This is a genomic window from Cellulomonas fimi (assembly GCF_028527925.1).
Lineage (GTDB): Bacteria > Actinomycetota > Actinomycetes > Actinomycetales > Cellulomonadaceae > Cellulomonas > Cellulomonas fimi_C.
The window spans coordinates 1-55,268 of sequence record NZ_JAPESW010000022.1 but is presented as its reverse complement, the minus strand read 5'-3'; the positions used below and the strand labels follow the sequence as shown (position 1 = coordinate 55,268).

Sequence of the window (55,268 nt, the reverse complement as noted above, 5' to 3'; positions counted from 1 at the left end):
GGCGCGTAGTCGCAGGCCGCGTTGCACTCGATCCGCTCGAGCGTGATCGCGCCGTCCTCGGTGGTCTCGTCGTGGCCGACGCCGAGGTGGTCGGAGAGCTCCTCCCAGATCGCGTCGCCGCCCATGACCGCGCACAGCGTGTTGGTGCACACGCCCACCGTGTAGTCGCCGTTGGGGTGCCGCTTGTACTGCGTGTAGAACGTCGCGACCGCGCTGACCTCGGCGGTCGTCAGCCCGAGCTCGGCCGCGCAGAACGCGATGCCGCGCGGGCTCACGTAGCCGTCCTCCGACTGCACCAGGTGGAGCAGCGGCAGCAGCGCCGAGCGCTCCTGCGGGTAGCGGGCCTTGATCACCGCGGCGTCCGCCGACAGGCGCGCGCGCGTCTCGTCGTCGAACGACGTGCGGTGCGTCGCGCCCGGGATGCGGGCGCCCCCGATCTCCTCGACCGACATCAGCGGTCCACCCCTCCGAGCACCGGGTCGAGCGACGCGACGGCGACGACGACGTCGGCCACCTGCCCGCCCTCGCACATGATCGACACGGCCTGCAGGTTGTTGAACGACGGGTCCCGGAAGTGGGCCCGGTACGGGCGCGTGCCGCCGTCGGACACGAGGTGCACGCCGAGCTCGCCGCGCGGGTGCTCGACGGTCTGGAACACCTGGCCGGCCGGGACGCGGAAGCCCTCGGTCACGAGCTTGAAGTGGTGGATCAGGGCCTCCATCGAGGTGCCCATGATCTCCTTGATGTGGTCGAGCGAGTTGCCCATGCCGTCCGACCCGATCGCGAGCTGCGCGGGCCAGGCGATCTTCTTGTCGCCCACCATGACCGGGCCGGGGCCCATCTTCTGGAGGCGGTCGAGGGTCTGCTCGACGATGTTCATCGACTGGTAGCACTCCTCCATGCGGAGGATCACGCGCGACCACGAGTCCGCCTCGGTCGCGACCGGCACCTCGAAGTCGTACGTCTCGTAGCCGCAGTACGGCGCGGCCTTGCGCACGTCGTACGGCAGGCCGGCCGACCGCAGCACCGGACCCGTGATGCCGAGCGCCATGCAGCCGGACAGCCCGAGGTAGCCGACGTCCTTGAGCCGCAGCTGGAGGATCGGGTTCGCCAGCATGAGGTCTTCGAGCTGCTTGAAGTAGTGGCGCATGGACGACAGCGCCTCGCGGATCGTGTCGATCGCGCCGGGCGGGATGTCCTGCGCGACACCGCCGGGGCGGATGAACGCGTGGTTCATGCGCAGGCCCGTGATGAGCTCGAAGATCCGCAGGACCTCCTCGCGGGCCGTGAAGCCCACGGTCATGATCGTCGTCGCACCGAGCTCGTTGCCGCCGGTCGCGAGGCACACGAGGTGCGACGCGATGCGGTTGAGCTCCATGAGCAGCACGCGGATGACGGTCGCGCGCTCGGGGACGTCGTCCGTGATGCCGAGCAGCTTCTCGACGCCCAGGCAGTACGCGGCCTCCTGGAACAGCGGCGCGACGTAGTCCATGCGCGTGCAGAAGGTCACGCCCTGGGTCCAGGTGCGGAACTCCATGTTCTTCTCGATGCCGGTGTGCAGGTAGCCGATGCCCGCGCGGGCCTCGGTCACCGTCTCGCCGTCGATCTCGAGCATGAGGCGGAGCACGCCGTGCGTCGACGGGTGCTGGGGACCCATGTTGACGACGATGCGCTCCTCGCCGAGGCGCGCCGCCTCCTCGGCGATGTCCGACCAGTCGCCGCCGGACGCCTCGAACGTCGGGACGCCCGTGGTCTCGTCGTCGACCAGGTGCGCGGTCGCGTGGGGGGTGCTCATGAGTAGGACCTCCGCTGGTCCGGGGGCGGCACGGTCGCGCCCTTGTACTCGACCGGGATGCCGCCGAGGGGGTAGTCCTTGCGCTGCGGGTGGCCCGGCCAGTCGTCGGGCATCTCGATGCGCGCGAGGCCGGGGTGGCCGTCGAAGACGATGCCGAAGAAGTCGTACGTCTCGCGCTCGTGCCAGTCGTTGGCCGGGTAGACGGACGTCGTCGACGGGATGTGCGGGTCGGCGTCCGGAGCCGTCACCTCGAACCGCAGGCGACGCCCGTGGGTCACCGACACCACGTGGTAGACGGCGTGCAGCTCGCGGCCCGTCTCGTGCGGGTAGTGCACGCCGCTGACGCCGAGGCTGAGCTCGAACCGCAGGTCGGGGTCGTCGCGCAGCGCGCTCGCGACCGCGACCACGTGCTCGCGCGCCACGTGCAGCGTGAGCTCCTCGCGGTCGACGACCACCGACTCGACGGCGTTCGCGAAGCCCGTGCCGTTCTCGTCGAGGACCTCGGTCAGCACGTCGACGACCTCGTCGAACCAGCCGCCGTACGGCCGCTCGCTCGGCCCGGGCAGCACGACCGGCACGACGAGCCCGCCGTACCCGGAGGTGTCGCCCGTGCCGTGCGCGCCGAACATGCCCTGGCGGACGTCGACCACCTCGAGCGGCGTGCGCGCGGCCGGGACGTTCTGGCCGCCGGCCTCGAGCGCGGCCTCGCTGGTCTTCTGGGCGCCGGTGCCGGCGTCGCCGGGCTTCACGGCCGCCGCTGCGTCCTTCTCCTGGCCCGTCTTCTCGTCGGTCATCGCAGCAGGCCCGTCATGTGCGAGGTGGGCGTCGCGGCGAGCGCGGCGGCCTCCGCGGCGGCCGCGGCCTCACGACGGTTCACGCCGAGCGGCTCGTTCTGGATCTGCTCGTGCAGCGTGAGGATCGCGTTGATGAGCATCTCCGGCCGCGGCGGGCAGCCCGGCAGGTAGATGTCCACGGGCACGACGTGGTCGACGCCCTGCACGATCGCGTAGTTGTTGAACATGCCGCCCGACGAGGCGCACACGCCCATCGACAGCACCCACTTCGGCGCGGACATCTGGTCGTAGACCTGCCGCACGACGGGCGCCATCTTCTGGCTGACCCGGCCCGCGACGATCATCAGGTCGGCCTGCCGCGGCGACGCGCGGAACACCTCCATGCCGAACCGCGACAGGTCGTACCGCGGAGCGCCCGCGGCCATCATCTCGATCGCGCAGCACGCGAGGCCGAACGTCACCGGCCAGAGCGAGCCCTTGCGGAAGTAGCCGACCAGGTCCTCGACCGTCGTCAGCAGGAATCCCGAGGGAGCCTCTTCGATCCCCATGCGTCAGCCCTCCGTCCGTCGCCGTGCCGTCGTGCCTGTGGCCCTGCCTGTCAGCGCGCCGCCGGGAGCCTCTCCCGGCCGCCGTGCCCTCGTCCGTGACGTCAGTCCCACTCGAAGCCCCCGCGCCGCCACTCGTAGACGAACGGCACCGTGATGAGCACCAGGAACACGAGCATCGCGACGAGCCCGAACACCGCGAGGTCGCCGAACGCGACGGCCCACGGGTAGAGGAAGACGACCTCGATGTCGAAGACGATGAACGTCATCGCCACCAGGTAGTACTTGATGGGGAACCGGCCGCCGCCGACCGCGTGCGGCGTCGGCTCGATGCCGCACTCGTACGCCTCCAGCTTGGCGCGGTTGTAGCGCTTGGGTCCGAGGATCGCGCTGGCCCCGACACCGCCGAGCGCGAGCACGGCCGCGATGCCCATGAGGACGAGCAGCGGGGCGTACGGGTTGTCCATCAGGACGTCACTCCTCTTCGTCGAGGCCGAGCCGGTGGCGGGTGCGGGGCGGACAGCTCATGCGGCCGGTGCGATCCGCGCCAGCCCGGCGATCACCCGGTCCACCATGTCACCGCCCCGGGGTTCGTAGCAGTCGGACAGCAGCTTGAGCACGAACTTCATGAGCAGCGGCCGCGGCAGGCCGTAGCGGGTGCAGATCCGCATGACCTCGGGGTGCTCGATGAGCCGGACGAACACGCGGCCCAGCGTGTAGTACCCGCCGAGGTCGTCCTTCATGCGGCGCTGGTACGTCGCGAACGCGCGCTCGCGGCCCGCCGCCGTCCCGCGCGCGAGGCCCTGCGCGATCGCGTCGGCGGCGACCCGGCCGGCCTGCAGGCCGTACGCGATGCCCTCGCCGTTGAACGGGCTGACCATGCCCGCGGAGTCGCCCGCAAGCATGAGGCCGTCGGCGTACAGCGGCCCGCGGTTGAAGCCCATCGGGAGCGCGGCGCCGCGCACCTGACCGACCTGGTTGTCGGGCGTGAACTCCCACTCGGCGGGCGCGTTGCGCATCCACGCGGCGAACAGGGCCTTGTAGTCGACCTTCGTCGCGGCGGCGGTCGAGCTCACCGAGCCGAGCCCCACGTTCGCGGTGCCGTCGCCGAGGGAGAAGATCCAGCCGTAGCCCGGCATGAGGTCCGACCGGCCCGGCTCGCCGTCCCAGAGCTCGAGGTGGCTCTCCATCCACGGGTCGTCGTGGCGGGGCGTGCGGAAGTACGTGCGGACGGCGACCCCCATCGGGCGGTCGTCGCGCTTGGTGCGGCCGGCGGAGGTGGCGAGCCGCGTCGAGACGCCGTCGGCCGCGATGACGACGGGTGCCCGGTAGACGACCTCGTCGCCCGCGCGGTGGCCCTTGTCGTCGACCGGGCGGGCGGTGACGCCGACGATCCGGCCCGTCCGCTCGTCGCGCACGGGGCCCGTCACGGACGTGCGCTCGAGCAGCTTGGCGCCACCCGCGCGGGCGTGCGACGCGAGCGTGTGGTCGAGCGACATGCGGGACTTCGCGAGCCCGTACGACGGGTACGAGGACAGCTCGGGCCACGGCAGCTCGAGGCGGTGGCCGCCGCCGATCACGCGCAGGCCGCGGTTGCGGATCCAGCCGTCCTGCTCGCGCAGTGGCAGCCCCATGCGGACGAGCTCGGCGACCGCGCGCGGCGTCAGGCCGTCGCCGCAGACCTTGTCGCGCGGGAACGCCGCCTTCTCGAGGAGGAGCACGTCGAGGCCCGCGGAGGCGCAGTGGAACGCGGCGCTCGAGCCGGCCGGCCCTGCGCCCACGACGATGACGTCAGCGTCATCCGTCGTCGTCCCCACCACGAGCGGCTCCCCACTTGTGACGATGTTCACGTGCGGTCAGCGCGAGTGTAACCACGGCATCTGACGGTGTCTCCGAAGGTGTGCCTAACCTGTGGAGGCGGCGTGAAGAAGGGCCGCTGGCCTGCGGCTCCGCATCGGCACCACGCCGGTCACCGGCGTCGCGGGCACGGCGCACCACCCGCGAAGGGCCGTGAGAATCGGGCGGACCGCGCACGACGGGCCGCGACCAGCGTCGTCACCCGGTCGGCCGACCCGCACGGCTCACTCCGGACGCGTGCCGCGGTGCAGCGCGACGATCCCGCCGGACAGGTTGCGGAACGCCACGTGCTCCCAGCCCGCGCGCTTGACCATCAGGCCCAGCGCGCGCTGGTCCGGCCACTCCCGGATCGACTCCGCGAGGTACGTGTACGCCTCGGGCTCCTTCGAGACGGCGCGCGCGACCGGCGGCAGCGCACGCATCAGGTAGTTCGAGTAGACCGTGCGGAACGGCTTCCACGTGGGCGTCGAGAACTCGCACACCACGAGCCGCCCGCCGGGCTTCGTCACGCGCAGCAGCTCCGCGAGCGCGGCCGGCACGTCGGACACGTTGCGCAGGCCGAACGACATGGTCACGGCGTCGAACGACGCGTCCGCGAACGGCAGGTGCAGCGCGTCGCCGGCCACGAACGCGAGGTCCGGCCGGCGGCGCTTGCCGACCTCGAGCATCCCCATCGACAGGTCGCACGCGACGACCCGCACGCCCGCGTCCGCGAGCGGCTCCGCCGAGGTGCCCGTCCCGGCGGCGAGGTCGAGCACCGTCTCCCCCGGCTGCGCCGCGAGCGCACCGAGCGTCGCCTTGCGCCACGCGCGGTCCTGGCCGAGCGAGATGACGTCGTTCGTGACGTCGTACCGGTGCGCGACCGCGTCGAACATGCGCGCGACGTCGCGGGGGTCCTTCTCGAGCGAGGCACGGGACATGGCGCCCATCGTCGCAGGTCCGCCCTCCGCCGACGAGCCGCGTCCCGCGCGCCGCGCCGCTCGCCGGTGCCGCGTACGTCACACCGCAGCCGACGGGCACCGCACGCGACGAGTCCTACCCTGGACGTGATGACCACGCAGACCGCCGCGCCCGCGGACGCGGTCCCCCAGCCGCTCGTGGTGCGGACGGTCGCCCTCGACGACCTCGGCCGGACGCACGACGCCGACGGCACCCCCGACCCCGCGGACCTGCTCGACCTGCTGCCCTCCGACGCGCCGCTCGCGTGGGTGCGGCGCGGCGACGGGATCGTCGCGTGGGGCGAGACGCTGCGCGTCGAGGTCACCGGCGCCGACCGGTTCGCGCGCGCCGAGGAGGCGTGGCGGTCCGTCCTCGCGCACGCCGTGGTCCGCGACGAGGTGCACGTGCCCGGCACCGGGCCCGTCGCGTTCGCGTCGTTCGCGTTCGACGACGACTCCCCCGCGGGCGGCGTCGTCGTCGTGCCGCGCGTGGTCGTCGGCCGCCGCGGCGGCCGCACGTGGCTCACGACCATCACCGCCGGGCCGCGCCTGAGCGCGGCGCCCACGCTCGCCGACGTCGTCGGCCCGCACGTCCCGCCCGTCGCCCCGGGTGACGTCGAGTACCGCGACGGCGCCGTCCGCGCGGACGACTGGCGCGACGTCGTCGCCGCCGGTGTCGCCGCGATCCGCGCAGGCGAGGTCGACAAGGTCGTCCTCGCGCGCGACGTGCGCGCGCGCACCCAGCACCCCGTCGACGTGCGGTGGGCCCTCCAGCGGCTCGCCCGCCGGTACCCGTCGTGCTGGACGTTCAGCGTCGACGGGCTCCTGGGCGCGACGCCCGAGCTGCTCGTCCGGTCCGAGAAGGGCCTCGTCACCTCGCGCGTGCTCGCCGGCACGATCCGCCGGACCGGCGACGACGCGGCGGACATGGCGCGCGCCGCGATCCTCGCGCACTCGTCGAAGGACCTCGAGGAGCACGAGTACGCGGTGTCCTCCGTCGCGCACGCGCTCGAGCCGTTCTGCTCGTCGACCAACGTGCCCGACGTGCCCTTCGTGCTGCACCTGCCGAACGTCCTGCACCTCGCGTCCGACGTGACCGGCGTGCTGGCCGCGCCGGTCGGCACCGCGACGCACCCGTCGTCGCTCGCGCTCGCCGCCGCGCTGCACCCGACCGCCGCCGTGTGCGGCACGCCGACGACCGCCGCCCGTGCGCTCATCGCGCAGGTCGAGGGCATGGACCGCGGCCGCTACGCCGGGCCCGTCGGGTGGATGGGCGCCGACGGCGACGGCGAGTGGGGCATCGCCCTGCGGTCCGCGCAGGTCGACGCGCAGGACCCGCGCGAGGTGCGGCTCTTCGCGGGCTGCGGCATCGTCGCCGCGTCCGACCCCGCCGCCGAGCTCGCCGAGTCCGAGGCGAAGCTCGTGCCGATGCGCGACGCGCTCGGCCGCGACGCCTGACGCGTCGCTGACCCCCACCGCCCCGCTCCGGGCAGCACGACGCCCCCGGCCGTCCGTGGGGCCGGGGGCGTCGACGCGGTCGGTGACCGCGGCGGCGAGGGCCGCCGGGGAGAGCGGCCCTCGCGACGCCGCACGGGTGTCGTCGCCGTCACGGGCGGGGGACGCGGCCGTGAGGCGGTGACCCGTGCGGGTCGGGGTTCCGGGCACCCGGGGGGGTGCAGGTGCCCGGCGGTGGCGGTCGGGTCGACCGCGGTGAGCGGCTCAGGTGAGCGAGCCGCGTGTCCTGAGCGGCCCCGGTGTCCGGTGCTGGTCCGTCACCGGGGCCGCGGTTCTCGGGATCGAGACGTCAGCCCTGGCCCTGGCCCTGGAACCACTCCCAGAGGTCCTCGGGCGTCATGCCGCCGGGAAGGTCACCGGGACCCTGCGGGCCCTGGCCCTGGCCCTGGCCCTGGCCCTGGCCCTGGCCACCCTGCTGGTCCTGCGGGGCCGGGGCCGTCTCCTGCCGGGCGGCGAGCGTCACGTCGACCTCGGACGCCTTGCCGTCGCGGACGACGGTGAGCGTGGCCTCGTCGCCCGACGCGAGCGCCCGCACGTACGCGGTGAGCGACTCGGCGCCGCCGACGGCCTTGCCGTCGATCGCGACCACGACGTCGTCGGCCTCGAGGCCGGCCTTCGACGCGGGCGAGTCCGCGCTGACCTCCTCGACGACCGCGCCACGGCGGGTCACGCCGTCGGCGGTCGCGGTGCCGTCGGACAGGCTCACGCCGAGGAACGCGTGCTCGGCGGTGCCGTCGTCGATGAGCTGCGTCGCGATGTTCTTCACGAGGTTCACCGGGATGGCGAAGCCGAGGCCGATCGAGCCGGACTGCTGCGACATCGTCGCGATCGACGAGTTGATGCCGATGACGCGGCCCTGCGCGTCGAACAGCGGACCGCCCGAGTTGCCGGGGTTCACCGCGGCGTCGACCTGGATCGCGTTGGTCACGGTCGCCTGGCTGCCGTCCTGGGCGGACGTCGACACCGGGCGGTCGACGGCCGAGACGATGCCGGTCGTCACCGTGTTCGCGAGCCCGAGCGGGTTGCCGACCGCCATGACGGACTGGCCGACCTCGACCTTGGCCGAGTCGCCGAGCGCCGCCGCGACGAGGTCGTCGGGTGCGTCGTCGAGCTTGATGACCGCGAGGTCGGTCGTCGGGTCGGTGCCGACGACGCTCGCCTCGAACAGGCGGCCGTCGGTCAGCGTGACCTGGACCTTGCCCTGCGCGCCGGCCACGACGTGGTTGTTCGTCACGATGTGGCCCTCGTCGTCGACGATCACGCCCGAGCCCTGGGCGCCGCCCTGGCCGGTGCTGACCTCGATCGCGACGACCGACGGCGCGACGGCCTGGGCGACGGCCTGCCAGTCGGGGTCGTCGTTCGTCGAGCCCGCGACGGGGACGGTGTCCGTGGAGTCGCGGCCGATCTCGGCGAGCGACGCCGGGCGCGAGCCGTCGGCCCGCTCGTCGCCGATCGTGAAGGCGGCACCGGTCGCGGCCACGCCGAGGATCGCGGCGGCCGCCGCGGCCGACACGACGGGGATCCACGTGCGGCGCTTGCGCGGGCCGGTGGTGCCGGGCTGCGTCGCGGTCGGGCCGTACGGCGGCACGCCGGCGCCCGCCGGGGCGGTGCGGACGGGCCCGTACGGCGCGTGCTGCGGCGCGGCCTGCGGGTGCACGGCCGACGGCTGATGCGCGCCCACGGCGACGGGCTGCTGCGGCGACGGGTACGGCTGGGCCGGGTGCTGCTGCGCGAACGACTGCGCCGCGGCGTGCTGCGCGGCCGCCTGCTGCGCCGCCGCCCACTGCGCGTGGTACGCGGCGTCGCGCTCGGCGCGCGCCCGCTGCGCCTCCTCGTGCGCCGCCTGGCGGCGGGCCTGCTCCTGCGCGTGGACCTCGCCGGGCGCGGCGGGGTGCGGTGCGGTGAAGGGGTTGGTCGGGTGGGCCGGCTGCGTGGGCAGGGGCTGCGTCGCGCCGATCGGCGGGATCGGCTGCGTCGGCTGCGCCTGGGGGTGGTTCTCGCCCGCGCCGTGCTCAGGGGTGGTCGTCATCGTGGGTCCCTCCTTGTCGACCTCCATGAAAGGACGTCGCGCTGGAGGGAGGCTCAGACGAACCTGGGAACTTGCTGTCAGTTCCTCATGCGCCGGGCAGGAAGGTCAGCCGAGCGCGCCCTCGACGGCCCGCGCCACGTCGGCCGCGACGCGCTCGCCGAGCGCACGCCGCCCGGTCCGGTCGACGCGGACCTCGACCACGCTCAGGCCCGGCCCGGGCGCCGCGAGCGCGGGCAGCAGGCCCTCGGCGTCGACGACGCGCGTGTGCCGCACCCCGTACCCCGCGCACAGGGCCGCGACGTCGACGCCGTGCGGGGTCGCGAACACGCGCTCGAAGACGGCGGACCGCTCGGGCTCGCCGGGCTCGAGGGTCGCGAAGATCGAGCCGCCGTCGTCGTTCGCGACGACGACCTGCAGGTCGACGACGGGCTCGAGCGGGCCGCGCAGCAGACCGCCCACGTCGTGCAGGAACGTCAGGTCGCCGACGAGCGCACGCACGCGGCGGCGCGGGAGCCCGAGCGCCACGCCGGCGGCGGTCGAGAGCGTGCCGTCGATCCCGGCGAGCCCGCGGTTCGCGAGGACGAGCGGGGCGGTGTCCCAGCGGGCCACGAGGTCGAGGTCGCGGACGGGGTTGGACGAGCCGACGACCAGGACGTCGTGGGGCTGCAGCACCCCCGCGACCGCGCGGGCGAGCGCCGGGCCCGTGACCCGCGTGCCGCTCCGGGAGCGTCGCGCGTCCCGCTCCCCCGGGCCGCCGAGGAGCGCGTCGACCGCCGCGTCGGCGGCCTTGCCGGCCGTCTGCCAGGCCTCGAGCCAGCCGGTCGGGGTGTGCAGGCGGCCGCGCAGCATGCGGGCCGGCACCTCGGTGAGCACGTCGGACGCGTTGCGCGCGGCGTCGGGCCACGCACCGCCCTGGGGGGCGACGACGACGACCTCCACGTCGGCGCGGCCCAGCAGGCGCTGCACCGGCCGGGACAGCGTCGGGCGGCCGAGGACGACCACGCGCCGGACGGCACCGCCGAGCCGCGGGTCCGCGAGCAGGAGCCGGTAGGCCGCGATCGCGTTCGGCCCGCCGCGCGCGCCCGACGACGGCTCGGCGAGCAGGGGCCAGCCGCACGCCTCCGCGACGCGTCGCGCGACCGGGCCGGCGCCGTCACCCGCGACCACGACGGTCGGGACGGCCCCCCGACGCCGACCGGACGCCGCGGCACCGCCCGCACCGGCGGTCGACGCCGACCCCGCGCGCGCGTCGACGACCGCCGAGAGCGCGGCGGTCACCGCACCCGGAGCGCCCGCGCCGCGCGACTGCACGTTGCCGAGCCCCACGGCCGACGGCTCGGGCCAGGGCCCGGGCGACGGGACGAGCGGCTCGCGGTAGGCGAGGTCGAGGTGCACGGGTCCGGGGTCGCCCGTGCGCGCGCCCGTGGCGGCCGCGACCGCGCGCGACGCGAGGTGGCGCAGGTCGCGGGCCTCGTCGGGCAGCCCGACGGGCGCGGGCACGTCCGCGGCGAGCCGCACGGCGGGCCCGAAGATGCCGGGCTGCACGGTGGTCTGGTTGGCGCCGGTGCCGCGCAGCTCGTGCGGGCGGTCGGCGGTGAGCAGGAGCAGCGGGACGCCCGCGTGGTGCGCCTCGAGGACCGCCGGGTGCAGGTTCGCGACCGCCGTGCCCGACGTGGTGACGACCGCGACCGGCCGCGCACCGTCCTCGTCGTGCGCCGCCGCGCGCGCGAGCCCCAGCGCCAGGAACCCCGCGGACCGCTCGTCGACGCGCACGTGCAGGCGGATCGCCGGGGCGCCGGCGGGACGCTCGTCGTCGGGCAGGGCGGCGTCGGCGAGCGCGTACGCGAGCGGGGCGCTGCGCGACCCGGGGGCGAGCACGACGTCCCGCACGCCGAGCGTCGCGAGCGCCTGCACGAGCACGCGCGCGGCCGTGGTGGCCGGGCTCGGGTCGCGTGGCTGCGTCGTCACGTCGGACATCATGCCGTCCACGTCACGTGCGAGCCGGTCAGGCCGTCCGGAGGGGTCGCGGTGCCGCCCGGGCTGCGGCCACCGACGACCGCGAGGACGTCCTCGAGCCGGCGGTGCCAGCGCGCGGTCAGGGCCTCGTCGGCCGCGTGCGCCGCGAGGAGCCGCGCGTCCGGCTCAGGACGGCGGACGGGCAGCGCGCCGTCGACCGGCAGGAGCGGGTCGGCGACGAGGTCGGCCGCCAGGAGCTGCGCCGTGGCGAGGCCGCACGCGTACGGCAGCTCCGGCAGCGCGGCCGCGAGCGCGACGCCCGCCGCGAGCCCGACCGACGACTCGAGCGCCGACGACACCACGACGGGCAGGCCGCAGTCCGCGGCGATCCGCAGGCACGCGCGGACCCCGCCGAGCGGCTGGACCTTGAGCACGAGGACGTCCGCGGCGCCTGCGCGCGCGACCGCGAGAGGGTCGTCGGCCCGCCGGACGGACTCGTCGGCGGCGATCGGGACGCTCGTGCGGCGGCGCAGCGCGGCGAGGTCGTCGACGGTCGGCACGGGCTGCTCGGCGTACTCGAGCCCTCCGGCGGCGCGGTCGAGCACCGCGAGCCGGGCGACCGCGGTGTCGACGTCCCACGCGGCGTTGGCGTCGACGCGGATCGCACCGCCGGGTCCGAGCGCGTCGCGGACGGCCTCGAGCCGGGCGACCTCGTCGTCGACGGACTGCCCGGGCTCGGCGACCTTGACCTTGGCGGTCCGGCAGCCGCCCGACGCGCGCACGATCCGGTGCGCGGTCGCGGCGTCGACGGCGGGCACGGTGACGTTGACGGGGACGGTCGCGCGGACGGGGTCGGGCCAGCCCTCGTCGGCGGCCTCGCGTGCCGCACGCCACCAGGCGGCGGACTCGACCGCGTCGTAGTCCCAGAACGGGCTGAGCTCGCCCCACCCCGCGTCGCCCCGGACCAGGACCCCGTCACGGCTGGTCAGGCCGCGGAACCGGGTCCGCATCGGCACGGACCAGACGACCGGGGACGACGTGGCGGGCATCGGGCCAGCGTACGTCGGCTGCCCGGCGCTCCCGGACGTCGACGGGGTCGGCGGTCGACCGCCGGCACGAGCGGGCGTCGTCGCCGCGACCGTCAGCCGGCGGCGGCGAGGAGCAGGTCGCGCGCGGTCGGCCGGACGGGGCGGTCCTCCGACAGCGCGCTGACGACGGCCCCGTCGACGAGCGCGACCGCGATCGCGGGCGGCAGGTCGAGCCCGACGGCCGCGAGCACCCGGGCGACGACGTCGTCGACCTGCGCACGCCCGCCGGCGAACGCCCGTGCGAGCGCGCGGTTGCGCCCCGCCCCGAGCAGGTGCTCGTACTGCGCGCGCACGGCGTCGTCGTCGCCCGGGGGCAGGACGGCGGCGACCACCGCGGCGGCTGCCTGGTCGGCGCCCGTCGGCGGACCGGCGTCGAGCGTCGCGAGCACGGAGGCGGCGTTGCGCGCCCACGACTGCGCGAGCACGGTCCCGGCGGCCGCCGCGAGCTCGTCGAGGTCGGCGAAGTAGTAGGTCGTCGCCGACAGCGACGCGCCGGCCGCGGCCGCGACCCGGCGGTGCGTGAGCGCGCCGGGCCCCTCGCGGAGCACGAGGTCGGCGGCCGCGGCGGCGAGCTGGTCGCGGCGCAGCGTGCCCTTGGCCGTGCGGGTCACGCGTGGCTGCTGCCGGACAGCTGCAGGCCGACGACGCCCGCGACGATGAGGACGAGCGACACGACGGTCAGCACCGACATGCGCTCGTGCAGCATGATCGCGGCGGCGACCGCGGTGGTCGCCGCCCCGACACCGACCCACACGCCGTAGGCGATGCCGACGGGCAGGGTGCGCAGCGCGAAGCTGAGGCCGGCGAACGACGCGGCCGCGAGCACGACGAACCAGACGCTGGGCCAGAGCTTGGTGAAGCCGGCCGACTGCTTGAGCGCGAGCGCCCAGCCCGCCTCGAGCACGCCGGACAGGACGAGGACGATCCAGGCCATGGGGAGGCACCTCCGTGCGAGCCCGCCTGCGTCGGCGGGCGTCGTGCGCGCCGGGTGTCAGGTCCGCCGTCCCGCGCACGTTCTAGTACGACCGTACCAGAATCATCGGACACTAGGGTGACGACGTGAGCAACACCTCCCCGACCGAGCCCGCGCTGCCCGCACCCGTCTCCACGACGTTCGACCCCCGCCGCTGGCGCACCGTCGAGGGCTTCGAGGACCTCACCGACCTCACGTACCACCGCGGCTACGCGCGGCCCGACGACGCGCAGCGCGCCGCCGGCGCCACCGGGCGCGACCTGCCCGTCGTGCGCGTCGCGTTCGACCGGCCCGAGGTCCGCAACGCGTTCCGCCCGCACACCGTCGACGAGCTCTACCGGGTGCTCGACCACGCGCGCACCACGTCGTCCGTCGGGACCGTCCTGCTCACCGGCAACGGGCCGAGCCCGCGCGACGGCGGCTGGGCGTTCTGCTCGGGCGGCGACCAGCGCATCCGCGGCCGCGACGGGTACCGGTACGCCGACGGCGACACCGCGCAGGACGTCGACCCCGCGCGCGCCGGCCGGCTGCACATCCTCGAGGTGCAGCGCCTCATCCGCACGATGCCCAAGGTGGTCGTCGCGCTCGTCGGCGGCTGGGCCGCGGGCGGCGGGCACTCGCTGCACGTCGTCGCCGACCTCACGATCGCGAGCCGCGAGCACGGCCGGTTCATGCAGACCGACGCCAACGTCGGCTCGTTCGACGGCGGCTACGGGTCCGCGCTGCTCGCGCGGCAGGTCGGGCAGAAGCGCGCCCGGGAGATCTTCTTCCTCGCCCGCGAGTACTCCGCGGACCAGGCGTACGCGTGGGGCGCCGTCAACGACGTCGTGCCGCACGACGAGCTCGAGCAGGCCGGCCTCGAGTACGCGCGGATCATCGCGACCAAGTCGCCGCAGGCGATCCGGATGCTCAAGTTCGCCTTCAACCTGGCGGACGACGGCCTCGCCGGTCAGCAGGTGTTCGCCGGGGAGGCCACCCGGCTCGCCTACATGACCGACGAGGCCGTCGAGGGACGCGACGCCTTCCTCCAAAGACGCGATCCCGACTGGTCCGGCTTCCCGTACGCCTACTGACGAGGTCCCTCCACCCCGTCAGCAGGCGCGCGGGAGCCGGCGCTCACTGACGACCGAACGCCCACGCCGCGAGGTCGACGACCTGGCTGACGGCCAGCGTCGCGCCGAGGACGAGACCCACGAGGATCACGACCGACGCGACGACGGCGCCGAGCGACGCGGTGCTGTGCTCACGGGCGGGCAGGTGTTCGGTGGCCATGACGACAAGCCTGGCCCGGACGCCCCCGCGGACGCGTCGGCCTCACGTCGGGAACCTCGCGGCGCGGAACCCACCCTCGGGGGGACAACGTTCCGCCCGGAGGATGACCCCGGCACGCTCCCGGAGCGGCCGCGACGACGTCAGCCGACGGTCAACGACCCGGACGCGGCCGGCACCAGCTCCACCCAGGTGTTGCCCGGTGCGAGGTCGGCGGGGCGCCCGTCCTGCAGGAAGAGCCGCATCGGTGCGTCCTGCGCGTCCTTCTGCCACCGCACCGCGACGGTCTTCCCGCCCGTCGCCACGACGCCGTCCCCCGAGCCGACGAGCTCGTAGGTCGGCACGGGTGCGCCGCCCTGCGCGCCGAACTGCGTGTTCGGGTGCGGGGCCGTGATCGACACGACGTTGACCGCCGAGAGCCGCGCGCCGCTGCGCGCCGTCGCGGGCGTCTGCCCCTCGGACCGCAGCCACGTGCCCGAGGCCCCGTCCCACGACCAGCGCGGGTTCGACGCGGCCGACAGGCGGAAGTCGAGCGTCGTGGCGGGCGATCCGGCCACGGCCGCCGCGGCCCGGTCGGCGCTACGCGCGAACGTGAACTGCTCGCCGGGCGGTGCCTGGTGGTTCGCGTCGGCCTGCGCCCAGAACACCTCGGGCGTGCCGTAGACGTTGTGGGGCGCCGCGCGGTCGCGCGTCCGGTACAGCCCGTCCGCGCCCGCGTCGTGCGAGATCATCTGCAGGCCGCTCTCCTCGACCAGCGCGAGGATCCCCGGCTGCCCGCCCGAGAAGACGATCAGGCCGTGCGTCGGCGCGAGGATGGCCGGGTCCATGGGCCGCACGGACCGGATCGGTCCGACCTCCGCCGGGACCTGCGAGTGGTACACCGCGACCAGCCGGGAGACGTCGAACTCGACGATCGTCTCCCACACGACGTCCGCCTGCTCGAGCCCCGTCTGCGGGCGGGCCACCGCGGTGTTCTCGATCTTGACGCCCAGCGCGGCCCGCTGGGCCGGCTCGCCCGGCACGCCCGTGAGGGGCCACGTCGGGGGGACGACCGGCGCCGGCGCGGCACCCTTGTCGGGCGCGATCGACGGCCGCTCCGTGACGGGCGTCGGCGGCGGCGTCTGCTCGGCCGACGTGCCGCAGGCCGCGAGCGCGAGCACCGCACCGACCAGCGGCAGGCCCCAGCGCAGCGTCGCGCGCCCGGGTCGTCCTCGTCGTGCCCTCGTCGCGTCCCGCGTCGTCCTCGTCACGCGGACCACTGTGTCACGGCGCCCCGCGCAGGTTCACGAGCGCGGCGGGCGTGCCCCGCAGTCGGCGCCGGCGATCCCCGGGTCGCGCGCCGCGCGCGTCCGTCGACTGCGCATGCGGGGCCGACGCAGCGCGCCCCGACGCGGGGGGCGGCGGTCAGGAGACGGTGACGCTGCCCGACGACGCCGGCACCAGCTCGACCCACGTCACGCCGGGCGCGAGGGTGACCGGCGAGCCGTCCGGACCGGTGAGCGCGAGCGCGGCGTCGGTCGCGGGCTTCGACCACGTGACCTCGAGCGCCTTGCCGCCGCTGACCACCGTCCCCGCGCCCGTGCCGACCAGCACCGTCTCCGGCACGGGGTTCCCGGCGGGGTCCTTCGTGCCCGAGTCGACGAGCTGGACCCGCAGCGCGACGACGTTGCGCGCCGCCAGCCGCGCGCCCGACCGCGCCGTCGCCGGGGTGTCGCCCTCCGACCGCAGCCACGTCCCGCTCGCGGTGTCGAACGTCCACCGCGGGTGCGACGAGCCCGAGAGCCGCAGGTCGAGCAGCGTCGCCGGCGTGCCCGCAGTCAGGACGGTCGACTGCTCCGCGCGACGCGCGAACGCGAACTGCGCGGGCGGTGACGCGCGGTGGCCCGCGTCGGCGTTCTCCCACCACGTCGCAGGCGTGCCGTAGACGTTGTGCGGCGCCGGCAGGACGCCCTTCTTGCGGTAGAAGCCGGGGGCGCCGCCGTCCTGGCTCATGACCTGCACGCCCGACTGCGCGAGCTCGCGCACGAATCCCTGCTGACCGCCGGAGAACGCCACGACACCGTGCAGCGGTGCGGCGATCGCCGGGTCCATCGGGCGGATCGAGCGGACCGGCCCCACCTCGGCGGGCACCTGCGAGTGGAAGACCGCGACGAACCGCGTGATGCCGCCCTCGACGACCTGCTCCCACACGACGTCCGCCTGGTCGAGACCCGTCTGCGGGCGCACCTCGCGCGGGTTCTCGATCTTGACCGCGATCGCGGGCCGGTCGACGACCGCCTCCGCCGCCTCGCCCGTGAGGGGCCAGCGCGGCGGGACGACGACGGCGGGCGGTGCGGCCTTGGCGACCTCGACGATCGGCTCCTGCGTGAGCGTCGTGCGCTCGGGCGTGCTCGGCCCCGACGCGCAGGCACCGACGGTGAGCACCGCGACGACGAGGACCGCACCGAGGCGCAGCGTCGGACGGGCGGGGAGGTGAGGCACGGAGGGCTCCTTCGGGGGCGGACCGCCGGTCACTCTAGTTGCCGCCACGTGGCGTCCGGGCCGGGCGGCAGGCGGCTCGCCGACGGGCACCTAGGCTGGGCGCGTGACCCGGCCCCTGCGCGACGTGCCCGCGCACGCGCTGCTCGACGCGCTGGCCGCGGCCCTCGACGGGACGGGCCCGGCCGTGCGGCCCCTCGCCTCCCCCGACCTCGGCGAGCAGCCCGACGCCTCGGCGGCCGCGGCCGACGTGCGCCCGGCCGCCACGCGCGCGCGGCCCGTGACCACCTCCGCGGGGCCCGCGGCGCCCCGGCCGGCTGCCACGCAGGCCGCGCACGTCGACGAGCGCGTGGCGGTCGTGGTCCGCACGTCGGGGTCCACGGGCGAGCCGCGCGAGGTCCTGCTGTCGGGCGCCGCCCTGCGGGCTTCGGCGACGGCCACCGAGCGCCGGCTCGGCGGACCGGGACGGTGGCTGCTCGCGCTGCCGACGCACCACGTCGCGGGGCTCCAGGTGCTCGCCCGCTCGGTCCTGGCCGGAACGGCGCCCGTCGTCGTGCCTCCCGGTCCCTTCCGTCCCGCGGCGTTCGTCGAGGCGGTCACGGGCTTCGGGACCACCGACCGGCGGTACGCGTCGCTCGTCCCGACCCAGCTCGTGCGGCTGCTCGACGACCCCGCGGCGACGACTGCGCTGACGACGTTCGACGCGGTGCTGCTCGGCGGTGCGGCGACCGCGCCCGACGTCCTGGCGCGTGCGCACGCGGCCGGGGTGCGCGTCGTCACGACGTACGGCATGACGGAGACGTGCGGCGGCTGCGTGTACGACGGGGTCCCGCTCGAGGGCGTCGACGTCACGCTCGACGACGCCGGGCGGGTGCTGCTGTCCGGGCCCGTGCTGGCCGACGGCTACCGCGGCCGACCCGACCTGGACGCCGACGCCTTCGTCGCCCTGCCCGACGGCCGTCGCGCGCTGCGCACGCACGACCTCGGCCGGCTCGACGACGGCGTGCTCGCGGTGCTGGGACGTGCCGACGACGTGCTCGTGACCGGCGGCGCCAAGGTCGCGCCCGCGGCCGTCGAGGCGGTGCTCGCCGGGCTCGACGGCGTGCGCGAGGCGTGCGTCGTCGGCGTGCCCGACGCCGAGTGGGGCCAGGCCGTCGTCGCGGTGGTGGTGCCACGCGAGGGCGACGTGCCGACGCTCGACGCGGTGCGGGAGGCCGTCGCGCGCCGGCTCGGACCCCCGAGCGCACCCCGGCACCTCCTCGCCGTGCGCGAGCTGCCGCTGCGCGGCCCGGGCAAGGTGGACCGCGCGGCGGTCACGAGGCTCGCGACGGACGCGCTCGGCGCCGGCCCGACCGCGACGGACCCGCTCGCCGTCGGTGCGACCGGGACCGACACGCCCGGCGTCGGCGCGGCGGGATCCGGACGCGGGGCGGGCCCCACGAGCCGCGACGACCGCACGACCTCGCCGCCGCGCGAGGGCATGCAGCGCACGACCTCCACGGGCGTGCACGACGACGCGGGCGTCCCGCCCGCACCGACCGGAAGGAGCGGCGCGTGACGACCGCACGCGAGTGGGTGGCCGGTGCACGGCTCAGGACGCTGCCGGCGGCGGCCGCACCGGTGCTGGTCGGCACGGGCGCCGCGGCGCAGCTCGACGAGGCCGACCTCGGCCGGGCGGCGCTCGCCCTCGGTGTCGCGCTGGCGCTGCAGGTGGGCGTCAACTACGCCAACGACTACTCCGACGGCATCCGCGGTACGGACGTCGACCGCGTCGGCCCCCTGCGCCTCACCGCGTCCGGGACCGCGAGCCCGCGCGCGGTCCGCGCGGCGGCGTTCCTGTCGTTCGCCGTCGCCGGACTGCTCGGCCTCGCGCTGGTCGTCGTGACGTCGCAGTGGTTCCTGCTCGCGGTGGGCGCGTTCGCGATCGCGGCAGCCTGGACCTACACGGGCGGGCGCAACCCGTACGGCTACCGGGGGCTCGGCGAGGTCGGCGTGTTCGTGTTCTTCGGGCTCGTCGCCGTGCTCGGCACGACGTGGACGCAGGCCCTGGAGCTGCCGTGGACCGCGTGGTTCGGCGCCGTGGCCGTCGGGCTGCTGGCGTGCGCGCTGCTCATGGTCAACAACCTGCGCGACGTTCCCACCGACGCCCTCGTCGGCAAGCGCACCCTCGCGGTGCGGCTCGGCGAGTACAAGGCGCGGCGGGTGTACGCGGCGCTCGTCCTCGTGCCCGTCGCGCTCGGAGCGGCGTGCGCGGTCGCCGCGCCGTGGGCGCTGCTCGTCCTGCCGCTGTTCGCACCCGCCGGCATCCTGGCCGGCGTCGTGCTGCTGGGCGCGCGGGGCCGCGCGCTCGTGCCCGTGCTCGCGGGCACCGGGATGCTCGAGCTCGCGTTCGGGATCCTGCTGGGGCTCGGCCTGGCGATCTGACGGAGCGCGTCAGGCGGTGGGCTTCCCGCCGTCCGACGCGTCGTCGTCGGTGCGTGCCGCGCCGGCGGCGTCGACGGCCGCGTCCTCGACGTCGGCGTCCTGCTCCGCGCGTGAACGCCCCTTCGTCCCCGCGCGCGTGCGCCGCTCCTCGCGGGCGGCGATCCAGGCGACGGCCGCGTCGCGCGGCGTGCGCAGCAGGACGTAGCCGGCCATCCAGGCGAGCAGCGCCGCGGCGACGACGGCGAGCCAGGACCGCATCCCGGCGAACCAGAGCAGGCCGAGGAACGCGGCGAAGAGCAGCAGCCGGTAGAGGGTGTAGAGCGCGACGGGCACCCCACCAGCCTAGGACGGCACCGGGACCGCTCCGCGCCTAGTGTGGGTGGATGGCCCGCTACCTCGCGTTCGTGATCGTGGTCGGCCTCGTCGTGTGGAGCGTGCTCGACATCTCCCGCAGCTCCGACGAGGAGCGGCTCGGTGTGCACCCCGTGCTGTGGATGGCGCTCGTCGTCCTCGTGCCCGTCCTGGGCGCGATCGTGTGGATCCTCGTCAGCCGCGGTCGCCGTGCGGCCGCCCGCCAGGCCGGCGGCGCGAGCGGCGGCGGCTCGGCGCCGGGCGGGTCGACGTGGACGCCGCGACGCCGCACCGGGCCGGTCGCGCCCGACGACGACCCCGACTTCCTGCGCAAGCTCGACGAGGACCGCCGTCGCCGCGAGCAGGGCACGGGCGACGGCTCCCCCACGTCCTGAGCCTGGCCGCCGCGCCACCGCCCGGCCGCCCGCGCCGGACCATCGGCGTGACCAGGCCGGAAGGGTCGGTCCGGTCAGAGGCCCGAGTAGGAGTGCTTGCCGGTGAACACGAGGTTCACGACCGTGAAGTTGGCGAGCACGACGGCGTAGCCCACGAACACGAAGTACGCGGCGCGGCGGCCGCTCCAGCCGCGCGTCGTCCGGGCGTGCAGGTAGGCCGCGTAGACGACCCACGCGACGAACGTGCCGACCTCCTTGGGGTCCCAGCCCCAGTACCGGCCCCACGCGTGCTCGGCCCAGATGGCGCCGCCGATGAGCGTGAACGTCCACAGCACGAAGCCGAGCGCGTTGAGGCGGAAGGCGAGCGCCTCGAGGTCGCGCGGCGAGGGCACCTGGTCGACCCACGCGAACCGCGGACCGACGACCGCGCGGCGCATCCCGTCGGTCCAGGCGCGCGGGGCGTCGACGGGCTTGGGCCCGGACGCGCGCACGTCGGCGAGGATCTGCAGCGCGGACGCGGCGAACGCGACGGTGAAGATGCCGGTCGCGATGATCGCGACGCCGACGTGGATGATCAGCCAGTAGGAGTGCAGGGCGGGCTGGACCGCGTCGGCCTGGATGTAGAAGGCGTTGAGGGCCAGCACGAGCGCGAGCACCGCGATGCCCGTGACGAGCACCCCGAGGAACGCGATCACGCGCCGCTGCTGCACGACGGCGAGGACCGACACCGCGACGAGCACGCCGACGATCGTGAACTCGTACATGTTCGCGGTGGGCCACCGACCGGCGGCGACCCCGCGCAGCACGACGCCCGCGAACAGCAGCGCGATCCCCAGGTACGTCGTCGAGCGCGCGATGCCCTCGGCCTTCGCGGAGCCCGCGGGTGCCGCCGGGGGCGCCTCCGCGACCGCGACCGAGCCGCCGCCGGCGGCGACCGCGGTGCGGGCCCCCGCCTTCGCCGCGGCGCGGCCCTGGGTCGAGTCGGCGATGCGCGCGAGGTCGGCGGCGTACGCGATCAGCGCGATCGTCAACGCGGTCGCCGCGGCCCACACGAGCAGCGTGGAGAGGTCACCGGTGGTCATGTCGCGCTTCCTCGGAGGACGGTCGGGGCGGACGGGGTCGTCGTGGCGGAGCCCGGGTCGGCGGGGGCCTCCGGGTCCGGCGCGGGCGGTGCGGTCGTCGTGCTCGGCAGCGTCGCCGCGAGCAGACGGTCGAGCTCGGGCTGCAGGCCGACGTCGTCGCCGCGGGCGAGTCCCGCCGCGGTGACCACTGTACGTCCCGCGTCGTCACCGGTCCCCGGGGTCGCGCGGACCCACACGCGGCGGCGCGGCGCGAACAGGCTCGCGGCGAGCCCGCTGAACGCGAGCAGGGAGAACACGAGCACGAACGGGAGCGCCGGGTCGTGGCGGAGGTCGAGCGCGACGAACCGCGGGAGGCCGTCGAACGCCAGGGTCCCGAGGCCGTCGGGCAGCTCGACGGTCTCGCCGGGCCGGACGTACAGCGTGACCGCGTTCCCGTCGGCGTCGACCGCCTGCTCCATGCGCGACTCGTCGAGCTCGTACACGTTCTGCGGCACACCGGTGTCGAGCCCGAGGTTGCCGGACCACACGGACAGCACGAGCAGCGGCTCGTCGGGCTGCGGGTTCGTCGAGCGGTACAGGGTGTCGCTGACCTGCGTCGCCGTGGGCAGGAGGTAGCCGACGATGCCGATCTGCTCCTGGTCGCCGGACACGTCGGGCACCTTGACGACGCCGCGCGACGTGTAGACCTCGTCCTGGGGCAGGAACGGCACCGCACCCGCGAACGCGACCTCGCCCGCCGCGTCGCGGACCGTGAGCTCCGGCGCGTAGCCGTTGCCCTGCAGGTACACCTTGGCGCCGCCCGCGGTCAGCGGGTGGTTGACCTTGATGGTCCGCTCCTGCGGCGCGTCGCCGGGCTCGGTGAGCGTGACGTGCGCCGTGAAGTCGCGGGACTGGAGCGTCTCGGGGTCGAACCGCGCGTCGAACTCGTCGAGCCGCAGCGTGAACGGGACGAGCGTCGACGGGTCGAACGCGGTGCCGTTCTCGAACGTGTCGTAGTCGACCTGCGCGTTCGCGAACCCGCGCCCCTGCACGACGATCGCCTGACCGCGGTAGTGCAGCAGCTGGCCGGTCGCGACCGACACGAGCAGCCCGACGAGCGCGAGGTGGAACACGAGGTTGCCGGTCTCACGCAGGTACCCGCGCTCCCCCGCGGCCGACCACGTCCCACCGCCCTCGTCGTGCACGTCGACGCGGTACGTCGGGACGAACGGCAGCCACGTCCAGCCGCGGCGCATCGTGGCGGCGGCGCGCTCGGCGACGGCGCGCGCGTCGTCGTCCGTCGTCCCGCCGCCCTGCGCGGGGAACCGGCCGAGGCGGCGCGGCGTTCGCGGCGGGCGGCCGCGGACCCCCGCGAGGTGCACCTTGGTGCGGGGCAGGATGCAGCCCACGAGCGACACGAACAGCAGCAGGTAGATCGCCGAGAACCAGACCGACGAGTACACGCCGAAGAAGCCGAGGCGGTCGAGCCACGGGCCGGTCGTCGGGTGGTCGAGCAGGTACTGGGCGACCTTGGCCGGGTCCTGCACCCGCTGCGGGAACAGGGTGCCGGGCACCGCGGCGACGGCGAGCAGCATGAGCAGGAGCAGCGCGACGCGCATGCTCGTGAGCTGGCGCCAGGCCCACCGCAGCCAGCCCGTGAAGCCGAGCGTCGGCAGCTGGACGGGGGCGCCCGCGGAGCCGCCGTCGCCGGTGTCGGGCGCGTCGGTCGGCTGCGTGAACGCGTCGTCGAGGCCCTCGGGGCGGTAGGTCGTCACGTCACACCACCGGCACGAAGGGGTCGTAGCCCGTCAGGACACCCTGCAGCCAGGACGCCCACGTTCCCCACACGCCCGTCACGAGCGCGAGACCGAGGACCACGAGCATCGCGCCGCCGACGCGCATGATCGCGAGGCGGTGGCGGCGCAGGAAGCCGACCATGCGCGTGCTGCTCTCGAGCCCGAGCGCGACGAGCAGGAACGGCAGGCCGAGGCCGACGCAGAACGCGACCGCGAGGAGCGCGCCGCGCCCGGCCGAGCCGCCGTCGAGGGACAGCGTGAGGATCGCGGCGAGCGTCGGGCCGATGCACGGCGTCCACCCGAGGCCGAACGTCACGCCCAGCAGCGGTGCTCCCCACAGGCCCGCGCGGGGGGCGAGGTGCAGGCGGCGCTCGTTCTGCAGGAACGGGATCAGGCCCAGGAACCCCAGGCCCATGACGATGACGACGAGCCCGAGCACGCGCGTGACCGGGTCCTGCCAGCGCAGCAGCAGGCCCCCGAGCGAGCCGGCGAGCGCGCCGTAGGCGACGAAGACCGCCGTGAACCCGGCGACGAACAGGCCGACGCCCAGCAGCACCCGCGAGCGGGCGGGCGCGAGCCGCTCCGCGGTGGCGGTCGTGGCGCGCGCGGCCGCGCCCTCGTCGCCGGTCGCCGCGTCGTCGGCCGCGACGGCGGTGCCCCCGGTGCCCGGGGTCGTCCCGACGGAGGGCGTCGTCGCGCCCGCGCGGCCCGAGCGCGACGGCCCGGCCCCGGACATCCCGCCGAGGAGGCCCAGGTAGCCCGGGACGAGCGGCAGGACGCACGGCGACGCGAACGACACGAGTCCCGCGACGAGCGCGACCGGCACCGCGAGCAGCAGCGAGCCGGACACGACCGCCTGGCCGAAGACGTCGCCGACGTCGGCCGCGACGGGCACGCCGGCGGCGAGGGCGGGGACGACGACGGCGGCGGTCACGACGCGGCGCCGCCCGGCTGCTCGGCGAGGAGGTCGTCGACGAGCGTGCGGAGCGTCGACGCCTCGGCCAGGCCGAGGATGCGCGCGGCGACCTTGCCGTCGCGGTCGAGCAGGATCGTCGTCGGGACGGCGTTCACGGGGACGACGCCCTGGAGCGCGGCGATCGCGGTGCCGTCGGTGTCCTCGATGCTCGGGTAGGGCACGTCGAACTGGCGCTGGAAGGCGTCGGCGGCCCCGGCGGCGTCGGTCCCGTTGATCCCGAGCACGCGCACGCCGTCGTCGGCGTAGTCGTTCGCGAGCGCGACCAGGTCGGGCGCCTCCGCGCGGCACGGCGGGCAGTTCGCGTACCAGGTGTTGAGGACGACGACGTCGCCGCGCCAGTCCGCGACGTCCTGCGCGCTGCCGTCGTACGCCGTGCCGGCGATCTCGACCGGTCCCTTGCGGTCCGCCGCGGTCCACGTCGTCGCGCTGCCGTCGCCGGACTGGTAGCCCTGGTCGACGACGTCGGCGGGCGCGTCGCCGTCGGACGCGGACGTGCAGCCGGCGGCGAGCGCGGCGACGACCGCGAGCGCGGCGGCGGTGCGGGCGAGCGCGCGAGACCGACGCGCCACGGACGGACGGTCCGGCGCCGGGCGGCTCGCGGTCGACAGGCCCGTCGGGAGGAGGGCGCGGCGCACGGTCATGCCCCCGCCACGTGGGACGCGCCGGGCAGCAGCGCGGCGGCGGGCTCGGAGTAGCCCACGCCGACGAGGCGGTCGTCCTCGTAGCGCAGGGACGTCAGCGACGCGAGGCTGCACTGGCGGCGGCGCGGGTCGTGCCACAGGCGGCGGTTCTCGAGCGCGAGGCGCGTGACCCAGACGGGCAGCTGGTGGCTGACGAGCACGGCCTCGTGACCGCGGGCCTGGCGGCGCGCGTCGGCGACCGCGGCGAGCATGCGGTCGACCTGCTCCTGGTACGGCTCGCCCCACGACGGCTTGAACGGGTTGCGCAGGTAGGGCCAGTGCTCGGGGTGCCGCAGCGACCCGTCGCCGACGCCGAACGTCTTGCCCTGGAAGTGGTTGGCGGCCTCGATGAGCCGCTCGTCGACGCCGACGTCGAGCCCGAACGCGGCGGCGATGGGGGCGGCGGTCTCCTGCGCGCGCTGCAGCGGCGAGGCGATGACGGCGACGACGTCGTGCCGGGGGCGACCGGGGGCGCCCGCCGTCCCGGGCTCGCCCGCGAGCGCGTCGGCGACCGCGCGCGCCATCGCGTGGCCCCGCTCGGACAGGTGGTAGCCCGGCAGGCGCCCGTACAGCACGCCGTCGGGGTTGTGCACCTCGCCGTGGCGCAGCAGGTGGACGGTGGTGGCGACCATAGGGGTCAGTGTCGCAAACCCGGCTGGGTGCCCCGGACGGATCCGGCCGTCAGGCGACGTGACACGGGACACCCGCGTCGTCGTCGTCGCACCCGCCGCCGACGATCCGGTCGGCGACCACCTGCATGGCCGCGCCGAGCGCGGCGAACTGCTCGGGCGTGAGGACGTCGACCAGGTGGTCGCGCACGGACTGCACGTGCTCGGGCGCCGCGTCGACGAGCCGCTTCCAGCCCGCCTCCGTCATGGTCGCGTTGACGCCGCGCGCGTCCTCGGCACAGGGGGCGCGCTGCACGAGGCCGGCGTCCTCCATGCGACGGACGGTGTGCGTGAGGCGGCTGCGCGAGTGCACGATGCCGTCGGCCAGCTCGGACATGCGCATGGTGCGGCCGGGCTGCTCGGACAGCCGGACGAGGACCTCGTACTCGTGCGTGGACAGGCCGGTGCGCGCCTCGAGCTCGTGCTCGAGGACGGCGGTCAGGCGGGCGACGCCGGACCGGAACGACCGCCAGTGGACCTGCTGCTCGGCCGTGAGCCAGCCGCCGCGCGGCGCGGGCTCCGTGGTGCTCATCACGTGCTCCCTCTCGGACAGGTGTTGCGCTCTGGTGACAAGTGTAGTTCAATCGTCAACTAACAGGGGTAGTTGACCGTTCAACGACTGAGGAGCTCCACATGACCGCCACCGCCACCGCCCTGCCCACCGGCCTCACCACCGGCGTCTGGGCCGTCGACGCCTCCCACACCGAGGCCTCCTTCACGGTCCGCCACGCGGGCATCTCCAAGGTGCGCGGCTCGGTCGCCGTCTCCGAGGGCACCATCACCGTCGGCGAGACGCTGGCCGACACCTCCGTCTCCGTCACGCTCGACCCGTCGACCGTCTCGACCGGCGACGCCAACCGCGACGGCCACCTCAAGTCGGGCGACTTCTTCGACGTCGAGAAGTTCGGCCAGTGGACCTTCGTCTCGACCGAGATCCGCGGCGAGGGCAGCGACTACGTCATCGTCGGCGACCTCACCATCCACGGCGTGACGCAGTCCGTCGAGCTCGCGACCGAGTTCAACGGCACCGCGGTCGACCCGTTCGGCAACACGCGCGCCGGGTTCGAGGCCACCGTCACGATCTCGCGCAAGGACTTCGGCCTGACCTGGAACGCGGCCCTCGAGGCCGGCGGCGTCCTGGTCGCCGACAAGGTCGTCATCGCGCTCGACGTCTCGGCCATCCGCCAGGGCTGAGCCCCCGTCCCGCACACCGGGACCCCCGCACGGAGCCCCGCCACCCCACCCAGGTGGGCGGGGCTCCGTCGTCCGCGCAGCCGAGCGGGTCACGCCTCCCAGGTCCCCGTGCGGCGCTGGTCGTGGAACGCGAGGATCTGCAGCTCCGAGGCCACGTCCACCGCGCGCACGTCGACGTGGGCCGGCACCTGCAACGCCCGCGGCGCGAACGTCAGGATGCCGACGACACCCGCCTCGACCAGCGCGTCGCACACCGCCTGCGCGCCCGCCGCCGGCGTCGCGATCACCCCGATCGACACGCCGTTCGCGCGGACCAGCGCGTGCAGCTCGTCGAACGGCTGCACCACCAGCCCCGCGACCGTCGTCCCCACCACGGCCGGGTCGGCGTCCACGAGACCCACGACCGCGAAGCCGCGCTCCGCGAACCCCGAGTAGTTGGCGAGCGCGTGCCCCAGGTTGCCGACGCCGACGATCACCACGCGGCGCTGCGTCGTCAGGCCCAGCACCACCTCGACCTGCTCCGAGAGGTGCGCGACGTCGTAGCCGACCCCGCGGCGGCCGTACGACCCCAGGAACGACAGGTCCTTGCGCAGCTGCGCCGAGCCCACGCCCGCGCGCGACGCGAGCTCGTCCGACGACGTCAGCACCGCCCCCTCGGCCGCGAGCGCGTGCAGCGCGCGCAGGTAACCGGGCAGCCGTGCCACCGTCGCGGGCGGCACCGTCCGCGCCCGTCCCCCGCCGGACCCCGCGGGCTCGCTCGCCGCGCCGCGCGTCCGGGGTGCCGTGCCATGCGTGTCCACGTCGACTCCCGCAAGCCCCCGACCGGCCGTCGGTCCGGCCGTCAGCACAGGTTAGGGCGTCGACCGGGGACGGGAAAGGGCCCGCTCGAGGTGTCGCGCGTCGATCCGCCAGTAGCCCTGCGTCACGCCGTCGACCTGCACGACGGGCACGAGCTCGCCGAACTCCGCGACCAGGTCGCGCCCGTCGGCGGCACCGTCCGGGGCGTCGACGTCCACCTCGACCCACGCGTCACCCGTCCGCGCGCACACGTCGGCGACCACCGCGCGCGCGTCCTCGCACAGATGGCACCCCGCCACTGTACTGAGACCCACACCACTCATGCCCCACCCCACCGCGCGCGTGATCGCCGAGGTGGGCGTCGCCAAGGCTCCCGCGGACGTCCCGGTCGTCGCTGCCGAGCCGGGGTCGGACGAGATCCGCACAGGCGCCTTCTTCGACGTCGACAACACGATCATCCGGGGCGCGTCGTCGTTCCACCTGGCGGTCGGTCTGTACCGGCGCGGGTTCTTCCGCAAGCGCGACATCCTGCGGTTCGGCGTGCACCAGGCGCGGTACCTCGCGTTCGGCGAGAACAAGCAGCAGATCGACGAGGTCCGCTCGCGCGCGCTCGAGATCATGCGCGGGCACTCGGTCGCCGAGGTGACGGCGATCGCCGAGGACGTCTACGACGAGGTCCTCTGCCTGCGCATCTACCCCGGCACGCAGCGGCTGCTCGACGACCACATCGCCGCCGGTCATGAGGTCTGGCTGGTCACCGCGACGCCGGTCGAGATCGGCGAGGTCATCGCGCGCCGCCTGGGCGTCACGGGGGCGCTCGGCACGGTCGCCGAGCACGACGACGGCTTCTACACCGGGCGGCTCGTCGGGGACCTGCTGCACGGGCAGGCGAAGGCCGACGCGGTGCGGGCCCTCGCCGAGCGCGACCACATCGACCTCGCGGAGTCGTACGCCTACGGGGACTCGACGAACGACGTCGCGATCCTGTCCGAGGTGGGGCACCCGTGCGCGATCAACCCCGACCGGCGCCTGCGCCGGCACGCCGCGTCGGTCGGGTGGCCCGTCCGGGAGTTCCGCAGCAGCCGCGGCCGGACCGCGCGCCGCAGCATCAACGCCGCGAGCCTCGCGGGGCTCGCGTGGGCGGTGGGCCTGGTCGTCCGAGCCGTCCGCCGCTCGCTGCGCGGCGGCTCCTGACCGCTCGTCGGACCCCGCGACCGTTCGCCGAGCCGGACCGGTCGCCGGACCGGGGCGCGGGCACGACGCTCGGCGTCCTTATGCTGGCGCGCATGCCCGTGCGTCCCGCCACGACCGACGACGTCGACGCGCTCGCCGCGCTCGCGGCCGTCACCTTCCCGCTCGCCTGCCCGCCCGGGTCGACCGCGGCGGACCAGCAGGAGTTCATCGCGGCGGTCCTGTCGCCCGCGCGGTTCGCCGACTACGTCGCGGACCCGGCGCGCGCAGTGCTCGTCGCCGACGAGGACGGGACGCTGACTGGGTACACGATGCTCGTCGAGGGCGGGCCGGCGGACGACGACGTGCGCGCGGCGCTCACCATCCGCCCGACGATCGAGCTGTCCAAGTGCTACGTGCACCCCGACCACCACGGCGCCGGTGTCGCGCACGCGCTCATGGCCGCGTCGCTCGACGAGGGCCGTCGGCGCGGTGCCGCGGGCATGTGGCTCGGCGTCAACCAGCAGAACGGGCGGGCGCGGGCGTTCTACGAGCGGTCGGGGTTCGCCGTCGTCGGGACGAAGCACTTCACCGTCGGGTCGCGCGTCGAGGACGACTACGTGCTGGAGCGCGCGCTGTGACGGCGGGGCAGCCCGCGCCCTGACGACGCCCCGCCCCTAGCCTGGGGCGATGGCTCAGGTCAGGCAGGTTCAGGTCACGTTCGACTGCGCGGAGCCGGAGACGGTCGCGCGGTTCTGGTGCGAGGTGCTCGGGTACGTGGTCCCGCCGCCGCCCGCGGGCTTCGACTCGTGGGACGCGTTCGTGGAGGCGCTGCCGCCCGAGCGCCGCGACGCCGCGTTCGCGATCGTCGACCCGACGGGGGCCGGTCCGCGGCTGTTCTTCCAGAAGGTGCCCGAGGGCAAGGTCGTGAAGAACCGCGTGCACCTCGACGTGCGGGTCGGCACGGGCCTGGTCGGCGACGAGCGGGTCGCGACGCTCGAGGCCGAGTGCGACCGGCTCACGGCGCTCGGCGGCCGGAAGGTCCGGCTCATGCTCGCCGACGGGTTCGACGAGTCGTGCCTCGTGATGCAGGACGTCGAGGGCAACGAGTTCTGCCTCGACTGAGCCGTGCGCCCGCCGCCGAGCGGTGCCGCCCCCGCTCGCCGGGGCCGATGAGTTCGCGCGCCGCCGCCGGTCCTCCCTCCTGACGACCTCGCCGGACGGCAGCGCCCGGCGGCAGCGCACGACGGGAGACGCCATGACGAGCACCTCGCAGGACACCACCACGACGACCGGCGCGGGCCGCCCGCCCGTCGTCGACCTCGCGACCTGGCAGTCGGCGCGGGACGCGCTGCTGCTCCGCGAGAAGGCGCACACGCACGCGGCCGACGCGCTCGCCGCGGAGCGCCGACGGCTGCCGATGGTCGAGATCGACGGGACGGTCGAGGTGGTGGGCGCGGACGGTCCGGTGCCGTTCGTCGACCTGTTCCAGGGCCGCGACGAGCTGCTCGTGTACCAGCACATGTGGCACGACGGCGCGCCCTTCCAGGGGCAGTGCGAGGGCTGCACGGTCTCGGCGTGGGCGCTGCGCGACTCGGTCTACCTGCGGGCGCGCGGCGTCGCCTTCGCGGTCCTCACCGAGGGGCCGTGGGACGAGGTCCCGCCGTACCTGGAGTTCATGGGCTACACCGAGCCCTGGTACTCGGTGCGCGGGGTCGCGTGGCCGGTCGGCGAGGACATGGGCCGGATCACGTGCTTCCTGCGTGACGGCGACCGCGTCTTCCTCACGTACACGACGACGGGCCGCGGCACCGAGGTCGCGAACCCGGCGTTCGCGCTGCTCGACCTGACCCCGTACGGGCGGCGCGAGGCCTGGCAGGACACGCCCGACGGCTGGCCCGAGGGGAACGGGCCCTGCTGGTACTGGCGCACGACGGCCGACGGCCGGCAGGACTGGGACGCGAGCCGCCCGACTCCGCAGTGGACACGCCCGGGGGCGACGCCCGTGACCTCCCTGGGCCGGCACGCGCACCACCACTGACACGACCGGCGACGGGCGTGCGCACCGGCGGCCACCTCCCGGCTCCGGGCGCACGCGCGTCGCGGCGACCTCAGCCCGCCGGCGCCGCGCCCTGCTCCGCGCGGGTGGTCGCGACGGGCCAGCCCTCGTCGTCCCAGCCGAGCTCGCGCAGGCCGAGCGTGATCTCGCCACCGGCGGCCGCGTCGTACCAGTGGAAGGCCAGCACCCCGCCCGAGACCGACTGCCCGCCCGGTCCGACCATGTCGCCGGTCGTCGCGAGCAGCGGCGTGCCGCCGTCGTCGACGAGGTCGGTGCCGTCCCGGTCGACGTACGGCCCGGTCACCGAGCGCGAGCGCCCGACCGCGATGTTGTACGTGGAGTCGGTGCCGCGGCAGCAGAAGTCGCGCGAGAAGAACAGGTAGTACCAGCCGTCGCGGTGCACGAGGTACGGCGCCTCGACGGGGTTCGGCGCGCCCGTGCGCGAGGCGAGCGTCACCGGCTCTGCGGACCGGTCGACGGGCATGCCCGACGGGAAGGACAGCTCGACGAGCTGGATCCCGCCCCAGAACGACCCGAACGCCATCCAGCCGCGGCCGTCGTCGTCGACGAGCACGCCGGGGTCGATCGCGTTGTAGTCGGTCTCCCCCGGCGTCGACGCCCACACGAGGCCCTGGTCGACCCACGCGTAGTCCGGGTCGTCGGGGTCGAGCGTCGAGTTCGTCGTCAGGCCGATCGCGGAGCGGTTCGAGCCGAACGTCGACGCGGAGTAGTAGAGGTACCAGGTGCCGTCGTGCTCGAGCACCTCGGGCGCCCAGAAGTTCTGCACGCCCGGGACGGCCTCGTAGGCCCAGTCGGGCCGGGTCGACGCGTCCCACACGGTGCCGACGTCCTCCCAGGTACGACCCTCGTCGAGCGAGCGGCGGACCTGCGGTGCGCCGAGACCCTGCCGCACGTCGCCCGTGCTGAACACGTACCAGGGCTCGCCCTCGTCGCCGACCACGAGCGCCGGGTCGTGCGCGCGGACGTCGCCGGACGGCTCGAGGTCGGTCGCCGCGACGGCGGGGTCGGGCCACAGCCACCAGGCCAGACCGCCGCCGACCAGCAGCGCCCCGACGACGAGCGTGGTCACCGGACCGAGCCCGCGCCGGCGCCCACCCGCCGCGCCCTCGCCGGGACCGGTCGAGGTCGCGGCGGTGCCGGTGGCGGTCGGTGAGCCCGCGGACGACGGGCCCGCCGACGACGCGGCCTCAGGCGCATCCGGCACGTCAGGCGCCCAGGCGGACGACGTTCCACGACACGGGCGGCACCTGCACGACCAGGCGCCCGTCGCGGATCTCGGCGGTCGTGTTGGCGCGCGGCGCGACGGACGTGTCGTCGTCGGCGGTCGCGGTCCACGTGTGGTCGGGGTTGGACAGGGTGGACGCGTCGAGCACGCGCAGGCCGGGCAGCGACCGCGCGTCGACCTCGAGCAGCGCGGGCTCGGTGAGCGACCGGTTGACGGCGAACAGCGTGGTCGCGCCGGTCTCGGGGTCGCGCGTGGCGACGGCGTCGACGAGCGCGGCGTCGCCGTAGCGGGCGGTCTCGTACGTCGGGGCCTCGATCGCGACCTGCAGCACGTCGCCCGCGGCGTACCGGGACGCCTGCGCGAAGGGGTGGAAGATCGTCTGCTTCCAGGACCGGCCGCCGGGCTCGGTCATGATGGGCGCGATGACGTTGACGAGCTGCGCGAGCGACGCGGCGTGCACGCGGTCGGTGTGCCGCAGCAGCGAGATGAGCAGGTTCCCGACGACGACCGCGTCGGCCACGTTGTAGCGGTCCTCGAGCAGGACGGGCGCGACGGGCCAGTCGTCGCCGGTCGGCGGCTTGGACTCGGCACGCTTCTGGTACCAGACGTTCCACTCGTCGAACGAGATGTGGATGCGCTTGGACACCTTCTTGTGCGCGCGGACGGCGTCGGCGGTCGCCGTGACCGACTCGACGAAGTGGTCCATGTCGGTGGCGGACGCGAGGAACGAGCCGAGGTCGCCGTCCTCCTCCCAGTAGTACGCGTGGGCGGAGACGTAGTCGACCTGCTCGTACGCCTCGGAGAGCACGATGCGCTCCCACTCGCCGAACGTCGGCATGACGACGCCCGACGACCCGCACGCGACGAGCTCGAGCGTCGGGTCGACCATCTTCATCGCCCGGCCGGTCTCGGCGGCGAGGCGCCCGTACTCGTGCGCGGTCTTGGACCCGATCTGCCAGGGCCCGTCCATCTCGTTGCCGAGGCACCACATCGTGACCTTGTACGGGTCGGCAGCGCCGTTGGCCCGGCGCTGGTCAGCCCAGTACGTCGGGGCGGTGCCGTTGCAGTAGTCGAGCAGGTCGAGCGCCTCCTGCACACCGCGCGTGCCGAGGTTGACGGCCATCATCGGCTCGACCTCCGCGAGCGCCGCCCAGCGCATGAACTCGTCGACGCCGACGGTGTTGGGCTCGAGGGAGTGCCAGGCCGGGTCGAGGCGCGCGGGCCGCTGCTCGACGGGGCCGACACCGTCCTCCCACCGGTACCCCGAGACGAAGTTGCCGCCCGGGTAGCGCACGGTGGAGACGCCGAGCTCGCGCGTGAGCTCGAGGACGTCCTTGCGGAAGCCGTCGGCGTCTGCCGTGGGGTGCGCGGGGTCGTGGATGCCCGTGTAGACGCAGCGGCCCAGGTGCTCGACGAACGACCCGAAGGTGCGCCGGCGGACGGGACCGACGGTGAAGGCCGGGTCGAGGGTGAGGCGGACGGGGAACATGCGAGCTCCTGTGGTCGACTGTTCTACATCGTTGTAGACGGCAGTGTGCACATCGACCGGGCACGCCGTCAAACAGCGCGCGCGACCGAATCGCGCGGCCCGCGCCCGACCGTGACCGGTTCGTGGCTTGACCGATGGCGGATCGTCGTGCCATGTTGTGCAACGTTGTAGATCAACGTTGTACGAGACGACGTCGATCCAGGCAGACAGAGGTCAACGACGACCACGACGGACCGCAGCCGCTCCGGCGCCCCGCCCACCGGCGGACGCGGTCCCGACGACGGCAACGACCTCACCGATCCACCGGGAAACGGGAGGCAGGCAGATGACCACCAGGAGGAAGCTCCTCGCCGCGGCGGCGTTCACCGTGGCCGGGACCCTCGCGCTGACGGCGTGCAGCGGGGGCGGCGACGCCGGCGGTGACAGCGGCGACAAGACCATCACGTTCATGTTCCGTGGGGGCCCGGACGAGAAGGCCGCCTACGAGGCCGCCATCGCGAAGTACACCGAGGACACCGGCACCAAGGTCAAGGTCATCGTCACCGACGCCGACCAGTACGCGACGAAGCTGCAGGCCGCCGTGGCCGGCAACAACGTGCCGGACGTCTTCTACATCGAGCAGGCCAGCCTGCAGTCCTACGTCGCCTCCGGCGTGCTCCTCGACATCACCGACCAGGTGGAGAACAGCGACGTCGACCTCTCCAACATCTGGGAGTACGGCGTCAACTCCTACCGCTTCGACGGCGAGGTCCAGGGCACCCCCGACGGTGCGATCTACGGGCTGCCGAAGGACATCGGCCCGTTCTCGTTCGGCTACAACAAGACGATGCTCGAGGCGGCGGGCATCCCGCTGCCCGACAAGGACACCCCGCTCACGTGGGACCAGTTCGTCGACATCAGCAAGCAGCTCACGGTCGACAAGAACGGCGACGGCACGCTCGACCAGTGGGGCACCGGCCTCAACGTGCAGTGGAACCTGCAGTCGATGGTGTGGAGCAACGGCGGCGACTGGACCAACGAGGACCACACCAAGGTCACCGTCGACACGCCCGAGTTCGCCGAGGCGCTGCAGAAGTTCGCGGACCTCACGAACGTCGACAAGGTCACGCCGTCGGCGTCCGACGCCGCCACGCTGGACACCTACCAGCGCTGGATGGCCGGTGAGATCGCGTTCTTCCCGGTCGGCCCGTGGGACGTCTCGGTCTACAACGACCTGGACTTCGACTACGACCTGATCCCCTGGCCGACCGTCGGTGACGCCGGCCCCGCCACGTGGATCGGCTCGCTCGGCATCGGCGTCTCCGCGACGTCGAAGCACCCCGACGACGCCGCGAAGCTCGTGACCTACCTGAGCGCGGACCCCGAGGCGCAGCAGACGCTGGTCGACGCGAACATCCAGATCCCCAACCTCATCGACGTCGCCCAGGAGTGGGCCGCCGAGGAGGGCGCCGAGCCCGCGAACCGCCAGGAGTTCCTGGACATCGCGCAGGACTACGGCCGTGCCATGCCCGCCGCGTTCACGTACGGCGCCGAGTGGTACGACGAGCTCTGGACGAACATCCAGCCCGTGCTCGACGGCAAGCAGACGGCCGCCGACTACCTGGCCGAGGTGCAGCCGAAGATGCAGACGCTCCTCGACGAGTCCATCGCGAACGCCGAGCAGGCCGGCTGACCCTGCCCCACCCGTCCCCGCCGCCCGACGCCGCTCCGCCGGGCGGCGGGGACACCCGGAACGAGAAGGAGCCTGGGATGCCGCGCACCGCGACCGTCGACACCCCGCCCGAGGCGCCCGGCACGACCGCCGCCTCCCCCGCACCCGCGACGCGCTCGAAGCGCGACATCCTGCGCCTGCACCGCACCGAGCACCGGTGGGCCGCGCTGTTCGTGGCCGCCCCCGTGATCGGCTACCTGCTGTTCACGCTGTACCCGATCGGCTTCGCGGTGTACGCGTCGCTGACGAGCTGGAACGGCCTGGGCCCGATGCGGTTCGTCGGGCTGGAGAACTACGTCGACCTGATCTCGGACGAGTACTTCCACAAGGCGCTGTTCAACACGTTCTTCTACATGATCGGCATCCCGATCGGCCTCGCGCTGTCGCTGCTGCTGGCCCTCGCGCTCAACCGGAGGATCCCCGGCCGGACCGCGTTCCGCACCATCTACTACGTGCCTGTCATCTCGTCGCTCGCGGCGATCGCGATCGTGTGGCAGTTCGCCTACAACGGCGACTTCGGCCTCGTGAACCAGGTGCTCGCGTGGTTCGGGATCCAGGGCCCGGACTGGCTGCAGAACACCGCCACCGTGAAGCCCGCGATCATCATCATGGCGATCTGGAAGGGCCTGGGGTACTCGACGCTGCTCTACCTGGCCGCGATCCAGTCGGTGCCCGCGTCGCTGCTGGAGGCCGCGGCGCTCGACGGCGCGAACGCGTTCCAGCGGTTCCGGTCGATCATCATGCCGATGGTCCGCCCCGTGACGTTCTTCCTCGTCGTCACGAACGTCATCGCGGGATCGCAGATCTTCACCGAGATCAACATCATGACCCCCACCGGCGGCCCCGAGTTCAGCTCCGCGTCCGTCGTCTGGTACATCGTCCGCAAGGCGTTCAAGTACCAGCAGATGGGCTACGCGACGGCCATGTCGATCGTGCTGGGGATCCTCGTCCTCGTCATCACCCTCGTCCAGTTCCGCCTCAACCGGCGCAACAGCTTCGCCATCGACTGAGGGCAGGAGACACGCCATGACTCAGACCACCCTGCCCCGGCTCGCCCGCCACGCCACGCCCGCGAAGCCGGAGGGTCGCACCCCGACCAGCCGCACGCGCTCGCGCCGCACGGCCGACGCGATCACGTTCGTCGTCCTCGTCCTCGGCTCGGCCGCGATGCTCGCGCCGCTCGTCTGGATGCTCTCGACGTCGCTCAAGACGAAGGCCGAGGTCTTCGCGCTGCCGCCCGTCTGGATCCCCGACGCGCCGCAGTGGGACACCTACGTCCGGATGTGGACCGAGGCGCCGATCCTGTCGGGCTTCATGAACAGCCTGATCGTCGCCGGCACGGTCACGGTCGTCGGCTCGTTCACCTCCGCGCTCGCCGCGTTCGCGCTCGCGAAGCTGCGGCTGCCGTACAAGAACGCGATCTTCATCGTCCTGCTGTCGGGCCTGATGGTGCCCTACCCGACGATCATGATCCCGCAGTTCGTCATGTTCTCCCGGCTGCACTGGGTCGACACCCTGCTGCCGCTGATCGTGCCGCTGCTGTTCGGCAACATCATCATGATCTTCTTCCTGCGGCAGTACCTCGAGTCCGTGCCGAACTCGATGATCGAGGCCGCGAAGATCGACGGCGCGTCCTACCCGCAGATCTTCCGCATCATGATCCTGCCGATGATCCGGCCGGCCATCGCCGCGCAGTTCATCCTCTGGTTCATGACGATCTGGAACGACTACCTCGCGCCGATCCTCTACCTGAACACCCCCGAGCGGCAGACGCTGCAGGTCGTCATCGCCAACCTCAACGTCGAGTTCGCGACCCAGCGCGACTACCCGCTGATCATGGCGGCGTCGTTCGTGGCGCTGCTGCCGATCCTCGTCGTCTTCCTCATCTTCCAGCGGCAGATCATCGAGTCCGTCGCGCTCACCGGCACGAAGGGCTGACCCGTGACGCTCCTGGAGCCGGGTGTGGACCCGGCGGCCCTCGACACCAGCACGTGGGGCGGGCGGCACGCGCACGACCCGACCGCGGTCCGCGACGACGACGGCACGTACTGGCTGTTCTCGACCGACGCGTACAGCGAGGGGCCGGTCCGCGCGGGCGTGCAGGTCCGGCGGTCCACGGACCTCGTGACGTGGGAGTTCCACGGCTGGGCGCTGCCCGGCGTGCCGTCCGAGGGCGCCGCCTGGACCGGCGCCGAGGGCCTGTGGGCGCCCGAGGTCGTGCGGGTCGGCGACGAGTGGCGCATGTACTGGTCGGCGTCGACGTTCGGGTCCCGGACGTCGGCGATCGGCCTGGCCGTCGCGCCGCACCCGTCCGGCCCCTGGGAGGACCGCGGTCTGGTCGTCACGTCGCGGCACGACGCCGACGGGCCCAACGCGATCGACGCGAACGTCGTCGTGGACGGCTCGCACCACTGGCTGGTGTACGGGTCGTTCTTCGGCGGGATCCACGTCCTCGAGCTCGACCCCGCGACCGGCGGGGCGCTCGACTCCCCCGGCCCCGGCCGCCCGGCGTGGGGTCCGGGCTGGCTCGTCGCACGCCGTCCGCGGTCCGTCGAGGGGGCGATCGAGGGCGCATTCGTCCTGCCCCGCCCCGGCGGAGGGTGGGCTCTCGTCGTCTCGTACGACTCGCTGTTCTCGACCTACCACGTGCGCGTCGGGGTCTCGTCGTCGGTCACCGGGCCGTACGTCGACCGCGCGGGCCGGGACCTGCGCGACCTCGACGCCGACCCCGCGACGGTCGGGACGCCGGTCCTCGCGGGTCACCGGTTCGACGGCGGCCGCACGTGGCTCGCGCCCGGGCACGCGTCGGTGCTCACCGACGGCGACGTCCAGCTGCTCGTGCACCACGTCCGCGACGGCGACGACCCGACGCGGCACGAGGTGCAGGTCCGCCGGCTCGTCTGGACCGACGACGGCTGGCCGCTCGTGTCGCCTCAGCCGTGGGCCGGTCCCGCGGAGTCGACCGACGAGTCGACGTGGCCGTCCGACACGGCCGACCTGGTCGGGACGTGGGAGGTCGTGACGTTCGAGCAGACCGCCGCGAGCGGCGTCACCGCGTCGCACGTCGTCGACGTCACGCCCTCCGAGCTCGCAGGTGTCCGGGCGCTCGGGTCCGGCCGGTTCGTCGGCACCTGGCCCCTGGCCGGACCGGCCGACGCCCCGCTCCACGTCGTCGTCTTCCCGTCGTGGGACGCCGTGCGCGACCGGTCGGCCCTGTCGTTCACCGCGACCGACGACAGCGGCCGCACGCTGTTCGGGACCCGGACGGCATGACGACCGCCGTGCCCGTCGACGACCGCGACGCCGAGGCCCGCCGCGCGCTCACCGCGCTCGCGCGGGACGGCGCCGCCCCGACGCGCGCGACCGCCGACCCCGTCGACGCCCCCGCCGGCGAGGTCGGCGGCTGGGCGGGTCGCGTCATGGGCGTCCTGCGCGTCGCGACGCACGTCGTCGGCGTCAACGCGCTCGTCCTGCTCGGCACGCTCGCCGGGCTCGTCCTCCTCGGCGCGTTCCCGGCGCTCGACGCGGGCGGCCGCCTGCTCGCCCGCCTCGCCGACGGGCGACCGTCGGACCAGCTCTGGCGCGACTTCTGGTCCGCCTACCGCGCGGGCTGGCGGCGCTCGAACCTGCTCGGCGCACCCGCCTGGCCCGTCGGCGCGCTGCTGTACGCCGACACGGCCGTCGTCCGGTTCGTCGACGGTCCGGCGGCCGCCGTGCTCGCCGCGGGGGTGCTCGCGCTCGGCGCGTGGTTCGCCGTCGCGCTGCTCACGCTCGTCGCGGTCGCGCGCCGCTACGACGAGCCCGCCCGTCGGGCCTGGCGGTTCGTCGCGTTGTTCCCGCTGCTCTCACCCGGCACGAGCGCGGCGGTCCTCGTCGTCGTCGCGGCCGTCGCGGTGTCCGTGCTCGCGCTGCCCGTGCTCGGGCCGCTCGTCGGTGTCGCGCTGCCGCTGCTGGCGGGCGGCTGGCTCGTCGACCGCCGCCTGGGCGCGCTGGACACCCGCTCCGCCTGACCGTGCCGCCGGGCGGGCGTCGCACCGCGCCCGACGCGGTCCCCGCCCAGCGGGCCCGTCCGCCGGCAGGTCCCGCGCCGGCGCGCCCCGTCCGACCTTCCGGCCGACGGGCCCACCGGGCTAGGGTCGCTCACGCGTCGCGTGCCGGTGACGGGCTGCGTCAGGCACGCCAGGCGCCCGGACGAGAGACGACGCCATCACCACACCCACCCCTGACCCGGACCGCGCCCGCGCGCTCGCCGACGAGCTCCGCGAGGTCCACCGACGCCTGCGCGCGGCGCTCGACCTCGCGCTCGACGCGGACGCCGACCCCGAGGGCCCGGACGCCGACCCGGCCCGCGACCCCCTTCTGTACTGCTGGGGCTTCTGCGCGGCGCTCGACGGCCACCACCGCAGCGAGGACGACACCCTCTTCCCTCTGCTGCTCCGGGCGCACCCGGACCTGGCGCCCGTCGTCGCCCACCTCCGCCAGGACCACCGCATGATCGACCACCTGCTCGGCTCGCTGCGGGAGGCGATCCGCTCGGGCGCCGACGCCGACGAGCGCGCGCGGCACCTCGAGGGCGTCGCCGCGATCATGGAGTCGCACTTCCGCTTCGAGGAGCGCCGCGTCCTGCCGCTGCTCGACGCGCTCGACCCGGACGGCGTCCCCGCCGCGGCGGACCTCTACGGCCCGCTGGCCTGACTTCGAGGACGCTCATGGGCGGTCCTCACGAGGAGACGCCGCGGTTCTGATGTGGGATCCCAGGTCGACGGTCGACATACGCAGATGACCGTCACTCGTGACGTCTCGAGGGTCGCGACGGGACGTCGGAGCCCTGCGGCTCGAGAGGTCAGCCGGCGGCGATCGCGCTCGCGCCGAGCGGCGGGGTCGCGGGAGCGGCGTCGCCGAGGGTCGACTCGCGGCCGACGATCGTGAAGTCGGCGATCACGCGCTCGTACGGGCGCCCGGAGTCGGGGTCGTCGATGCGCGCGAGCAGCAGGTCGACGGCGGTCCGGGCGATCTGCTCGCGTCCGGGCGAGACGGTCGACAGCGTGGGCGACGAGTACGCCGTCTCCTCGATGTCGTCCCAGCCGATGACGGCGATCTGCTCCGGCACGTCGACGCGGCGGGCGTGCAGCGCGTGCAGGGCGCCGAGCGCGAGGGCGTCGTTGAGCCCGAAGACGGCGTCGATCTCGACGCCCGAGTCGAGCAGGCGGTGCATCGCCTCGGCGCCGGTCGCGCGGTGCCACAGCCCGGCCTCGCCGACGAGCGCCGGGTCGACGTCGAGCCCGGCGTCCTCGAGCGCCTCGCGGTACCCCTGCATGCGCAGCGCTGCGGAGCCGACGGTCTCGCCCTCGTGCGCGCCGATGACGGCGATCCGGCGCCGGCCCTGGTCGAGCAGGTGCCGGACGGCGGCCTTCGCGCCGTCGACGTTGCTCATCGTCACGTGGTCGGCGGGGCCGCCGAAGATGCGCTCGCCGAGCAGGACCATCGGGTAGTCGACGTCGAGCGCGTCGACGTCCTGCGGGCCGAGCTCGAGCGGGGAGAAGATCAGCCCGTCGGTGAGGTGGCGGCGCTGGCCGGTGAGGACCTCGAGCTCGCGGTCGCGCACCGACCCCGTCTGCTCGATGAGGACGGTGAGCCCGCGGGCCTCGGCGGCGCGGATGACGGAGTCGGCGAGCTCGGCGAAGTAGGGCAGCGAGAGCTCGGGCACGGCGAGCCCGATGAGGCCGGTGCGGCCGCGACGCAGGTTCCGGGCGGTGAGGTTGACCTGGTAGCCGAGGTCGGCGATCGCGGTCTCGACCTTCTCCTTGGTCGCGGGCCGGATGTACTGGTAGCCGTTGAGGACGTTGGAGACGGTCTTGATCGACACGCCCGCCCGTGCGGCGACGTCGTGCATCGTCACCGCACCCGTGCGCCTGCTCATGCGTGCCTCCCGTGGACCCGCCGCTCCCGGACCTCGCCTCACCGATAGTGGCAGAGCGACGCGCGCTGTCACCTGCGACACCTGCGCGAGCGCAATCGTACATCGTTGTACGACACGAGGCTCCGGGCCATCGGGCACGGGGCAGCGGACGGGTGCGGGAACACGTCGGGCCCGGCACGTGCCGGGCCCGAGGATGTCCGGCCGTCAGGCCGGTGACGTCGACGCCGCCCGAGCGGGGCGACGGCGACGAGGGGTCACTTCTTGTTGCGACGCTGGTGACGCGTCTTGCGCAGCAGCTTGCGGTGCTTCTTCTTGGCCATCCGCTTGCGGCGCTTCTTGATGACGGAGCCCATGGGTCCTCAACTCGCTTCCGGGTGTGGGCCCGGCACGGGCCCTGCTGGTGGTCGATCGACGCGCGGTGCCGTCCATCGGCCAGAGGCCGCGAGCCCACGCACGGGAAAGTCCGAGTGCCTACCTTACGCGATCGACGGCCCTCGCCGCGACGCGCCGTCCGAGACCGCCCGCTGCGTCAGGACGACAGGCGACCCTCGTCCTGCTGCCCGGGCTCGACACGCGCCGTGCGGAGGTAGTGGTCGAGCGCGTCCTGCGGGACACGGAACGAACGGCCGACGCGGACCGCGGGCAGCTCACCCGAGTGCAGCAACCGATAGACGGTCATCTTGGAGACGCGCATGACGTCGGCGACCTCGACCACGGTGAGGAATCGCGTGCGGCCCGGCTGGTCGCTCATCGGCTCGGCTCTCTCGTCCTGCTCGGCCACGCGCCGGGCTCTCGCGCTTCCCCCCTCGGGTGCCGGACCACGATAGTGCCGGCTGGGACTGGTGTGAAAGAGGAGACGGATGGGACTCCCCCGTCCGGTCCCCACCCGGTCGGCCCAGCGCCGACCCGCGCTCCCGGCTCAGTCGAGGTCCGGGTCGAGTCCCCAGCACGGGAAGACGGCGGCGCGCGTCGCGCGGATCGCGCGGTCGACGTCGTCGGCGGGGTCGTACCCGCCCGACCACGGGCGCAGCCGCACCGGCCGACCGTCCGTCATGCGCTCCGGGCCGAGGCGGCCGTAGCGGTCGCGCACGAGCTCGCGCCACGACAGCGGCACGTCGGTCTCCGGCGCGACGGGCCGGTGCGCGGCGATGCCCAGCAGGTGCGCCCACGACCGCGGCACGACGTCGAGCACCGCGTACCCGCCGCCGCCGAGCGCGACCCACCGGCCGCCCGCGACCTCGTGCGCCAGGTCGTGCATCAGCTCCGCGGCCGCACGCTGACCGTCGATGGAGACCCGCAGGTGCGTGAGGGGGTCCATGAGGTGCGAGTCGCAGCCGTGCTGCGTGACGAGGACGTCGGGCCGGAACTCGCGCACGGCCGCCGGGACGACGGCGTCGATGGCGCGCAGCCAGCCCGTGTCACCCGTGCCCGCCGGCAGCGCGACGTTCGCGACCGAGCCCATCGCGTCGGCGCCACCGATCTCCCGCGCGAACCCCGTGCCCGGGAACAACCCGGCCCCCGACTCGTGGACCGAGATCGTCAGGACGCGCGGGTCGTCCCAGAACACCGTCTGCACGCCGTCGCCGTGGTGCGCGTCGACGTCGACGTACGCGACGCGCGTCGCGCCCGCCGCGAGGAGCGACCGGATCGCGACCGCCGCGTCGTTGTACACGCAGAAGCCGGACGCCGCGCCGGGCATCGCGTGGTGCAGCCCGCCCGTGACGTTGACCGCGTGCTCGGCGCGGCCCTCCCACACCGCGAGCGCCGAGTCCACGGTGCCCGTCACGACGCGCGCGGCGGCCTCGTGCATGCGCGGGAAGACGGGGTCGTCGGTCGTGCCGAGGCCGCGCACTGGGTCGCGCGCGCCGTGGTCCGACGCCGCCCTGACGGCCGTGACGTACTCCGGGTCGTGCACGGTGAGCAGGAGCGCGTCGTCCGCGGGCAGGGCGTCGACGAGGTCGACCTCGGGACCACCCAGCAGGTCCAGCTCCTCGGCCAGGCGGATCGTCAGCTCGACGCGCTCCGACGTCATCGGGTGCCCGTGGCCGAAGTCGTACGCGAGCATGTCGGCGGACCACACCACCCGGGCCTGGACGGGTGGGTGCAGCCCCCGCGACGTCATGCGGACACCGTCGCACCCGCCGCCCGTCCGTGTCGATCCGACCCGCCCGGCGCAGGTTCCGTGCGGCTCCCGCCGGGCGACACCGCGGGCGCGCGCGGGCACGTGTCGAGCGGGGCCGTCCGGCGTGCCAGCATGGGCCAGTCCGGCGGGCGCCGGTGAGCACGAGGCGGAGGTTCGATGGCGCGGGGCGGGCCGGGCATGAGGTGGCACGTGCGCGAGATCGTCGACCGCGCCGCGCGCCAGTCGCCCGCACGCCTCGCGCTCGGCGTGTTCGGGTCGGTCATCGCAGTCATCACGCTGCTGCTGCTCGCGCCGTGGGCGACGACGTCCGGCCGGCCCGCGCCGTTCGCCGACGCGCTGTTCACCGCGACGTCCGCGACGACCGTGACGGGCCTCGTGACGGTGCCGACCGGGGAGTACTGGTCGACGTGGGGGCTCGTCGTCATCCTCGTCGCGATCAAGATCGGCGGCCTGGGCGTCATGACGCTCGCGTCGCTGCTCGGCCTCGCGGTCAGCCGGCGCCTGGGCCTCACGCAGCGTCTGCTCGTGTCGTCGGAGACCAAGTTCACGCGCCTCGGCGAGGTCGGCTCGCTCGTCAACACGGTCATCATCACGTCGACCGCGTTCGAGGTCGCGATCGCGCTGGTCCTGCTCCCGCGGTTCCACATGTACAACGAGTCGTGGGGCGAGGCCGCCTGGCACGCGATCTTCTACGGGGTGTCGTCGTTCAACAACGCGGGCTTCGTGCCGACGCCGGACGGGCTGTTCCCCTACGCCTCCGACTGGTGGGTCCTGATGCCGATCATCATCGGCGTCTTCGTCGGCTCGCTCGGCTTCCCCGTCATCCTCAACATCGCCGGCAGCCTGCGTCGACCGCGCCGCTGGAACCTGCACTCCAAGCTCACGCTGACGACGAGCGTCGCGCTCGTGGTGTTCGGGTCGATCATCGTCGCGGCGTTCGAATGGACCAACCCCGACACGTTCGGCGGGCTCGACCCGAGCGCGACGTTCCTCGCGTCGCTGTTCGCGGGCGTCATGCCACGCTCGGGCGGGTTCACGACGTTCGACATCGCGGAGATGCACGAGGGCACCTGGCTCCTCATGGACGCGCTCATGTTCGTCGGCGGCGGGTCCGCGTCGACCGCGGGCGGCATCAAGGTCACGACGCTCGCGGTCATGCTGCTCGCGATCGTCGCCGAGGCGCGCGGCGACCGGGACGTCGAGGCCTACGGCCGGCGCATCCCGCGCGAGGCGCTGCAGGTCGCGATCGCCGTGTCGTTCATCTCCGCGACGTTCGTGCTCGTCGCGTCGCTGCTGCTGCTCGCCATCACGGGCGAGGCGCTCGACGTCATCCTCTTCGAGACCATCTCGGCGTTCGCCACGTGCGGCCTGTCCACGGGCATCACGATGGACCTGCCCGACGCCGGGAAGTACGTGCTCACCGTGCTCATGTTCATCGGCCGGACCGGCACGATGACGCTTGCGGCGGCGCTCGCGCTGCGCAACCGTCGTCGGGTCATCCGGCTCCCGGAAGAGAGGCCCATCATTGGCTGACACCTCGCGCGACGCCGCCCGCGACGCCGCCCGCACCGCCGGACGCGCGTCGAAGAAGGACGCGGGCGTCCTCGTCATCGGGCTCGGCCGGTTCGGGTCCGCGATCGCCGCCACGCTCGACCGGCTCGGGCAGGACGTGCTCGCGGTCGAGCGCGACCCCGACCTCGTCGTCCAGTGGGCCGGGCGCGTGCCGCTCGTGGAGGCCGACGCGACGAACCCCGAGGCGCTCGAGCAGCTCGGCGCGCGCGACTTCCCCGTCGCCGTCGTGGGCGTCGGCTCCTACATCGAGGCGTCCGTGCTCATCGCCGGGAACCTCGTCGACATGGGGATCCCGCAGATCTGGGCCAAGGCGATCTCGGCCGAGCACGCGCGCATCCTGCAGCGCATCGGCGCGCACCACGTGATCCTCCCCGAGGCCGACGCCGGGTCGCGCGTCGCGCACCTCGTCTCCGGCAAGCTGCTCGACTACATCGAGGTCGAGGACGGGTTCACCGTCGTGAAGATGCGCCCGCCGAAGGAGACGCAGGGCTTCACGCTCGCGCAGTCGAACATCCGCGAGCGCTACGGCGTCACCGTCATCGGGGTGAAGAGCCCGGGCATCGACTTCGTCTACGCGACGCCCGAGACCCGCATCTCGCAGAACGACATCATCATCGTGTCCGGCCACGCCGAGCTCCTGGAGCGCTTCGCGGCCCGGCCCTGACAGGCCCCCGGCGAGCCCGACGGTCAGCGGGGCTTGCGGGCCACCATGAGCAGGTGCGTGACCGGCCACGGGACCGGCTCGCCCGTGGCCGGGTCGCGGAGCGCGGCGCCGACCGAGAGGCGGTTCTCGACGAGCCAGTCGTTCGTCCACGGGGCCGAGCCGACGGCGACCTCGAAGCCGACGGACGTGAGCAGGTCCACCCAGTCGGCCCACGTCATGTCGCAGAACCGCGCGTGGCACTCGGACAGCCACGAGTCGACGTAGTCGCGCGTCGTGAGGAACTCCATCGCGCCGCGCAGCGGGAGCGTCACGGTCGTGGTCGCAGCCTCGGTGACCTGCCCCTTCACCGCGAGGTCGGCGCCCGACAGCGCCGGGAAGTCGTGCGCGAACTGCACGAACCGCTCGGCGGGCGTGAGGGCGTCGACGTGGTCGTGCACCTCGCCCCGCGCGAGCCCCGACAGGTCGGCGGCGACGGCGTGGTCGGGGCGCACCGGGCCGTCGAGGACCAGGTCGACGAGGCGGTCGCCGTCGTCGGGGCCGAGGACGTCGCTGTTGATCCAGACGCCGCCCGGGGCGGTGTGCCGGAAGATGCGCTCGGCGAGGAGGCGCAGGTCCGCGACGCCGTCGCCGTAGGACGAGATCTCGTGCGTGAGGGCCACCGTGATCGTGGTGCTGACCGACGACTCGGGGAAGACCGAGGACCGCAGCAGGTTGCGCTGCGCGAAGAACACGTTGGGGTTCGCGAAGACGCCCTGCGCCTTGCGGTGCTCGGCCTCGGCGACGAGGTGCCGCGAGACGTCGACGCCGTACAGGTCCGACTCGACGAGCCGCGGGTCGCGCGCTGCGCGCTCCAGCAGGCCGCCCGCGGCGCAGCCGAGGTCGACGACCGTGCCCGGCACGACGTGCGGCGCGACCTGCGCCCACTTGCGGTCCGACGCGTCGTCGAACGCCGCGGTGTACGTGCGGTAGTCGCGCGTCTCGGTGAGGTCGCCCTCCGAGCCCACGGTCGGGTCGGTGTGGATGAGCCGGATCTGCTCGGCGAGTCGGTAGCGGTCGTAGAACGCGACCGTCTGCGGGTGCGCGAGGTCCCGCCAGGCCGGGTCGCCCGCGACGAGCAGCTCCAGCACGTCCCACGGGCGCAACGGTGCGGGCGTCGTGCCGGCCTCGACGGGTGCGACGCGGAACCCGGCGGCGGCGTAGAGCGCGGCGACCTCGGGCGTCGAGCACGCGACGACCGTGTTCTCGGGCGTCGGGCGACGGCCGGTCGTGAGCTCGACCGACGCGAGCACGGTGCTCGCGAAGCGGGCCGACGGCGGCACGTCGGCGACCGGGGCGACCACCGAGGGCAGGTCCGCGGCGACGCTCACGCGCTCGACGAGCGACTCCCGGCGGTGCGCGGGCAGCGGGTTGCGGCGCGTCCCGGTGTGCGTCGCGGACGTGACCGCCCAGACGACCTCCGCGCCGGGGGCGACGTCGATCGGGCGGCCCGCGTCGTCGACCTCGCGGCCGTCGAGCAGGGAGCGCAGGTAGCCGACCTGGAACGCGGTGACGAGGTGGTGGCGTCCCGGGAAGAGGACGAGCGAGACCGGGGGCATGGTTCTCCGGGAAGGGCGTGGCGGTCAGTGCGTGCGGGTGCCGGCGGGGGACGTGGGCGCGTCGGACCGTACCGCGGCGGGGGACGGTGCTGCGGCAGGCGAGGCCGGGGCGCCGGACGGCGGGGCGACGCGGGACGGGAGGCGGCGGCGGTACGGCGCGAGCAGCGCGCGGACGCGCTCGGCGGCGCCCCAGTCGTGGTCGAACATCGCGACCAGGGCGAGCTCCTGCCGCAGGAACAGCAGCGGCATCCGGTCCTTCCAGCCCGCGTCGAGGCCGACGACCTCGGCGTACACGTCGAAGAACCGGTCGGACTCGGGCGGCCGCGGCTCGCTCCACAGCATCGCGATGTCGACCTCCGCCCACGTCATCGACACGGCGGGGTCGATGAGCGCCGGGGCGCCGTCGGGCGTCGCGATGACGTTGGACGACCAGAAGTCGCCGTGCGTGAGGCACGGTGGCGCGGGCGGGAGCAGCTCGGTGAGCCGGTCGCAGAGGTGCTCGAGCGCGCGGCGGTCCTGCTCGTCGAACGCGGCCTGCACGCGCGGCTCGGGCAGCCAGCGCAGGAGGCGCCGTCGGGCGTAGAACTCGAACCCGTCGTCGTCCCACGTGTTGTCCTGCCGCATGCGGCCGAGGAAGTTGTCGCGGTGCCAGCCGAACCGGGTACCGGTCGTCGACGTGTGCAGGTGGGCGACCGCGTGGGCCAGCCGCTCCCACAGGTCGGTCGTGTCGACGCGCGGCGCGAGCGCCTCGAGGACGAGCAGGTCGGGGGCGACGTGCAGGACGTCGGGCGTCCGCAGTCCGCCACGTTCCCGCAGGACGTGCAGGCCCTCCGCCTCGGCGTCGAACATGCCGTCCGCGCCCGCCTCGAGCGTCTTGGCGAACACCGGGGTCCCCGACCGCCGCTGCGCGAGCCCGGCGACGGCGATCATGCCGCCGTCGAGCGGCGTGACGTCGGTGACGTCGTCGAAGCCCGCGACCGCGAGGCGCTGGGCGATGAGGTCGGTGCCGGGCATGGTCGCGAGGGTAGCGACCGGCGACGACACCCCGGCACGGGTGTCTCATGCCCCCGGAGGGCCGCCGCACCGCTACCGCGGGCACGCCGGTCCGGCCCGCGGCGGAGCGCCTCGCCGCGGGCCGGACCGGGTGCGTCAGGTGCGTCGCAGCGCGAGCAGGCGCTGGAGGACGACGAAGACGAGCAGCAGCCCGCCGATGACGATCTTCGTCCACCACGACGAGAGCGTGCCCTCGAACGTGATGGCCGTCTGGATGAGGCCGAGCACGAGCACGCCCAGCACCGACCCGAGCACGAAGCCGGACCCGCCGGTGAGGAGCGTGCCGCCGATGACGACCGCCGCGATCGCGTCGAGCTCCATGCCGACGCCCGTGAGCGCGTAGCCGGACCGGGAGAAGATCGCGAACAGGAGCCCGCCGAGCCCGGCGCACGTCCCGCTGATGACGTAGACCAGCACCTTGGTCCGCGCGACGGGCAGACCCATGAGCCGCGCCGACTGCTCGCCGCCGCCGATCGCGTACACCGTGCGACCGAACCGGGTGTAGTGGAGCAGCACGAACGCGACGGCCACGACGACCAGGGCGATGAGCCCCGACGGCGTGAGGACGAACCCGTCCTCCGGCCCCCAGCGCGTGCGGGCGAGCGCGACGATCGTCGGGTCCGCGATCGGGATCGACTCGGGCGCGACGAGGTAGCAGAGCCCGCGCGCGAGGAACATCGCGGCGAGCGTCGCGATGAACGGTTGTATCTCGAACACGTGCACCATGACGCCGACCGCGAGCCCGATGAGCGTGCCCGTGAGGATCGCCGCCGGGATCGCGACGACCGCGTCCCAGCCGTTCGTGAGCATCCAGGCGGCGACGATGCTCGACAGCGCGACGACCGCGCCGACGGACAGGTCGATGCCGCCCGTGAGGATCACGAACGTCATGCCGACCGCGAGGACGACGAGGAACGAGTTGTTGATGAGCAGGTTCGCCATGACCCGCCCGGTGAGGAAGTTCTCGTAGCGCGACCCGGCGACGACGAGCATGACGACGAGCACGACGACGGTGCCGATGACCGGCAGGTACCGGTCGTCGAGACGCCACCGGCGGGCCGGTGCGGTCGTGTCGGCGGACGGCGTGCGGCCGCGCAGGCGGCGGGTGAGCTGGTCGGTGGACATCAGGCCGGCACCTCCACCGGGACGGGGGCCGTGCGACGTCGTCGGGCACGCATCCTGTGCTGCACGACCGGGGACTGCAGCAGGCAGACCGCGATGACGACGAGGGCCTTGAACAGGGACACCGCGTTGGCCGGGATGCCGAGGATGGTGATCGACAGCGTGAGCGTCGTGATGACGAGCGTCCCGACGAGCGTGCCGGTGAGCGAGAACTTGCCGCCCGCGAGCGACGTGCCGCCGATGACGACCGCGAGGATCGCGTCGAGCTCGATGAACAGCCCGATGTTGTTCGCGTCGGCCGCCATGGTGTCGGCGGACCGGATGAACCCGGCGAGGCACGCGAACAGCGCGCACACGACGTAGACGGTCCAGATGATCGTGCGGGCGCGGACGCCTGCGAGGCGGCTGGCCGACGGGTTGATGCCGACGGACTCGATGAGCACGCCGAGCGCCGTGCGGCGCGTGACCAGCGCGGTCGCCGCGAAGACGACACCCGCGATGAGCGCGGCGACCGGCAGCGACAGCCAGTACCCCGACGCGAGCGTCTTGTACGGCTGGCTCGTGACGGTCGTGATGTTGCCGCCCGTGATGAGCATCGCGATGCCGCGCCCGGCGGTCATGAGCACGAGCGTCGCGATGATCGGCTGGATGCCCACCACGGCGACCAGGAACCCGTTGAACAGCCCGATGAGCAGCGCGATCACCAGGGCGGTCCCGATCGCGGCGGCGACCGTCGCGAGCGAGCCGGGGTCGGGCGACGCGGCGATCTGCGTGAGCGCGACGGCTCCCGCGATCGCCATGACCGCGCCGACCGAGAGGTCGATGCCGCGCGTCGCGATGACGAGCGTCATGCCGAGGGCCACGAGCAGCAGGACGCTGCTGCGGCGCAGGATGTCGACAGGCCCGCCGAACAGGTGCCCGTCGCGGACGGTGATGTCGAGGAACGTCGGCGACTTGAGCGTGCTCGCGACGACCAGCACGACGAGCGCGACGATCGGCCAGAACAGGCGGTGCCGGACGACGGACTGCACGACGTTCATGCCCGGTCCCCCTTCCCGAAGAGCTGGACGTCCTGGACCTCGTCCCCCGGCGGCGAGCCGGGTGGCTCGTCCGTGGTCCCGGCGCTGGCGATGAGGTCGACGACGTCGTCCGTCGTCACGTCGTCGGTGTTGACGAGCTCGGCGACCTTGCGACGGTCGCGCAGGACCGCGATCCGGTGCGAGAGGCGCAGGACCTCCTCGAGCTCGGCGGAGATGAACACGACCGCCATGCCCTGCGACGCGAGGTCGGCGACGAGCCGCTGGATCTCGGCCTTCGCGCCGACGTCGATGCCGCGTGTCGGCTCGTCGAGCAGCAGGAGCTTGGGCTGCGTCGCGAGCCACCGGGCCAGCAGCACCTTCTGCTGGTTGCCGCCCGACAGGTTGCCCGCGAGCGCGTCCGGGTTGGCGGGCCGGATGCCGAGCGCGTCGATGTACCGGTCGACGACCTCGTCGGCCTTCTTCTTCGGCACGCGCCGCACCCAGCCGCGCTGCGCCTGGATGCCGAGGACGATGTTCTCGCGCACCGTGAGGTCGGCGATGATGCCCTCGGTCTTGCGGCTCTCCGACGAGTAGACGATCTTGCGCGCGAGCGCGGCGCGCGGCGTGCGCAGGCGCGCGGGGGTGTCCTCGACGCGCAGCTCGCCGTGATCGGCGTGGTCGGCGCCGTAGAGCAGCCGCGCGAGCTCGGTGCGGCCCGACCCGAGCAGCCCGGCCAGGCCCACGACCTCGCCCGCGTACACGTCGAGGTCGAACGGCTCGATCGAGCCCTTGCGGCCCAGGCCGATCGCCTGCAGGTAGGGGCGCGTGTCGTCGCGCGTGGCTACCACGGGCTTCGGGGCCTCCTCGAGGCGTTCCAGCACCTCGAGCGACCGGCCGATCATCTTCTGCACGAGCTCGACCCGGGGCAGGTCGGCCGTGCGGTACTCCCCGACGAGCGTGCCGTTGCGCAGGACCGTCATGCGGTCGGACAGCGCGTACACCTGCTCGAGGAAGTGCGAGACGAACAGGATCGCGACGCCGCGGTCGCGCAGCGCGCGCACCACGTCGAACAGGCGCGCGACCTCGTCGGCGTCGAGGCTCGACGTGGGCTCGTCGAGGATCAGCACGCGCGCGTCGACGACCATCGCGCGCGAGATCGCGACGAGCTGCTGCACCGCGAGGCTGTGGGACGACAGCTGCGAGCGCGGGTCGACGTCGAGGTTGAGGGTCGCGAGGTGCCGGCGCGCCTCGCGGCGGGTCGCGGGCCAGTCGACCACGCCGAACCGGCGGACCTCGTGGCCGAGCATGATGTTCTCCGCGACCGAGAGGTTCTCGCAGAGGTTGACCTCCTGGTACACGGTGCTGATGCCCGCGGCCTGGGCCTGCGCGGGACCGGTGAACGCGACGGGCGCGCCGTCGACCTCGATCGTCCCCGCGTCGACCTGGTAGACGCCGGTCAGCGCCTTGATGAGCGTGGACTTGCCGGCGCCGTTCTCGCCCATCAGGGCGTGCACCTCGCCGGGGAACAGCCGGAAGTCCACGCCGTCGAGCGCCTTGACGCCCGGGAAGCCGATGGAGATCCCCGTCATCGTGACGACGGGGCGCGGCGCGTCGAGCGTCGCGGTGCTCGTCGCCGTCTGGGTGTCGGTCATCGTCGACCTCTCTACCTGCCGGTACCTCTTCACGGTACCGGCGAGCGGCACCCGCTCCCGGGGCACGGGCAGGGCCGTGTCCCGGGAGCGGGCGGTGGACGTCGGTCAGTACTGCCGGTTCGGCAGCGCCTCCTGGGCCGCAGCCTGGTCGAACTCCTCGTCCTTGGTCACGATGCGCTTCTCGACCGTGCCGCCCGAGTCGAGCGTCTTGATGATCTCGGCCAGGTCGGGGCCGAGCAGCGGGTTGCACTCGACGATGTAGGTGATCTTGCCGTCGGCGAGCGCCTGCATGCCGTCCTTGACGCCGTCGATCGTCACGACCTTGATGTCCTGGCCCGGGACCTTGCCCGCGGCCTCGATCGCCTCGATCGCCCCGAGGCCCATGTCGTCGTTGTGCGCGTAGACGACGTCGATGTCCGGGTACGCCTGGAGGAAGCCCTCCATGACCGTCTTGCCCTCGGCGCGCGTGAAGTTGCCCGTCTGCGACGCGATGATCTCGACGTTCGGGTTGTCCGCGGTGGCCTCCTCGAACCCGGTCTTGCGGTCGATGGCCGGGGCGGAGCCGGTCGTGCCCTGGAGCTCGACGACCTTGATCGGCTCGGTCGCGAGGTTCTCGGACACGTACGTGCCGATCCGGCGGCCCTCCTCGACGAAGTCGGAGCCGATGAACGTCACGTAGAGCGACTCGTCCTCGGTGTCGACCGCGCGGTCGGTGAGGATCACGGGGATGTTCGCCGTCTTCGCCTCCTCGAGCACGGCGTCCCAGCCGGACTCGACGACGGGCGAGAAGGCGATGTAGTCGACGCCCTGCGCGATGTAGGACCGGATCGCCTGGATCTGGTTCTCCTGCTTCTGCTGGGCGTCCGAGAACTTGAGGTCGAAGCCCTCCTCCTTCGTCAGCGCGTCCTTGATGGACTGCGTGTTGGCGGTGCGCCACCCGGACTCGGCACCGACCTGCGCGAAGCCGACGGAGATGAGGTCGCCCCCACCGTCGCCGCCCGCGGTCTCGTCGCCGCCGCTGTCGCCGTCGCCGCCGGCGCAGGCCGACAGGCCGAGCACCAGGGCCGCGAGCCCGGCGGTGATCGCGCGCTTGTGGAACGTCGTGCTGGCCATGCTTCTCCTCCTCGAGAAACCCACCTCACCCCCGGTCCGGCCGACGCTGGCCGGACCGCGGTCGTGCACGCCCGGCACTGCCGGGCAGGGCGGTGTGCACCTTCGGTGCGAACCGGACCCCTCGGTCATGCGCGATGTTAGCGTTCACATCGGGCATGTGGGGCACCCCTTTTGTTGCGATCCGGTCACGCCGCGCGCGGCGGCGACCTGCGGCCGCTCCTGGTCGGCCCCCGGGACGCGTCGCTACGCTCCCGGTCGTGGCCTCCGCCGACGCCGCCCCCACCCCGGGCACGACCCAGGAGAGCGACCCGCCCGACGCCGCGGCCGCACGGACACCGCCGCCGCCCGTCGGTCGTGCGCCCGTGGCCTGGCTGCCCGTGCTCGCCGTCGCGGGCGGGCTGCTCGCGGTGCTCCTGGCCGTCGCCGGCCGGTACGGACCGCACCGCGACGAGCTGTACTTCGTCGCGGCCGGGCGACGCCTCGCGTGGGGCTACCCCGACCAGCCCGCGCTGACCCCGCTGATCGCGCGGCTCGCCGACACCGTCGCGCCCGGCTCGGTCGCGGCCCTGCACGTCGCACCCGCGATCATGGCCGCCGCCGTCGTGGTGATCGCCGCGCTCACCGCGCGCGAGCTCGGCGGCCGGACGTCCGCGCAGGTCCTCACCGCCGTCGCCGTCGGCACGGGCGTCGCGACCGCACTGCTCGGCCACATCCTGTCGACCGCCACGACCGACATGCTGTGCGGGGCGGCCGTCGTCCACCTCGTGACGGTGACCCTGCAGCGTGACCGACCGCGGCTGTGGCTCGCCGTCGGGGCGCTCGCGGGCGTCGCGCTGCACAACAAGCACCTCGTCGCCTTCCTGCTCGCCGCCCTCGTGCTCGGCATCGCCCTGACCCCCGCCGTCCGGCACCACCTACGGTCGCCGTGGGCCTGGGCGGGCGCCGGGACCGCGCTCGTGCTGTGGGTGCCCAACCTCGTCTGGCAGGCCGCGCACGGGTGGCCGCAGCTCGTGCTCGCCGAGGACATCCGCGCCGAGTACCTCACGCCGGACGAGCGGATCGGCTACGTCGTCCTCGTGCTCGTGCTGCTCAGCCCGGTCACCGCGGCCGTGTGGGTCTACGGCGTCGTGCGGCTGTTCCGCGCACCGGAGCTCGCGCGCGTCCGCGTCCTGGCATGGGCGTTCGTCGCCCTCTTCGTCGGGTACCTCGTCACGGGCGGCAAGGCGTACTACCTGCTGGGCCTGCTGCCCGCGCTCGTGGCCGCGGGGGCCTGCGGGCTCGCCGAGCACCGCACGCGTCGCCAGCTCGTCGGCGTCGGCGCGGTCGTCGCCCTGTCCGGGCTCGTCGCGTGGCCCGCGGCGCTCCCGCTGCTGCCGGAGCGGACGTTCGCCGGGTCCGTCTTCGCCGAGATCACCGAGGACCAGGTCGAGACGATCGGCTGGCCCGCGTTCGTCGCGACCGTCGAGCGGTCCGTCGTCGACTCCGGAGCGCAGGCGGTCCTGACCGCGAACTACGGCGAGGCCGGTGCGCTCGAGCTCTCCGGCATCGGCGTCCCCGTGTTCAGCGGGCACAACGGCTACGGCGACTGGGGACCGCCCGCCGAGGGCACCGGCCCGGTGGTCGTCGTCGGCTACCGGGTCACGCCCGACTGGTTGCGGGGTTGCCGCGAGGTCGCCCGGATCGACGCGGGCGTCGACGTCGACAACGAGGAGCAGGGGCAGGTCGTCCGGGTGTGCGACGGGCCCGTCGGCTCATGGGCCGACGTGTGGGACCAGGTCCGTCACCTCGACGCCTGACCCCGCGCCGATGTCGGCCGATTGCGCGTCAGGCGCAAGTTCTTGCGGAAGTTCATGAACTCTTGTCTGGCGTTCTGTCAGGTCCCTACGGTGTGTCCACCCGGCCCGCGTCCCGCGGCGCCGTCCCGGCTGCGCAAGGAGGCGCTCCCGTGCGGACCCCGCTCACCCTCACCCCCGCGCGCGCACGACGACGGCCGCCTCGCGCGGCCGTGCTCGTCGTCGTCGCCCTGACCCTCACCGGCGTCCGGGTCGTTCGTGAACGGGTACTGGTTGTAGAGCCACGAGTACTCCGACGTCAGCGTGATCGTCCGCGCGCGGTCGTTGCCGACCGTGACGTCGAGCGGCGACGTGATGCCGCCCCCGG

56 protein-coding genes (1 of these 56 running past the window's edge) are annotated in these 55,268 nt (G+C 74.2%); 19 read left to right on the top strand and 37 right to left on the bottom strand.

The genetic code is table 11. From position 1 onward, the window contains the following. The 7 genes from nuoE to OMK64_RS11850 form a co-directional block, all read right to left on the bottom strand. On the bottom strand, window positions 1-452 hold the 5' portion of the coding sequence (nuoE, locus tag OMK64_RS11880) for an NADH-quinone oxidoreductase subunit NuoE (protein WP_272728589.1). Its footprint begins 490 nt before the window's first position; the window shows 452 of its 942 coding nt (coding positions 1-452); its start codon is at window positions 450-452; its stop codon lies beyond the left edge, outside the window. Then, window positions 452-1,795 carry an NADH-quinone oxidoreductase subunit D gene (locus OMK64_RS11875; protein WP_272728588.1) on the bottom strand — a complete coding sequence of 448 codons (1,344 nt, stop codon included), beginning with the start codon at window positions 1,793-1,795 and terminating at the stop codon, window positions 452-454. Before OMK64_RS11875 ends, nuoE begins: the two co-directional genes overlap by 1 nt. Next, window positions 1,792-2,589 (bottom strand): NADH-quinone oxidoreductase subunit C, encoded by a 798-nt coding sequence (locus OMK64_RS11870; RefSeq protein WP_272728587.1) that lies wholly within the window; start codon window positions 2,587-2,589, stop codon window positions 1,792-1,794. The genes OMK64_RS11875 and OMK64_RS11870 overlap by 4 nt, the downstream gene beginning before the upstream one ends. Further along, a complete protein-coding gene (locus OMK64_RS11865) occupies window positions 2,586-3,137 on the bottom strand; it encodes a NuoB/complex I 20 kDa subunit family protein (protein WP_124344448.1) in 552 nt (183 codons plus the stop codon). Before OMK64_RS11865 ends, OMK64_RS11870 begins: the two co-directional genes overlap by 4 nt. 101 nt (window positions 3,138-3,238) lie before the next feature. After that, window positions 3,239-3,601, bottom strand: a complete 363-nt coding sequence (locus tag OMK64_RS11860) for an NADH-quinone oxidoreductase subunit A (protein ID WP_272728586.1) — start codon at window positions 3,599-3,601, stop codon at window positions 3,239-3,241. A gap of 57 nt (window positions 3,602-3,658) precedes the next feature. Beyond that, entirely contained in the window at window positions 3,659-4,984 is a 1,326-nt protein-coding gene (locus OMK64_RS11855) for a geranylgeranyl reductase family protein (RefSeq protein ID WP_374694089.1), read from the bottom strand. A 231-nt stretch (window positions 4,985-5,215) separates the two neighbouring features. Then, window positions 5,216-5,911 (bottom strand): demethylmenaquinone methyltransferase, encoded by a 696-nt coding sequence (locus OMK64_RS11850; RefSeq protein WP_272728585.1) that lies wholly within the window; start codon window positions 5,909-5,911, stop codon window positions 5,216-5,218. Window positions 5,912-6,040: 129 nt separating this feature from the next. Between OMK64_RS11850 and OMK64_RS11845 the strand changes: the two genes are divergently transcribed. Beyond that, window positions 6,041-7,387, top strand: coding sequence for an isochorismate synthase (locus tag OMK64_RS11845; RefSeq protein WP_272728584.1), 1,347 nt, complete (start codon window positions 6,041-6,043; stop codon window positions 7,385-7,387). Between the two features lie 346 nt (window positions 7,388-7,733). Here the strand turns inward: OMK64_RS11845 and OMK64_RS11840 are convergent, their stop codons facing one another. The 5 genes from OMK64_RS11840 to OMK64_RS11820 all read right to left on the bottom strand — a co-directional run bounded on the left by OMK64_RS11840 (window position 7,734) and on the right by OMK64_RS11820 (window position 13,451). After that, window positions 7,734-9,473, bottom strand: a complete 1,740-nt coding sequence (locus tag OMK64_RS11840; RefSeq protein WP_272728583.1) for a trypsin-like peptidase domain-containing protein — start codon at window positions 9,471-9,473, stop codon at window positions 7,734-7,736. Window positions 9,474-9,578: 105 nt separating this feature from the next. Next, on the bottom strand, window positions 9,579-11,450 hold the full coding sequence (menD, locus tag OMK64_RS11835) for a 2-succinyl-5-enolpyruvyl-6-hydroxy-3-cyclohexene-1-carboxylic-acid synthase (RefSeq protein ID WP_374694091.1): 1,872 nt from the start codon (window positions 11,448-11,450) through the stop codon (window positions 9,579-9,581). Continuing rightward, a complete protein-coding gene (locus tag OMK64_RS11830; protein ID WP_272728581.1) occupies window positions 11,450-12,478 on the bottom strand; it encodes an o-succinylbenzoate synthase in 1,029 nt (342 codons plus the stop codon). The genes menD and OMK64_RS11830 overlap by 1 nt, the downstream gene beginning before the upstream one ends. A 92-nt stretch (window positions 12,479-12,570) precedes the next feature. After that, the gene (locus OMK64_RS11825; protein ID WP_272728580.1) at window positions 12,571-13,128 is read right to left on the bottom strand and encodes a TetR/AcrR family transcriptional regulator; all 558 of its coding nucleotides are present in this window, start codon (window positions 13,126-13,128) and stop codon (window positions 12,571-12,573) included. After that, complete coding sequence (locus OMK64_RS11820) at window positions 13,125-13,451, bottom strand: DMT family transporter (protein ID WP_272728579.1); 327 nt, start codon at window positions 13,449-13,451, stop codon at window positions 13,125-13,127. Before OMK64_RS11820 ends, OMK64_RS11825 begins: the two co-directional genes overlap by 4 nt. Window positions 13,452-13,576: 125 nt before the next feature. On the opposite strand from OMK64_RS11820, the gene OMK64_RS11815 reads away from it, so the two are divergent. Further along, window positions 13,577-14,563, top strand: coding sequence for a 1,4-dihydroxy-2-naphthoyl-CoA synthase (locus tag OMK64_RS11815; protein ID WP_272728578.1), 987 nt, complete (start codon window positions 13,577-13,579; stop codon window positions 14,561-14,563). Between the two features lie 43 nt (window positions 14,564-14,606). Here OMK64_RS11815 and OMK64_RS11810 read toward each other — a convergent pair whose 3' ends face one another. The 3 genes from OMK64_RS11810 to OMK64_RS11800 form a co-directional block, all read right to left on the bottom strand. Continuing rightward, a complete protein-coding gene (locus OMK64_RS11810; RefSeq protein WP_272728577.1) occupies window positions 14,607-14,762 on the bottom strand; it encodes a hypothetical protein in 156 nt (51 codons plus the stop codon). A gap of 140 nt (window positions 14,763-14,902) precedes the next feature. Next, complete coding sequence (locus tag OMK64_RS11805) at window positions 14,903-16,009, bottom strand: DUF3048 domain-containing protein (protein WP_308201782.1); 1,107 nt, start codon at window positions 16,007-16,009, stop codon at window positions 14,903-14,905. A 154-nt stretch (window positions 16,010-16,163) separates the two neighbouring features. Beyond that, complete coding sequence (locus tag OMK64_RS11800) at window positions 16,164-17,240, bottom strand: DUF3048 domain-containing protein (RefSeq protein WP_272728576.1); 1,077 nt, start codon at window positions 17,238-17,240, stop codon at window positions 16,164-16,166. A 103-nt stretch (window positions 17,241-17,343) separates the two neighbouring features. On the opposite strand from OMK64_RS11800, the gene menE reads away from it, so the two are divergent. Both menE and OMK64_RS11790 read left to right on the top strand, forming a co-directional pair. Further along, on the top strand, window positions 17,344-18,795 hold the full coding sequence (gene menE / locus OMK64_RS11795) for an o-succinylbenzoate--CoA ligase (protein WP_272728575.1): 1,452 nt from the start codon (window positions 17,344-17,346) through the stop codon (window positions 18,793-18,795). Further along, window positions 18,792-19,661: a 1,4-dihydroxy-2-naphthoate polyprenyltransferase gene (locus OMK64_RS11790; protein WP_272728574.1), complete on the top strand. Its 870-nt coding sequence runs from the start codon at window positions 18,792-18,794 to the stop codon at window positions 19,659-19,661. The genes menE and OMK64_RS11790 overlap by 4 nt, the downstream gene beginning before the upstream one ends. Before the next feature lie 9 nt (window positions 19,662-19,670). Here the strand turns inward: OMK64_RS11790 and OMK64_RS11785 are convergent, their stop codons facing one another. Continuing rightward, the gene (locus tag OMK64_RS11785; protein ID WP_272728573.1) at window positions 19,671-19,994 is read right to left on the bottom strand and encodes a DUF4229 domain-containing protein; all 324 of its coding nucleotides are present in this window, start codon (window positions 19,992-19,994) and stop codon (window positions 19,671-19,673) included. A 50-nt stretch (window positions 19,995-20,044) separates the two neighbouring features. Here OMK64_RS11785 and OMK64_RS11780 point away from each other — a divergent pair, with 50 nt between their 5' ends. Next, window positions 20,045-20,407 (top strand): PLDc N-terminal domain-containing protein, encoded by a 363-nt coding sequence (locus OMK64_RS11780; RefSeq protein WP_272728572.1) that lies wholly within the window; start codon window positions 20,045-20,047, stop codon window positions 20,405-20,407. Between the two features lie 74 nt (window positions 20,408-20,481). Here OMK64_RS11780 and ccsB read toward each other — a convergent pair whose 3' ends face one another. The 6 genes from ccsB to OMK64_RS11750 form a co-directional block, all read right to left on the bottom strand. After that, window positions 20,482-21,489, bottom strand: coding sequence for a c-type cytochrome biogenesis protein CcsB (gene ccsB / locus OMK64_RS11775; protein WP_272728571.1), 1,008 nt, complete (start codon window positions 21,487-21,489; stop codon window positions 20,482-20,484). Next, window positions 21,486-23,243 (bottom strand): cytochrome c biogenesis protein ResB, encoded by a 1,758-nt coding sequence (resB, locus tag OMK64_RS11770; RefSeq protein WP_272728570.1) that lies wholly within the window; start codon window positions 23,241-23,243, stop codon window positions 21,486-21,488. The genes ccsB and resB overlap by 4 nt, the downstream gene beginning before the upstream one ends. Window position 23,244: 1 nt before the next feature. Beyond that, window positions 23,245-24,198, bottom strand: coding sequence for a cytochrome c biogenesis CcdA family protein (locus OMK64_RS11765; protein WP_374694088.1), 954 nt, complete (start codon window positions 24,196-24,198; stop codon window positions 23,245-23,247). Further along, window positions 24,195-24,809: a TlpA family protein disulfide reductase gene (locus OMK64_RS11760; RefSeq protein ID WP_272728569.1), complete on the bottom strand. Its 615-nt coding sequence runs from the start codon at window positions 24,807-24,809 to the stop codon at window positions 24,195-24,197. The genes OMK64_RS11765 and OMK64_RS11760 overlap by 4 nt, the downstream gene beginning before the upstream one ends. Window positions 24,810-24,877: 68 nt before the next feature. Beyond that, window positions 24,878-25,552, bottom strand: a complete 675-nt coding sequence (locus tag OMK64_RS11755) for a histidine phosphatase family protein (protein ID WP_272728568.1) — start codon at window positions 25,550-25,552, stop codon at window positions 24,878-24,880. 49 nt (window positions 25,553-25,601) lie between these two features. Beyond that, a complete protein-coding gene (locus tag OMK64_RS11750) occupies window positions 25,602-26,120 on the bottom strand; it encodes a MarR family winged helix-turn-helix transcriptional regulator (protein WP_272728567.1) in 519 nt (172 codons plus the stop codon). Between the two features lie 101 nt (window positions 26,121-26,221). On the opposite strand from OMK64_RS11750, the gene OMK64_RS11745 reads away from it, so the two are divergent. Continuing rightward, a complete protein-coding gene (locus OMK64_RS11745) occupies window positions 26,222-26,782 on the top strand; it encodes a YceI family protein (RefSeq protein WP_272728566.1) in 561 nt (186 codons plus the stop codon). An 89-nt stretch (window positions 26,783-26,871) separates the two neighbouring features. On the opposite strand, the gene OMK64_RS11740 is transcribed toward OMK64_RS11745, so the two are convergent. Together OMK64_RS11740 and OMK64_RS11735 are read right to left on the bottom strand one after the other, a co-directional pair. Then, window positions 26,872-27,582 carry a redox-sensing transcriptional repressor Rex gene (locus OMK64_RS11740; RefSeq protein ID WP_272728565.1) on the bottom strand — a complete coding sequence of 237 codons (711 nt, stop codon included), beginning with the start codon at window positions 27,580-27,582 and terminating at the stop codon, window positions 26,872-26,874. A gap of 51 nt (window positions 27,583-27,633) precedes the next feature. Beyond that, window positions 27,634-27,903, bottom strand: a complete 270-nt coding sequence (locus OMK64_RS11735; RefSeq protein WP_272728564.1) for a glutaredoxin family protein — start codon at window positions 27,901-27,903, stop codon at window positions 27,634-27,636. Between OMK64_RS11735 and OMK64_RS11730 the strand changes: the two genes are divergently transcribed. The 4 genes from OMK64_RS11730 to OMK64_RS11715 all read left to right on the top strand — a co-directional run bounded on the left by OMK64_RS11730 (window position 27,902) and on the right by OMK64_RS11715 (window position 30,791). Beyond that, window positions 27,902-28,774, top strand: a complete 873-nt coding sequence (locus tag OMK64_RS11730) for an HAD family hydrolase (RefSeq protein ID WP_272728563.1) — start codon at window positions 27,902-27,904, stop codon at window positions 28,772-28,774. The two genes, OMK64_RS11735 and OMK64_RS11730, sit on opposite strands and share 2 nt — an antisense overlap. Before the next feature lie 92 nt (window positions 28,775-28,866). After that, a complete protein-coding gene (locus OMK64_RS11725) occupies window positions 28,867-29,391 on the top strand; it encodes a GNAT family N-acetyltransferase (RefSeq protein ID WP_272728562.1) in 525 nt (174 codons plus the stop codon). A gap of 49 nt (window positions 29,392-29,440) precedes the next feature. Further along, on the top strand, window positions 29,441-29,875 hold the full coding sequence (locus OMK64_RS11720; protein ID WP_272728561.1) for a VOC family protein: 435 nt from the start codon (window positions 29,441-29,443) through the stop codon (window positions 29,873-29,875). Window positions 29,876-30,008: 133 nt separating this feature from the next. Next, complete coding sequence (locus OMK64_RS11715; RefSeq protein WP_272728560.1) at window positions 30,009-30,791, top strand: DUF899 family protein; 783 nt, start codon at window positions 30,009-30,011, stop codon at window positions 30,789-30,791. Between the two features lie 70 nt (window positions 30,792-30,861). On the opposite strand, the gene OMK64_RS11710 is transcribed toward OMK64_RS11715, so the two are convergent. Together OMK64_RS11710 and arfA are read right to left on the bottom strand one after the other, a co-directional pair. After that, window positions 30,862-31,899, bottom strand: a complete 1,038-nt coding sequence (locus OMK64_RS11710; RefSeq protein ID WP_272728559.1) for an arabinan endo-1,5-alpha-L-arabinosidase — start codon at window positions 31,897-31,899, stop codon at window positions 30,862-30,864. A 136-nt stretch (window positions 31,900-32,035) separates the two neighbouring features. Continuing rightward, on the bottom strand, window positions 32,036-33,544 hold the full coding sequence (arfA, locus tag OMK64_RS11705) for an arabinosylfuranosidase ArfA (protein WP_272728558.1): 1,509 nt from the start codon (window positions 33,542-33,544) through the stop codon (window positions 32,036-32,038). Between the two features lie 325 nt (window positions 33,545-33,869). Between arfA and OMK64_RS11700 the strand changes: the two genes are divergently transcribed. The 6 genes from OMK64_RS11700 to OMK64_RS11675 all read left to right on the top strand — a co-directional run bounded on the left by OMK64_RS11700 (window position 33,870) and on the right by OMK64_RS11675 (window position 39,950). Further along, window positions 33,870-35,216, top strand: coding sequence for an ABC transporter substrate-binding protein (locus tag OMK64_RS11700; protein ID WP_272728557.1), 1,347 nt, complete (start codon window positions 33,870-33,872; stop codon window positions 35,214-35,216). A 77-nt stretch (window positions 35,217-35,293) separates the two neighbouring features. Next, window positions 35,294-36,265, top strand: coding sequence for a carbohydrate ABC transporter permease (locus tag OMK64_RS11695; RefSeq protein WP_272728556.1), 972 nt, complete (start codon window positions 35,294-35,296; stop codon window positions 36,263-36,265). 16 nt (window positions 36,266-36,281) lie between these two features. Further along, a complete protein-coding gene (locus OMK64_RS11690) occupies window positions 36,282-37,193 on the top strand; it encodes a carbohydrate ABC transporter permease (RefSeq protein ID WP_272728555.1) in 912 nt (303 codons plus the stop codon). Between the two features lie 3 nt (window positions 37,194-37,196). Further along, the gene (locus tag OMK64_RS11685; protein ID WP_272728554.1) at window positions 37,197-38,528 is read left to right on the top strand and encodes an arabinan endo-1,5-alpha-L-arabinosidase; all 1,332 of its coding nucleotides are present in this window, start codon (window positions 37,197-37,199) and stop codon (window positions 38,526-38,528) included. Next, entirely contained in the window at window positions 38,525-39,265 is a 741-nt protein-coding gene (locus OMK64_RS11680; protein ID WP_272728553.1) for a YesL family protein, read from the top strand. Before OMK64_RS11685 ends, OMK64_RS11680 begins: the two co-directional genes overlap by 4 nt. Window positions 39,266-39,461: 196 nt before the next feature. Then, window positions 39,462-39,950 carry a hemerythrin domain-containing protein gene (locus OMK64_RS11675; protein ID WP_308201783.1) on the top strand — a complete coding sequence of 163 codons (489 nt, stop codon included), beginning with the start codon at window positions 39,462-39,464 and terminating at the stop codon, window positions 39,948-39,950. A gap of 148 nt (window positions 39,951-40,098) precedes the next feature. Here the strand turns inward: OMK64_RS11675 and OMK64_RS11670 are convergent, their stop codons facing one another. The 4 genes from OMK64_RS11670 to OMK64_RS11655 all read right to left on the bottom strand — a co-directional run bounded on the left by OMK64_RS11670 (window position 40,099) and on the right by OMK64_RS11655 (window position 43,297). Further along, window positions 40,099-41,175: a LacI family DNA-binding transcriptional regulator gene (locus OMK64_RS11670; protein WP_272728552.1), complete on the bottom strand. Its 1,077-nt coding sequence runs from the start codon at window positions 41,173-41,175 to the stop codon at window positions 40,099-40,101. A 254-nt stretch (window positions 41,176-41,429) separates the two neighbouring features. After that, window positions 41,430-41,528 (bottom strand): 30S ribosomal protein bS22, encoded by a 99-nt coding sequence (locus OMK64_RS11665; RefSeq protein ID WP_003792170.1) that lies wholly within the window; start codon window positions 41,526-41,528, stop codon window positions 41,430-41,432. A 176-nt stretch (window positions 41,529-41,704) separates the two neighbouring features. Next, window positions 41,705-41,926, bottom strand: coding sequence for a helix-turn-helix domain-containing protein (locus OMK64_RS11660; RefSeq protein WP_272728551.1), 222 nt, complete (start codon window positions 41,924-41,926; stop codon window positions 41,705-41,707). A gap of 168 nt (window positions 41,927-42,094) precedes the next feature. Further along, window positions 42,095-43,297 (bottom strand): acetoin utilization protein AcuC, encoded by a 1,203-nt coding sequence (locus OMK64_RS11655; RefSeq protein ID WP_272728550.1) that lies wholly within the window; start codon window positions 43,295-43,297, stop codon window positions 42,095-42,097. Between the two features lie 177 nt (window positions 43,298-43,474). Between OMK64_RS11655 and OMK64_RS11650 the strand changes: the two genes are divergently transcribed. Both OMK64_RS11650 and OMK64_RS11645 read left to right on the top strand, forming a co-directional pair. Then, window positions 43,475-44,851 carry a TrkH family potassium uptake protein gene (locus OMK64_RS11650; RefSeq protein ID WP_272728549.1) on the top strand — a complete coding sequence of 459 codons (1,377 nt, stop codon included), beginning with the start codon at window positions 43,475-43,477 and terminating at the stop codon, window positions 44,849-44,851. Further along, window positions 44,844-45,554, top strand: a complete 711-nt coding sequence (locus tag OMK64_RS11645; protein WP_272728548.1) for a potassium channel family protein — start codon at window positions 44,844-44,846, stop codon at window positions 45,552-45,554. The genes OMK64_RS11650 and OMK64_RS11645 overlap by 8 nt, the downstream gene beginning before the upstream one ends. 23 nt (window positions 45,555-45,577) lie before the next feature. On the opposite strand, the gene OMK64_RS11640 is transcribed toward OMK64_RS11645, so the two are convergent. From OMK64_RS11640 to OMK64_RS11615, 6 genes are all read right to left on the bottom strand, one after another. Continuing rightward, window positions 45,578-47,149 (bottom strand): class I SAM-dependent methyltransferase, encoded by a 1,572-nt coding sequence (locus tag OMK64_RS11640; RefSeq protein ID WP_272728547.1) that lies wholly within the window; start codon window positions 47,147-47,149, stop codon window positions 45,578-45,580. A 24-nt stretch (window positions 47,150-47,173) separates the two neighbouring features. Continuing rightward, complete coding sequence (locus OMK64_RS11635) at window positions 47,174-48,163, bottom strand: fructosamine kinase family protein (protein ID WP_272728546.1); 990 nt, start codon at window positions 48,161-48,163, stop codon at window positions 47,174-47,176. Window positions 48,164-48,298: 135 nt separating this feature from the next. Next, window positions 48,299-49,327: a galactofuranose ABC transporter, permease protein YjfF gene (gene yjfF, locus OMK64_RS11630; protein ID WP_272728545.1), complete on the bottom strand. Its 1,029-nt coding sequence runs from the start codon at window positions 49,325-49,327 to the stop codon at window positions 48,299-48,301. Next, window positions 49,327-50,364, bottom strand: coding sequence for an ABC transporter permease (locus OMK64_RS11625; RefSeq protein WP_272728544.1), 1,038 nt, complete (start codon window positions 50,362-50,364; stop codon window positions 49,327-49,329). The genes yjfF and OMK64_RS11625 overlap by 1 nt, the downstream gene beginning before the upstream one ends. After that, the gene (locus tag OMK64_RS11620) at window positions 50,361-51,995 is read right to left on the bottom strand and encodes a sugar ABC transporter ATP-binding protein (protein WP_272728543.1); all 1,635 of its coding nucleotides are present in this window, start codon (window positions 51,993-51,995) and stop codon (window positions 50,361-50,363) included. Before OMK64_RS11620 ends, OMK64_RS11625 begins: the two co-directional genes overlap by 4 nt. Before the next feature lie 105 nt (window positions 51,996-52,100). After that, window positions 52,101-53,108 carry an ABC transporter substrate-binding protein gene (locus tag OMK64_RS11615; protein ID WP_272728542.1) on the bottom strand — a complete coding sequence of 336 codons (1,008 nt, stop codon included), beginning with the start codon at window positions 53,106-53,108 and terminating at the stop codon, window positions 52,101-52,103. Between the two features lie 257 nt (window positions 53,109-53,365). Here OMK64_RS11615 and OMK64_RS11610 point away from each other — a divergent pair, with 257 nt between their 5' ends. Further along, the gene (locus OMK64_RS11610) at window positions 53,366-54,904 is read left to right on the top strand and encodes a glycosyltransferase family 39 protein (RefSeq protein WP_272728541.1); all 1,539 of its coding nucleotides are present in this window, start codon (window positions 53,366-53,368) and stop codon (window positions 54,902-54,904) included. A 77-nt stretch (window positions 54,905-54,981) separates the two neighbouring features. Here OMK64_RS11610 and OMK64_RS11605 read toward each other — a convergent pair. Next, window positions 54,982-55,268 (bottom strand): carbohydrate-binding protein (locus OMK64_RS11605; RefSeq protein ID WP_272728540.1); only part of this gene is annotated, 287 nt, incomplete at its 5' end.

What these genes read in the sequence shown, in the direction of transcription:
- OMK64_RS11875 (WP_272728588.1), bottom strand. Translation starts at nt 1,795, where the DNA reads ATGAGCACCCCCCACGCGACCGCGCACCTGGTCGACGACGAGACCACG.
- OMK64_RS11870 (WP_272728587.1), bottom strand. Translation starts at nt 2,589, where the DNA reads ATGACCGACGAGAAGACGGGCCAGGAGAAGGACGCAGCGGCGGCCGTG.
- OMK64_RS11865 (WP_124344448.1), bottom strand. Translation starts at nt 3,137, where the DNA reads ATGGGGATCGAAGAGGCTCCCTCGGGATTCCTGCTGACGACGGTCGAG.
- OMK64_RS11860 (WP_272728586.1), bottom strand. Translation starts at nt 3,601, where the DNA reads ATGGACAACCCGTACGCCCCGCTGCTCGTCCTCATGGGCATCGCGGCC.
- OMK64_RS11850 (WP_272728585.1), bottom strand. Translation starts at nt 5,911, where the DNA reads ATGTCCCGTGCCTCGCTCGAGAAGGACCCCCGCGACGTCGCGCGCATG.
- OMK64_RS11845 (WP_272728584.1), top strand. Translation starts at nt 6,041, where the DNA reads ATGACCACGCAGACCGCCGCGCCCGCGGACGCGGTCCCCCAGCCGCTC.
- OMK64_RS11840 (WP_272728583.1), bottom strand. Translation starts at nt 9,473, where the DNA reads ATGACGACCACCCCTGAGCACGGCGCGGGCGAGAACCACCCCCAGGCG.
- menD (WP_374694091.1), bottom strand. Translation starts at nt 11,450, where the DNA reads ATGTCCGACGTGACGACGCAGCCACGCGACCCGAGCCCGGCCACCACG.
- OMK64_RS11830 (WP_272728581.1), bottom strand. Translation starts at nt 12,478, where the DNA reads ATGCCCGCCACGTCGTCCCCGGTCGTCTGGTCCGTGCCGATGCGGACC.
- OMK64_RS11820 (WP_272728579.1), bottom strand. Translation starts at nt 13,451, where the DNA reads ATGGCCTGGATCGTCCTCGTCCTGTCCGGCGTGCTCGAGGCGGGCTGG.
- OMK64_RS11810 (WP_272728577.1), bottom strand. Translation starts at nt 14,762, where the DNA reads ATGGCCACCGAACACCTGCCCGCCCGTGAGCACAGCACCGCGTCGCTC.
- OMK64_RS11780 (WP_272728572.1), top strand. Translation starts at nt 20,045, where the DNA reads ATGGCCCGCTACCTCGCGTTCGTGATCGTGGTCGGCCTCGTCGTGTGG.
- ccsB (WP_272728571.1), bottom strand. Translation starts at nt 21,489, where the DNA reads ATGACCACCGGTGACCTCTCCACGCTGCTCGTGTGGGCCGCGGCGACC.
- OMK64_RS11755 (WP_272728568.1), bottom strand. Translation starts at nt 25,552, where the DNA reads ATGGTCGCCACCACCGTCCACCTGCTGCGCCACGGCGAGGTGCACAAC.
- OMK64_RS11750 (WP_272728567.1), bottom strand. Translation starts at nt 26,120, where the DNA reads ATGAGCACCACGGAGCCCGCGCCGCGCGGCGGCTGGCTCACGGCCGAG.
- OMK64_RS11745 (WP_272728566.1), top strand. Translation starts at nt 26,222, where the DNA reads ATGACCGCCACCGCCACCGCCCTGCCCACCGGCCTCACCACCGGCGTC.
- OMK64_RS11730 (WP_272728563.1), top strand. Translation starts at nt 27,902, where the DNA reads ATGCCCCACCCCACCGCGCGCGTGATCGCCGAGGTGGGCGTCGCCAAG.
- OMK64_RS11735 (WP_272728564.1), bottom strand. Translation starts at nt 27,903, where the DNA reads ATGAGTGGTGTGGGTCTCAGTACAGTGGCGGGGTGCCATCTGTGCGAG.
- OMK64_RS11725 (WP_272728562.1), top strand. Translation starts at nt 28,867, where the DNA reads ATGCCCGTGCGTCCCGCCACGACCGACGACGTCGACGCGCTCGCCGCG.
- OMK64_RS11720 (WP_272728561.1), top strand. Translation starts at nt 29,441, where the DNA reads ATGGCTCAGGTCAGGCAGGTTCAGGTCACGTTCGACTGCGCGGAGCCG.
- OMK64_RS11715 (WP_272728560.1), top strand. Translation starts at nt 30,009, where the DNA reads ATGACGAGCACCTCGCAGGACACCACCACGACGACCGGCGCGGGCCGC.
- arfA (WP_272728558.1), bottom strand. Translation starts at nt 33,544, where the DNA reads ATGTTCCCCGTCCGCCTCACCCTCGACCCGGCCTTCACCGTCGGTCCC.
- OMK64_RS11700 (WP_272728557.1), top strand. Translation starts at nt 33,870, where the DNA reads ATGACCACCAGGAGGAAGCTCCTCGCCGCGGCGGCGTTCACCGTGGCC.
- OMK64_RS11695 (WP_272728556.1), top strand. Translation starts at nt 35,294, where the DNA reads ATGCCGCGCACCGCGACCGTCGACACCCCGCCCGAGGCGCCCGGCACG.
- OMK64_RS11690 (WP_272728555.1), top strand. Translation starts at nt 36,282, where the DNA reads ATGACTCAGACCACCCTGCCCCGGCTCGCCCGCCACGCCACGCCCGCG.
- OMK64_RS11680 (WP_272728553.1), top strand. Translation starts at nt 38,525, where the DNA reads ATGACGACCGCCGTGCCCGTCGACGACCGCGACGCCGAGGCCCGCCGC.
- OMK64_RS11670 (WP_272728552.1), bottom strand. Translation starts at nt 41,175, where the DNA reads ATGAGCAGGCGCACGGGTGCGGTGACGATGCACGACGTCGCCGCACGG.
- OMK64_RS11665 (WP_003792170.1), bottom strand. Translation starts at nt 41,528, where the DNA reads ATGGGCTCCGTCATCAAGAAGCGCCGCAAGCGGATGGCCAAGAAGAAG.
- OMK64_RS11660 (WP_272728551.1), bottom strand. Translation starts at nt 41,926, where the DNA reads ATGAGCGACCAGCCGGGCCGCACGCGATTCCTCACCGTGGTCGAGGTC.
- OMK64_RS11655 (WP_272728550.1), bottom strand. Translation starts at nt 43,297, where the DNA reads ATGACGTCGCGGGGGCTGCACCCACCCGTCCAGGCCCGGGTGGTGTGG.
- OMK64_RS11650 (WP_272728549.1), top strand. Translation starts at nt 43,475, where the DNA reads ATGGCGCGGGGCGGGCCGGGCATGAGGTGGCACGTGCGCGAGATCGTC.
- OMK64_RS11640 (WP_272728547.1), bottom strand. Translation starts at nt 47,149, where the DNA reads ATGCCCCCGGTCTCGCTCGTCCTCTTCCCGGGACGCCACCACCTCGTC.
- OMK64_RS11635 (WP_272728546.1), bottom strand. Translation starts at nt 48,163, where the DNA reads ATGCCCGGCACCGACCTCATCGCCCAGCGCCTCGCGGTCGCGGGCTTC.
- yjfF (WP_272728545.1), bottom strand. Translation starts at nt 49,327, where the DNA reads ATGTCCACCGACCAGCTCACCCGCCGCCTGCGCGGCCGCACGCCGTCC.
- OMK64_RS11625 (WP_272728544.1), bottom strand. Translation starts at nt 50,364, where the DNA reads ATGAACGTCGTGCAGTCCGTCGTCCGGCACCGCCTGTTCTGGCCGATC.
- OMK64_RS11620 (WP_272728543.1), bottom strand. Translation starts at nt 51,995, where the DNA reads ATGACCGACACCCAGACGGCGACGAGCACCGCGACGCTCGACGCGCCG.
- OMK64_RS11615 (WP_272728542.1), bottom strand. Translation starts at nt 53,108, where the DNA reads ATGGCCAGCACGACGTTCCACAAGCGCGCGATCACCGCCGGGCTCGCG.